Below are 54639 nucleotides of genomic sequence, written 5' to 3' on the forward strand. Positions count from 1 at the left end.
AGAGGTTGGCTTCAACATAACGCACTCCTTGCGTGGAGTCCATCGTACCACGGCAGGCCACATTTTTCAGCAGTCTCTCTTGGGGGTGGGTTTTTTCATATGACGTGCGGGTCATGACCATTTCTGCGCCGCTGATGGGCACACACACCGAGCGTGGACTCGTTCGTCTGGGGTGGAGCGTCCTCCTGGTGCGGGCATTGAACTACCCCGCTGCACCAGCAATGTCACCCCGAGCGCCCTCGCTGTCACCCCGAGCGGAGCGAGGGGTCTTCCATGCGCCGCCGTGAAGATTCCTCACTTCGTTCGGAATGACATGGCTGGCGTTGGCACCCCGCTGCGCCCACCCTGGCCCCCCGCTGCGCTCGCCGTGTCACCCCGCTGCGCCAGCCATGTCACCCCGCTGCACTCGCCGTGTCACCCCGCTGCACCAGCAATGTCACCCCGAGCGCCCTCGCTGTCACCCCGAGCGGAGCGAGGGGTCTTCCATGCGCCGCCGTGAAGATTCCTCACTTCGTTCGGAATGACATGGCTGGCGTTGGCACCCCGCTGCGCCCACCCTGGCCCCCCGCTGCGCTCGCCGTGTCACCCCGCTGCGCCAGCCATGTCACCCCGCTGCACTCGCCGTGTCACCCCGAGCGGAGCGAGGGGTCTTCGATGCGCCGCAGCGAAGCTTCCTCACTCCGTTCGGAATGACATGGCTGGCGTTGGCACCCCTTGGTGCGGGTCCTGAACCACCAGGCCATCCCTATGCCGCAACGCGTGTCCCCCGAACCCTGGCCAACAACCCCGCCATACCATCCCGAACGAAACGAACGTCATGTCGCTCCCTCGGCCCGTGAAGAAAAAAACCTACCCCCAAAAGGTCTCTCACCCCCCCTGCTTTCAATGGTATAATGACAGCAACCAGTATATTTCCTATATCTCCACTGAAGACCGGCCCCCGGGCCTGGAGTCGTTATGCCCGAGTTGTTTCATGTTGTCACCGCAGATGAGGCCAATGCGCGGTTGCAATCTTTGCTGACGTTGCTCGATCGCGCTGAGGAACTGCCTTTACATGCGGCGCTTGAGCGTGTGTTGTTTCAGGATTTGCATGCACCATGCGATCTTCCCGCGTTTCCCCGTTCGACGATGGATGGCTTTGCTGTGCGTGCCGCCGATACCTTCGGGGCGAGCGAGGGTCTACCGGCCTATCTGACGCTCTGTGGTGAGGTGACGATGGGCCGCCAGGCCGATCTGCGGGTTGGTTCCGGCCAGGCTGCGCGTGTCCATACCGGGGGGATGTTGCCGCCCGGAAGCGATGCGGTAGTGATGGTGGAACATACGCAAGCTGTTGATGCGACGATGATCGAGGTGGTGCGCCCGGTCGCCGTGGGTGAGAATATGCTCCCCGTCGGCGAGGATGTCCGTGCGGGGGCGTTGCTCTTTGCTCGGGGGCATCGCTTGCGTCCTCAGGATCTTGGTGGGCTGGCTGGGGTTGGGCTGACAACCGTTTGCGTCGTCGCCCGGCCTCGGGTGGCGCTACTCGCAACGGGCGATGAGGTGGTACCTGCGGATACAACGCCTGGCCCAGGGCAGGTACGCGATATTAATAGTTATACGCTTGCCGCCCTGACCCGTCGCGTCGGCGGCGAGCCAGTGCTGTGTGGCATTGCCCCCGATGATAAGGCGACGTTGCGCCGCATGGCCGTCGCTGCCCTTGCAACCGCTGATGTCCTGGTCGTTTCGGCGGGCAGTTCCGTGAGTACTCGCGATATGACCGCCGAGATCATTGCGAGTCTGGGGCAGCCGGGCATTCTGGTGCATGGCGTTGCCATTCAGCCCGGCAAGCCGACGATCCTCGCAATGGCCGATGGGCGTCCGGTGTTTGGGCTGCCCGGCAACCCGGTCTCGGCAATGGCTGCCTTTGAACTCTTTGTGGCGCCGACGCTGCGCCGCTTGCAAGGGGCCGGTGAGGCGCTCAGCGCTGTCACGACCGCACGCCTTGCGCGCAATATCGCGTCGAAACCGGGACGCGAAGATCTGGTGCCGGTGCGCCTCGAACGACGCGCTGACCAACTCTGGGCCGATCCGGTCTTTGGCAAATCAAATCAGATCTATACCCTCGCCCGCGCCGATGGCATTGTGCGCGTTCCCCTTGACCAGTCGGGGCTCTATGCTGATGCGCTGGTCGAGGTGCGGTTGTTTTAGCCGCAATACCTTGCAAAGAAGGCGGTTGTTTTGACGCAACGGCGCAACGGCGCAACGTGTGGGTCGGGGATTTTGTCGGGAGCAATGACGATGGCACGGAGACGTTATTATCTTGAGGATGTCGCCCTTGATGAGGCAGTACGCCGTTTTGAGGCGGCCTTGGAACGGGTCGGTGGGCTGCGGTTGCCTCCAGCAGAAGAGGTGCCACTGGCCGAGGCGCGTGGGCGCTTGACGGCGGGGCCGGTCTGGGCGGCGCTCTCCTCGCCCCATTACCACGCCGCCGCGATGGACGGTATTGCAGTCCGGGCTGCCGATACACTCGGGGCCACCGAATCGCAGCCGCTCCAATTGACGGTCGGGACACAGGCGATCTGGGTGGATACCGGTGACCCAATGCCGCCCGAGACTGATGCCGTGATTATGGCCGAGCATGTGCAGACACTTGATGAGACGACGCTTGAGATTGCCGCCTCGGTCGCACCCTGGCAACACGTTCGTCCGCTTGGCGAGGATCTCGTGGCAACCGAACTTGTTTTGCCCGAGGGCCATCTGTTACGCCCGGTTGACCTGGGTGCCCTGGCGGCGGCAGGTCACGCGACCGTCGCCGTGCGGCGCCGCCCTCGCGTAGCGATCATTGCCACTGGCACCGAACTGGTGACCGTCGAAGAGGCCGCAAGCCGCGCGCTGGAACCAGGCGAGATTATCGAGTTCAATGCGCTGATGCTCGCCGGCATGGTCAACGAGTGGGGCGGTGAAGCGATCCGCTTGCCGCTTGTCCCTGATCGCAAGGATCTGCTGCGTGCGACCGTCGCCGAGGCGCTTGATACCCACGATCTTGTCGTCGTGAATGCCGGCTCCTCGGCGGGCTCCGAGGATTATACCGCGACCATCTTTGGTGAACTGGGCGAAGTAGCCGTCCACGGTGTCGCGATCCGTCCTGGTCACCCGGCGATCCTCGCGGTCGCCAATGGCAAACCGGCGCTTGGCTTGCCCGGCTATCCGGTGTCGGCTGCCTTGACTGCTGAATTGTTCCTGCGCCCGCTTGTCTATCGGCTCCAGGGCATGGTAGCCCCCAAACGTCCCGTCATTGAGGCAACGATGAGCCGCAAGTTGCTCTCGCCGCTTGGGGAAGACGAGTTTGTACGGGTCGCGCTGGGCCGTGTTGATGACCGCCTGATTGCGACGCCCCTCTCGCGTGGGGCGGGGCTCGTGATGTCGCTGGTACGCGCCGACGGCATGGCGCACATTCCGCGGTTTGCCGAAGGCGTTCACGCCGGCGCCAGTGTCGCCGTGACCTTGCTGCGCGATGCCGCCGAGATCGAAGGCACGCTGGTTGCCATCGGCAGTCACGACCTGGCACTGGATCTGCTGGCAAGCCATATGCGGCGGCTTGCGCCGGGTACGCGGCTCAGTTCGGCCAACGTAGGGAGCCTCGGTGGTTTGCTGGCGCTCAAACGGCGTGACGCCCACCTTGCCGGCACGCACCTGCTTGACGAAGCAACCGGCCTCTACAACAGCCCCTTTATTGAACGCCTCTTGCCCGACGAAGAGATCGTCCTTGTCCATCTCGCCTACCGCGAGCAAGGCTTTCTGGTGCCACGCGGCAACCCGCTGGGCTTTGCCGAACTACGCGACCTAGCGCGGCCCGGTGTGCGTTTTGCCAACCGACAGAAAGGCTCGGGCACCCGCGTCCTGCTCGATTATCACCTCAACCGCACTGGTCTCAGCAGCGACCAGATCGTCGGCTACGAGCGCGAAGAATTCACGCATATGGCGGTGGCCGCCGCCGTGATGAGCGGATCAGCGAGTGTGGGGTTGGGCATCCTCGCGGCGGCGCGTGCGCTAGGCCTCGACTTTGTCCCCCTCTTCAGCGAACGCTACGACCTCGCCATCCCGCGACGCCACTGGGAAAGCCCCTTGCTCGAACCACTGCGGCGCACCCTGGCCGACCCGGCGTACCAGGCTGCCGTAGCGAACCTCGGCGGCTACGACGTGAGTCATATGGGGGACGTAGGGCCGAAGCACGCATCCCCGCCCGCATAGCAGGTGGGGGCGCGTGCTTCGGCCCTACTTTCTGTGAATATATAGACACGCCTGGCAAAACACCGAGGAGTTGAATATGACCATGCCGCGCTATACACGCGAAGTGGGCCGTAAGTTTCATGCCGATGGCACCCCCCAGTACTTTCCCGGCAATACGATCATCTGCTTGGTTGCCCCGACCCACTCGCTTTTTCAGGTGGCCAGTGCCTTTCAGGAGGCGCTTCGCAAGACGAGCGTTGGGTCAATGTTTGCTTTTTTGCCACCAGCGAGCTTTCACATGACGGTCATGGATCTGTTGTGTGATCAGGTTCGCGATCCAGACCACTGGGCCCCCGCTTTGCCGCGTGAGAGTACGATGGCCGAGGCTGATGCCTTTGTCTATGCACGGGTGCAGCCGCTTGTGCCACCAACTGAGCTTGTTATGCGCGTCGTCGGCATCTTCTTCGGTGACAACCTGATGCTAACGCTCGAACCTGCCGATGAAGCGACCCGCAAGGCTTTGCATACCTATCGAGCGTCGGTTGCGGTAGCGACCGGCCTTCGGTTTCCCGATCACGACACGTATGGCTTTCACCTCTCTCTGGCCTATCGCCTGATCGAGCTAACAGCAGCAGAAGAGGAGGTGCTAACGAACGTGTGTCATGACTGGGAACCTGCGTTACGGGCAGCCGGGGCTGAGCTTGTTTTGCCCCAACCGCAACTCTGCCGCTTTGACGACATGAGCCACTTCGTCCCGATCGAAGGCTTGCGTTGAAGCTCGCTTGTGGTGGCGCAAACGGCCAGCGAAGCTGGCCGTTTGCGCCACCACAAGCATTGGGATGCGTACCCCTCAGCTTGTCTCAAGCCAGCCGCGCTCGAGGGCATAGCGCACCAGGGCTGAACGGCTCGTCAGTCCGAGTTTCTCGAGGGCGCGCGCTCGGTAGGTTTCAACCGTCTTTACGCTCAAACTGAGTTGGTTGGCAATGTCTTTGTTACTGTAGCCTTGCACAACGCCTTGGACAACCTCACGCTCGCGTTCGCTGAGTTCGGCACCCAGCAGATCAGAAGCGGCTGAGGGTCGTTGCACATACCGACTCACCACATGTTCGGCGAGCGATGGTTCGAGGTAGACGCCTCCTGCCGCAACAATGCGGATAGCCTGGATGAGGGCGTCCGCTGCGGTGTGTTTGAGGATATAGCCCGAGGCCCCAACGCTCAGCATCTGGCGCAGGTAGCTCGTGTCGTCGTGGATACTCAGGACCAGCACCTTGACCTCTGGGTAGGTCTGCTTGATTCGCTCGGTGGCCTTGATGCCGTTTCCCCCCGGCATCGAGATGTCCATGATTACCACATTTGGGCGGGTCTCAGCGATCTGCTCCCAGGCATCCTCCCCATCGCTTGCCTCGCCGATCACGTTCATATCGGCCTGGGCGGCGATCAAGGTCTTGAGCCCCTCACGTAATACCATGTGATCATCGACCAGGAATACCGTGATCGGCGTCATTGCTGTCTCCTTCCATATGATCATTGACCAGGAAGATCAAGATCGGCGTCATTGCTGTCTCCTTCCAGGGCAGTGGGCAACGGGATGAGGACAAAGATCCTGGTGCCGCTGCCGGGTTCCGACTCGATCGTCATATTGCCACCCAGTAGCTTCACCCGCTCTCGCATCCCGATCAGCCCCAACTGCTGTGTTGCGACGAGGTTATCCCAGTTTGCTGGCACACTAAAACCAAGCCCGTCGTCTTCAATAATCACACGCACCCGGTCGGCGTCCCGCTCGATGATGATGCTTACCTCAGAGGCCTGGGCGTGCTTGAGCACGTTCGTCAGGCCCTCCTGAACCAAGCGGTAGATTGTTGTCTCGACCGCCAGAGGCAGGCGCCTTTCGTCGAGCCCACTGGTGTGCAAATCCACCCCGACATGCGTACGTGCCGACCATTGCTCGACGTAGTTGCGCAGCGCCAGAATTATGCCTAAGTCGTCTAACACCGAGGGACGCAACTGCACCGCCAGATTGCGGATCTCCTGGCTGATCTGCATCGCCATTGTTTGGAGTTGCGCAACGCGCTCGGACGAGGGGTTGTCATTTGATAAGCGATCCTGGAGGGCCTTGAGGCCCAGGATCAGCGCGGTGAGATCCTGCCCCATCTGATCGTGGAGCTCGCGTGCGATGTGGCCCCGCTCTTCTTCTTGCGCCATCAGGAGTTGCTGGAGCAACTCCTGGCGGGTTTGCTCACCGCGCGTCCGCGCAACTACCTGGGCCTGAAGTGCCACATTGGTCAGGGCGAGCTCATCAGTGCGGGCATTCACACGCTCCTCCAGTTCATTACGAGCGTTCTGGAGCACTGCCTCGGCCTGTTTGAGCGTGCTGATGTCGGTAAAGGTAAGCACGATCCCGTCCACGGTACCCGCAAGGGTATGATACGGACGGATGTGCATATTCCACCAGCGATCCCGCTCGGGTTGGTGGATCACCTCTTCAATGGCCGTGACGGTCTGGAGAACTTGGGTGATCAGGAGGGGGAGATTGTCGTGGTAAAAATAGGTGCGCAGGTCGCTAAGCGGACGCCCAATGTCGCTCTCGATCAACGCGAAGAGTTCGGTTGCCTGGGGTGTGAAGCGAGCGATCCGACTATCTTGAGACAGAAAAATGGCCGGGATCTGGGCGCTCGCAAAGAGGTTGGCAAGGTCGGCATTGGCCCGATCGAGTTCGATGATCTTGCTGCTAAGCTCGGCGTTGACCGTTTGCAACTCTTCGTTGATCGACTGAATTTCCTCCTTCGAGGTCTGCTGTTCCTCATTGGTCGCCTGGAGCTCCTCGTTGAGCGAGCGCAGTTCCTCGTTCGCTGCGGTCAAGTCGCTGTTGGCACTCTGGAGTTCGTTGATCGTTGCCTCCAGGGTTTCGCGAGTGTGTTGCAACTCCTGGGCGAGGGCGTCAGCAGGCGTTGTGGGTGAAGCTGTCAGGTCAACGGGGGAGGGTTGGGGCAGGGTAACTCGACTCGCCTGAAGTATCACCAAAAGCAACCCCCCTTCCGAGCTCGTCTCGGGAAAGGGTCGCACCGTGAGGGACAGTTGCCGTTCTCCTTCGGCAGTTCTCAGCGTCACATCTTCGCGTACCACTGGTGTGAGCGTCTGGGCAACCGTACGGATAGCGGCCTGCAGGGGGAAGCGGAGATCGGGATGTGCCATGTCGAACAGGTTTGCTGTGGGTTCGCCCGGCGGCACGCTGAGGTACGGATAGGCTTGACCACTGAGGTAAGCGACGAGCCCCTGCGGATCAACTGCGAGTGCCGTCGGCGTATAATCCTGGATCAGGATGCGCTCAATCGTGGTACCAAGATTGCTCGGTGCCGCACTTTGCTGATGTACCGTCGTGCCAGAGATGCGCATAGCGGGTCGGCGGGCGCTGGCCCACGGCAGCACAATCCGCGGCTGCACACTCCGTTCTTTGCGCTGGTAGATGCGGTGCCGACTATCAATGACCCGGAATAGTTCGGACGGATCGATAGCGCCGACCGCACTCTCGGCTGAGCCCAGGAAGAGATAGCCGCCCGGCGACAGGGCATAGTGAAAAACCGGGATTAACTGGCGCTGGAGGTCGGTGTCAAAGTAGATCAGCAGATTGCGGCAGGCGATCAGATCCATCCGCCCGAAGGGCGGATCGCTAATCAAATTATGCACCGAGAAGAGGCACAACTCGCGAAGGGCTTTCTTCACCTTGTAACCCGCGCCCTCTGGCACAAAGTACCGGCTGAGGCGCTCGGGGTTGACGTGGGCGAGAATCCTCGCATCGTACCAGCCCGTCCGTGCGATGGCGAGGGCGGTCTCGTCAATATCGGTGGCGAAAATCTGAATGGGTGGCGGCGTATCGAGTTGCGCCAATTGCTCGCGCAGGATGATGGCGATCGAGTAGGCTTCCTCGCCAGAAGCGCAGCCGGGCACCCAGACACGCAGCGGTGCGCTGGCATCTTTGCTGCGCAATAGTCCAGCAATCACGTTCGGGGCCAACGCTTCACAGGCGGCCGGGTCGCGGAAGAATTCTGTTACGCCAATGAGCAGATCCTGGAAAAGCAGATCGACCTCATCGCGATCCTGCTGAAGGCGTACGAGGTATGTTTCGAGGCTGGACAGATGCAGCAACTGCATCCGGCGATCGATGCGGCGCTGGAGGGTCGTACGTTTGTAGTGGCTGAAATCGTGGCCAGAGGCCTGGTGCAGAAGCGCCAGGATCAGACGGAACGTATCGACGGGTGGGGTGACTGGCGGCGGCGAGGCTCCGGAAGGGTCGCTTGCGAGCAGCAGCGCAGGCATCTCGGCAATCGCGACGATGTGATCAACGACGCCGCGTGTGATCGCCGCCTGTGGCATCGCTGAATAGGCTGCCGAGGTCGGCGTTTGGACAAGTGTGAGCCCGCCCTGCGCTCGGATCGCTGTCAGACCCTCGGTGCCATCGGCTCCGGTGCCCGAAAGCACGATGCCCACAGCTTGCGCACCCTGGTCTATGGCCAGTGAGTGAAAGAAATAGTCGATTGGCAACCGTTGCCCGCGCGCTGCGGCGGGCGGCTCCAAGTAGAGTTTGCCATGTTTGATGGTGAGCGCGGTGTTTGGCGGAATCAGATAGACGTGGTTGGCCTCAACCACGGTCAGGTCACTGATTTGGTCTACGGGCATCTGCGTTTGTACCCTGAGCAGTTCTGGAAGATAGCTGGGCTGTTGAGGGTCGAGATGCTGGATCAGCACAAAGGCCAGCCCACTGTCGGGTGGCATGTGCTGAAGAAACTCCGTGAAAGCCTGTAGGCCACCAGCTGATGCACCGATCCCGACAACTCTCGGGCTCGTCTCTGGCACGGGACTCTGTTCTGGGAGTGGCGAACGAACGGTATCCAGGTCTGGCGCTGAAGTGGCATCATCGGTCATGGTGAACCTCCTGGAGACGGCTCTGCCTCCTGAACCTATATACACCATTGTAGCTTACCGTGGGCTATAAGGCGAGCTTTTTTCATTAGGGCGATTGGATCTGCTGTTCCTGCGTGTCGCCAGGCTCACGGATGGCTCTGCTGCGCCGTCGCGCTGATGGTTATTAAAAATGACCATACCATCGCTATGCCCTTGCCATGACAGGATTTGCCTGACACGACACCGATGGTTTGCCCGCTTCCTGTCGAGGCCGCCTGGTGCTAGACTCAGGAGAGAATCCACCAAGGTTTTTGTACTGGCGATGAACGATTGAGCGCACCCGGGACGTGGGGGATGTCGTCTTTCCCTGCGGGGTGACGGTCGCAGACGACGGTGACACCATACGAAGGAGTTCAACTCAATGTCTGATCGCACATTATCAGTCTATGAATCCGCCAATTGGGGGGCGCGACTCGCCGGTGTCGCCCTCGTCCGCTATGATGCGTGTGGCATCCTCTTGGTCAATGAAGTACCTGTCGAGACGACCCGCAAAAGCGGGCACTTCACCGTGCTGCACTGCGTGGACGGAAGTACGAGCGTGGTGTTGAGCAGTTTTCTCCGTCTGGTACCAGATGCTCGCCATCAAGGTGAGCAGAGCGCTGCATTGGTGGAGATCTGTGGTTGACCCGTGTTGACGCAAAGACGCAAAGCTGCGCATGCAGATCCATCAAACCTTTGCGCCTCTGCGCCTTTGCGTCAAATAACCCGCCTTCTTTGTCGGCACTCCCATAGACCCGATGTTAAGACTGAATATTCATGAAGCCGGCCCTCCTGCATACAACCCAAGTAGGATTGCTCTAGGCCACGTCATCGGCCAGTTAGCAAGCATGGTGCTAGCCATGCTTGTATCGATGTGGAAGCCGTCCGATCGTGTCAGGTATTTCCTTGCACAGATGTCAAACTTTACCTGCTAGAGGGCGCAGATCTTTCTTGCTACAATGAGGTGGCAAATCGGTTGAACGTCGCTCCTACCGTGAAACCGGAGAGTGACATCGGTCTCTGCTGTGGCACTGAGTATGACGAACTGCCTTCTTCTCCCCACTCGGTCTCTCTTGCAACACTGAACACCAGGATCTGCTAAGGTGTTTGCTTCCCTCTTCCACCCATGAGGCATGCGCACTCGTGAAAGGAACTACTCGTATGATCGAGAAAACCGGTGTCTCTCGCACCAATGGGCATTCGTCGCAGCATATCCCCTCCACTTCGATCACAATACATGCAGCAAATACGACGAACGGTGTTGCGCAAGGTGCAGAATTTTCTGCCGATCACCAATTGCTTGCCGTCATTCCGGCCCTTGTCTTTACCAGCCAACCCAACGGCACCTGGAACTATGTCAGCCCGAGGTTCTGCACGTATACCGGTAAGTCAGCAGAGGCCCTCACAGCTCTCGGTTGGCTAGAACGTGTACACCCCGATGAGCGAACCACTACGCTCCAACAGTGGCAGACTGCCATGAGGAATGGAGTGTCGTTTCAGATCGAACACCGGCTGTGCGGGGCTGATGGCATGTACCATTGGTTTCGCTCCCAGTGTACACCTCAACTCGACGCAATGGGGACACTTATTGGCTGGACAGGCATTGCCGTACCAATTGATAGTGAACACCAACTGGTAGACGAGCAGATGTTGCGCCAGAAGGCAGAACAGGCACGTGACGAGCGCGATTGCATGCTGGCGTTCATCGCCCACGAGCTTCGGTCGCCCCTGACGGTGCTGCTAGGCCAGAGTACGCTGCTGCAACGAAGACTGAACAACCACGAGGGCGTTGAGCCACATGTCCGCCGCATGGCTGAAATAGTGGTCGCGCAGACCATTCACCTCAAAGATCTCATGAACACGTTGTTGGAAGCGACCCAGCTTGACTATGGCGAGTTGCAACTCTGCAAGACTACCCTTGACCTTGGTGCCCTCGTGGAGCGCGTGGTACAGTCGTTCGCGCCTACCCTGAGTTCTCACACACTCTGGCTACACCCTGATCCGTCACCGCTCTGGGTTAAGGGCGATGCGCTCCGCTTAGAGCAAGTGCTCCATAATCTGATCGAGAATGCGGTCAAGTATAGCCCTGGTGGCGGCGAGATTGTGATCCGAACGATGCTCCATGAAGGTCAGGTGCAGATCGAAGTGTGCGACTCGGGGATCGGGATTCCAGCTCACGTTCAGCCGTATCTCTTCCAGCGCTTCTTTCGGGTCAAGGCTGATGACAGACGCGTAGCCTCAGGGCTCGGCCTCGGGCTCTATCTCTGCAAGGCGATTACGGATCTCCACGAGGGCAGCATTAGCGTGCAGAGCGTCGAGGGAGAGGGCAGCACCGTCTCCTTGTTGCTCCCTCGCATCCTTGTCGAGCATGCTCGGCACGTCTGAACTGGCTTTTAAGAATTACATCAGGGAGTGCCGACTTCAGTCGGCGTCCGGCTTAGCCGACTGAGTCGGCACTACCATAGACCCGATGCACTCACACGATACATTCGTAAGGGAGAGGCATGGACTATTTTGTTTGGTACGATGAAAGCACACAGAAAACTGCGGCTGAGAAGATTCACGAAGCCAGCATAGCCTATCAGGCCCGCTTTGCCCGCATACCACAGTTAGTCCTCGTGCATAACGACGACCAGACCCACGTTGGCGGCCTGGTCGTTCGCAGCGAGCATGCTATTCAGCGTAATAACTTCTGGCTAGCGATCTAAGTTCATCGCGGTGTGAAGCGCAGCAAGCTTCGGCTAGATCCGTTGCGCATCTACACGAGGTGCGCGGTTCGCTGGAGGGTCGGCAGATCTTCGCCGATAAAGTGGGCGGCACTCTTCGCGGCTTCAAGGATCGTCAGCAGACCACTGCCAGGATGCACGGCCCCGCCGATCCAGTAGAGATTCTTCGCCCCGTTGTGGCGAATGTGCGGGCGCAATGGGCCGAGCTGGTTCCAACTGTGGATCAGGTTAAAGACCGCGCCCAGGTGCGTCCGGTGTTCGTCACGCCACGATTCGGCGGTGTAGCAATGCTCGGCCACAATATGACGCTCGATATCCTCGTACCCAAGCTTCGCCATCTGGCGCAGAATCCGCTCGCGGTACGGCACCTGCTTGGTTGACCAGTCCACCCCGTGGCGCAGGTTCGGGATCGGCACCAGCACAAAGAGCGTACTGTGGCCCTCGGGGGCATTGGCAGGATCAACAATCGTCGGGTTGCACACGTAGAACGAAGGATTTTCCTCGTCAAGCACCGCGCTCTTCGCCCACATTGGATCGTGACGGCGGATATTCTCCGAGAGATAGAGTTGATGATGTGGCAGATCCTCCCAGCGCCGATCAACGCCCAGATAGAGCATAAAGGTCGAACACGAGAACTCCATCTTGTCGAGTTTGCGGTCGGTGTACGGGCCGCGTGCGTGTGCCGGCAACAGGTTCTGGACGGCGTGACCAAAGTCGGCATTGAGCACCACCGCATCGGCCATCACCCTACTTCCATCGGCAAGCAACAACCCCTTGGCCTTGCCCTCTTCGACGACAACCTGGCGCACCGGACTATTCAGATGGATCTGGACACCGAGGTCTTGGGCGGCACGCGCAAGGCCACCGGCCAGGGCGCGAAAGCCGCCCTTGGGGTGCCAGATGCCATAGTGGAATTCGAGAAACGTAACGAGGCTAAAGACACTCGAACAGGCCGTCGGGTGCATACCGAGATACTTGGCCTGATAGCCCATCGCATAGACCAGGCGCTCATCGGGGAAGAAGCGCTCGAAATGCTGATAGAGCGTCTCCCAGGGGCGAAAAGGCAGCGCCGCGGCAATCTCGGTCGGCTTCAAATAGCCCAGCGGTGAACGCACGGGCGAGCCAAGATAGGGGCCATACCCAATAACATCTTTGCGTAGATGCTCAATATACCAACGGTCAAACGCCTCGGGCAGATCAGCCCCAAAAGTCGCCAACTGCTGCTTGAAAGAAGCAAGATCTGAACTCAAATCGAGATGGGTATTATCCCAGAATTTTATCCGTGTATTTGGATCGAGCCGAGTCAAGGTTACATAGTCATAAAAATTGAGCCCACAGGTCGCAAAGAGTTCTTCATAGACACGGGGCACCTGCAAAATCGTCGGGCCAGTATCAAAATGGTAATCACCAACACTGAGCCCACGCATGCGCCCGCCAACCCGGTCAGCAGCCTCATAGATGCTCACCTCATACCCTGCTGCTGCCAACCGCATCGCCGTTGACAAGCCCCCAGGGCCAGCCCCGACGATCAAAATCTTCTGTGACACGCGCTTCCTCCAGTTAGATTAGAGATCTTTTTCATTTTATCGCTTTCATACGATGTAAGTAGTATAACATGAGAGGACGTACGCGATCGGACTTTGTTCAGCCCTTGGCAGAGCTGCACAAAGTCCGCCTCTGGCGGTGGGGTGTGGAGCGGCTTCGCCGCTCCACGAGATTCTTTTGGTTCGTTGTGGCGGCGAAGCCGCCAACACGAACCAAAAGCCGGCATTTGGGGGGTGCAGCCCCAACGACGTTGCCTCAGCACACGATGCGCGTGCCGGCGCACCACCACGAAGGAAAACGGGGGCGTGGGGGAACTTGGTTCCCCCATTTTCAGCGTAGCCGCCAAAACGAACCAAAAACTGGGGTTTGGGGTGCAACTCCAACCACGATCCCTCGGTGCGCTGATGCTTGGCGGCGAAGCCGCCAAGCATCAGCGCACCAGAAACTCTGACTCACGTATGGCGAACAGACGCTGCACCAACCCGCTGCCAAGCACGAGCAACACGAGCCCGGTCAAACCCGCACTGAACCCGGCGACGGGAAGCCAGCGCGCAGCGCGGCTCTGCGCAAGGACGTAGGCGTCGCGGCTCCCTGGATAGACAAATTCGGCGGCCACTTCATTGCCCTCATTGCCCCGCACAACAGTGCCAATCGTCATCACCATTTCACCAGGCACCAGACCCTCATAGCGGTGCGAACCCTCCTGCGAAAATGTCCGCGAACGAAGGGTTGGTTCTTGCCAGTACGCGTGGTAGCCCGTTATCCGGTACGGCTGAGCGGCGAGTTGCACCAGGCCACTGGCTTCGATCAAAAGGGGCGGCGTGATACGTTCAACAACATCCCATTGATCGGAGCCATCATCGTCTTCGCCCAGATATTCGTAGCGCGTAAAGGCAACAAAATTATGCACAAGCACCGGATTGCGCGTGCTTAACACCCCCTCAACCAGCACCGTCCGATTGCTCCCGGCCAGACGAACTTCAGCGGCCGTCACTGGCGCGAGACTATTGGCACGGGCTAAACGAGCACGTGCATCCTGCGCCAGCACCGTCGCCATGATCACGCCAACAATGATCAGCGCAACGCCAAAAATGATCAGCAACATACGAACTGCCGTCTTCATCTGCTTGATCCTGTCTTGCAAGGGCGGATACTTTTATTATAGAATACCCAGACAAGACCCACTCTCACTGAAGAGCTGAGGAATAGCTATGGCTCACTGGACATTTCTGACCAATCACGCCCAGGTGTTGCTGTGCATTGCCCGCAATCAGAGTGTTACAGCGCGCGACGTTGCCAGTCAAGTTGGCATCACCGAGCGCGCGGTGCAACGTATTTTGCGTGATCTTGATGAGGGTGGCTATCTCAGCCACACCCGCGATGGGCGCACCAATCGTTACCAGATCCACGCCGACGCGCCGATGCGCCATCCTGCCCAACAAGGGTTCGCCGTGCGCGAGTTGCTTGATCTCCTTGGGTAGGGGTCAAAGTGCCCTGCCCCTTGCTGAATAGGTGCTCCCCACCTTTGCGGACAAAAAGCCAGCGTCGCTGGCTTTTTGTCCGCAAAAAAATACCCCGTCGTGTATAATACCCCCTCATCACCAAGTAAAATTCCCTCATACGTGCTCGATATCGACTCGGATCGGGTCGATCTCTTGCGAAAACTGGGGCTAAAAGTCTACTATGGCGATGCCTCACGCTACGATCTGCTCGCCTCGGCAGGCGCCGGCCATGCGAAGATTCTTGTGATTGCGCTTGACACCCCCGAAAAGACGATGGCCCTCTCGCCGATCTCGAGCAGCTGCTGCTGGCCGATCTCGCCGATGCCGACCTCGACCGCGATGCCGGCTGGGATCCCGACTCGCTGCGCGAAGAGATACGCCAGCAAGCCGGGTTGAGTGCTTGATGCAGTAGGGTACGTTCAAATCTTGAGCAGTGGATCGCCTGGCGCATCCTGATGGTCTTGATCAGGCACCAGACGGAGAAAACTGCTCAACACCACGGTCGTACTTCCGTCCACGCAACTCAGCACCGTGAAGTGCCCGCTTTTGCGAATCGACTCAACGGCTACCTCATTGACCAGGAGGATGCCTCCAGCATCATAGTGGACATGGGCGACACCGGCGAGTCGTGCTCCCCAATCAGCGGATTCGTAGACCGATAATGTGCGGTCTGGCATTGCTTTGGGCTCCTTCATCTATAACTTTGCATTTCTTAGGCTCGCGCAGTTGCCAAGCCCTACGCAAGCTGGAATTTCGCCAGCGAGGCAAGCAACGGGCTTCCGCTGATCTCCGGAATGATCTGTAACTCAATGATGCTCACGCCAGCCAGTTCCACACGGTAGTCCTCGACCTGCTGCGTCGTGTTGGGTGGGCTGAACGTGAACTGCTGGCGCACGATCTCGCGATGTGGTGCGTCCATCGCCGCTGACCAGGTAAGCGCAAACTCCTGCGTGCGCTGATACGTGGCTTCATCAATAACAAGCCGGATACGCCGAAGGGCCTGGGGCGCGGCGAAGATAAGCCGAATCGTCTGGCGCCCGGGTGAAGCTGCACGCCAACCTGGCCCGAACCCAGGACGGAAAGCCGCCTCGATCGGGTGGTCAGGATCTTCGGAAGAAAGCTCAACTCTGGCGAGTGACTCCAGGTCGAGCCAGGTGCTGGTATCATCCGCGCCAATGGCAGCTTCTGAACCAAGAATGCGTTTTTGCATCGGAAACTCCTTTGTTCTTCTCTGCTCAGTATAGCACCAGAAGGCTGTTGTGGATAGCCGATCCAAGCATCGCTACATAATAGAGGTTGCTTTTTGGCTCAAGGCTTGGTATAATAGATATGTTAGCCAACATCACCTGCTGTGAGACCTTACTTTCCACTTAGTTCCTGGTTCCACGGATACCCTTCGTCGCTCGAAGTATGCTGTTGTTGTTGTGTTTGCCGGAGCGAGCGCGTCAGGCTCATGCCTGACCAACGGCGATTCGAGTTATCGACGGATGTATCGTGATGATAGCAATGCTGTCATCTAATCCTGCGCAGTTGCGCAGAGGAGTGTTGGAATGCAGGTCAAACTATTTGTCGGAAATCTTCCCTGGAGCGTGAATGATGACGTGTTGACGCAGATCTTTGCGGATCACGGCGATGTTCAGAGTGCACGTGTCATTAGCGACCGTGATACTGGCCGTTCACGCGGCTTTGGTTTTGTCGAGATGGAAACAAATGACATCGGTGCGCTGATCCAGGCGACTGACGGTCACGAGGTTGATGGTCGTAACCTTCGGGTGAACCAGGCCGAGGAAAAGTCCTCCGCAGGCCGTGGCAGTTACGATCGGCGTGCTCGTTACTAAATGAGCCCAGGCCCTTCATACGATCTAAAACGCAATGCCTATGGGGCCCAGCCCCATAGGCATTGCGTTTTACGCGTGCGTGCTTTATGATCTTCCAGAAATGAATCCGCGCAAGCCCACGAGATGGGCTTTGCATCATCTTAGTGGTCTGTCACGTACGTTTTCTGCTCTGCTGCCAAAGGGAATGCCGGCTGAAGCCGGCACTCCAGCATACCAGGAAACTTATTTCACACACTATTTAGGGCGTGCGGAGTGCCACAAATAAAGAAGAACATGTTACAATAAGGCCGTTTCCGCTTGAGGTTTCCTGGATAGGCGATGCTGCCAATGGATCACGTTGCCCCCGCTGATGGTCTGGTTGCCGCATTATGCCAGGCCCTCGGTTCACACGCTGTTGTGACCTCACTTGATGCTCTGCGTACCTACGATGCAGATGCGAGCATGATTGTTGCCTGCATACCCGATCTCGTGGCGGTGCCTGCGACCCCCCAACAGGCGGCGACTGCGGCGCGCCTCGCACTGCAAGCCGGGTATCCTATCGTCGCCCGTGGTGCCGGTACGGGCATTGCCGGTGGGGCCGTCCCCGTCCGTCGTGGGCTCGTGCTGAGCTTCGCTCGGATGGAGCAGATCGAGCAGGTTGAAACGCGCTCACGCTTCGCGGTCGTTCAAGCAGGCGTGGTCAATGCCGAGTTGAATGCTTACCTCGCCCCCCTCGGTTTTCAGTTTGCCCCCGACCCTTCATCCCAACGCGCCAGTACGATCGGCGGCAATCTCGGTACCAATGCCGGCGGGCCTCATTGTCTGAAGTATGGGGTGACAACCAATCATATTCTCGCTGTCGAACTTGTGCGTCCCGATGGGACGCTGGTCTGGACTGGCGATGGGGTTGCTGAGGCGTCTGGCTATGATCTGACTGGCGTGATCGTCGGTAGCGAAGGAACCTTTGGGCCGGTGACGCGGGCGATCGTCCGCCTGACGCCATTGCCCGAAGCGAATCGCGTCGTGCTCGCCCTCTTCCCCAGTGTGATTACCGCCTCGGCAGCGGTCAGCGCCGTCATTGCGGCTGGTTCGCTTCCTACCTCGCTTGAGGTGATGGATCATAATGGCATTCGCGCCGTTAATGGGGCCTATGGCCTCGGCTTGCCCGAAGCTGAGGGTACGACCCTTCTGATTATTGAGGTGGATGGGGTCGAGGATGGGCTTGATGATCTACTCGAGCAGATCCTGCAGATCTGTCGTGACCAGGGCGCGTTTGAACTGCGCCCGGCTCGCACCCCCGCTGAACAGGCCCGCGTCTGGGCGGCGCGCAAGGCGTTTGCCGGGGCGATTGGCCGCCTCGCCCCCGCCTATTTGCTGGTTGATACGTCGGTGCCGCGTACCCGCTTGCCCCTGATGATGGAGCATGTCGAGCGTCTGCGTCAGGAATATGGCGTGGAGGTTTGCAATGTCTTTCATGCCGGCGATGGCAATTTGCATCCCCTTGTGCTCTACGATCCAAGTGATGCCGACCAGACCCATCGCGCCCACGCGATCGCCGAGGCGGTGCTTGCGTTGAGCATCGAGCAGGGCGGGGTCATTAGCGGTGAACACGGCATTGGGTTGGAAAAGCAGGATTTTCTGCCCCTGTTGATGAGTCCCGCCGATCTGCAATTGCACGCCGCTGTCTTTGCGGTCTTTAATCCGACCAATCAGTTCAATCCGGCCAAGATCTTTCCGACGGCAACGCCACCACTTGAATTGGCGGCCCAGCGACGCGCACGCTTGCACGCCGCACGCGAGCCACAGTTGCCCGTCACCGCCCTGGCCGACACACTCCGCCAGGTGCTCGGTTCCGCCTATGTCAGCGAGCACGACGCGCAGGTGACGATCCAGCCCGGTACCGTCGAAGAATTAGCGGCGAGTGTCGCCGTCTGTTATCGCGCCGGGGTCGCCGTTGTGCCGCTCGGTGGTGGTACACCACCTGAGCTCGACCACACAAGCACCGAAGTGCAGGTCGTCATCTTGACGCAACGCTTGACGCGGGTCTGCACCTATGCCCCCGATGATCTGACCATTGGCGTCGAGGCAGGGATGACGCTGGCTGAATTGCACCGCTTGCTCGCCGCGAATGGGCAACAGCTCCCCCTCGATGTCGCCGAGGCCGATCAGGCGACCTTGGGGGGCCTCGTGGCCGCCGCCGCCGATGGGCCACGGCGGGCAGGGTATGGCACCCTGCGTGACTGGGTGCTCGGCATGACCGTCGTGGAAGCCGATGGCACCCTGGTGCGCCTCGGCGCTCAGGTGGTCAAGAATGTGAGCGGCTATGACCTGCCCAAGCTCTTGGTCGGGAGCCATGGTACCCTGGGCATTATTGCCACCGTCAGCCTTAAGGTCTTTCCGCAACCACCTACTACGGCGACGCTCGCCCTGACCTGCCCTGATCGTGCCAGTGCTTTTGCGCTGGTTGACCGGTTGGCCGCCAGTCGCTTGCAGCCAACTGCCGTTGAATATGTCGAGGCCTTTCAGGCCACTGCCGCCGCGGTCTCACTCCAGGTTCCTGAACATATCCCAACCATCGAAGTAGGATCGCCTTCATCCCAGACCGTGCCCTCTCCTCTTCCGCTGCTCTATGTACGTGCTGAAGGCCATCCCGCGGCGGTTGAACGCCATCTGCGTGAGCTTGCGCGGATGGCAGGCCCCCAGATGGCGAGCCAACACCTGGAGGGTGAAGCCGAAAGCGCCCTGTGGCACGAGCTCACCGCCCTTGATGCTTCTGGTTCTGACCCACACACTGCCCGCATCCGCTTGGCCGTGCCACCCGCCGAGTTGTGTGGGGCGGTGGAAGATGCCGGACAGCTTGCCGTGCAGTCTCGCCTTGGCCTGCGCCTCAACGCACGCGCCCTCAATGGCGTCGCGTATCTGCATGCCACCGGTGCCACGGAAGATCTCCGCCAGTTCTATACAGTGCTCGCCGAACGCTGGCTGCATGTCCACTTGCTTGACGCCCCACCTGCCGTACGGGCGGGCCTCCACCCCTGGGGGTTCGTACCTGCCCAGGATCTGATGCGTACGCTGAAGAGCGAACTCGATCCACAAGGATGCATGCATCCTTCGGTGCGTTTTGTTCCGTAACCAGAATATAACGATAGCCCGCGCAATGAAGGCCTTGTGCAACTATATCTAGAGGAGCAGCAACTGTGACGAGTGAGCCTACCAGAGCAAGAACAAAGGTCGACATTCCCCTGGTTGGATTTAGCAATAAGGATCGCCCCAGCACCGAGATCATCAATACCTGTGTCCACTGCGGGCTCTGTCTCTCGTCGTGCCCGACCTATCGCGAGACGGGCCTGGAAATGTCGTCGCCACGTGGGCGCATCTATTTGATGAAGGCCGTTGATGAAGGCCGCATCGGCATTGACAGCGAGGTCTTTCAAGAGCAGATGAGCCAGTGCCTCAACTGTCGCGCCTGCGAGGCCGTCTGTCCTTCGGGGGTGCAGTATGGGGCCATTCTCGAAGCAAGCCGGACGCAGATCGAGCAGGCACGTGATGCCGGGCGCAGCGCCGAGACACCAGCGCCCATCACCGCGCAACCCGTGTTGCCACCGCGCCCACTCTGGCAGGAAGGCCTGCGCCGAGGGGTATTTGATCTGCTCTTTCAAGATATGCGGATCTTCCGTACCTTCTCATGGTCAATGCGGCTCTATCAACGCAGCGGGTTGCAGTGGTTTGCCCGTAACAGCGGCATCCTGAAACTGATCCGCATGGACGAAACCGAGACGATGCTGCCGCCGATCAGCACGAGTTTTACGGTACCCCAGGGGCAGATCTTCCCGGCCATCGGCGAACGGCGCTATAGTGTGGCTGTGTTGACTGGATGCATTATGGGTACAGCCTTTGCTCACGTTCACGAGGCCACCATTCGGGTGTTGCAACAGAATGGCTGTGAAGTGATTTTGCCGCCCGACCAGGGGTGCTGCGGGGCCCTACACACGCACGGCGGCGATCTCGACGGTGGACGCGAATTGGCCCGGCGCAATATTGCGGCCTTCGAGCACCTCGGTGTTGATGCGATTGTCATCAATGCGGCTGGCTGTGGTAGCACGCTCAAAGAATATGGGCACCTGTTGCACGACGATACCGCCTGGCACGCCCGTGCCGAAGCCTTCAGCGAGAAAATTAAGGATATCCACGAATTCCTGACCAGTATCGACATGAACCAGGCTGGGCTCGCCCCCCTGCCGATCAGTGTCACCTATCAGGAACCGTGTCACTTGGCGCATGCGCAACGCATTACCGCCGAACCACGCCAACTCTTACGTGCGATCCCTGAACTTGAGTTGCGCGAAATGAACGAAAGTTCGTTGTGTTGTGGCAGTGCTGGAGTCTATAATGTGACTCAACCCGAGATGGCCGCTCAGCTTGGCGCACGTAAGGTCAAGAATGCCCTTGCGACAGGTGCAAAGGTGATTGCCACCGCCAATCCGGGCTGTGCCCTCCAACTTGCCGGTGAACTGCGCCGCCGCGGCGAAGAGGTGCAGGTGCGTTATATCGTTGAACTGCTCGATGAGAGCTACCGTCGCAAGATGGATCATTCGTAGGAAGTCGGCAACAGGCAAACACCGGTGCTCTGCTTGGCGCAAGAGCCAGCTAAGCCGGCTCCTGCGCCAAGCAGAGCAACCACATTATCCTAGATCTTCTATTCCTAAAGGTACGATCTTTCAGGTCTAACAGATATCTTTCTTGATGTCTGAAAACGCTTCCTGTCTGCTATAATAGCCTTGAGATCCTAGTGCCTGTTTTCACAATGTACCCGCTATACTCTTCAAACTAGTGTTTTTCTTCACAAAGTGCGCGTCGCCGCTATGTGCCTGTCTGGCTAGTCTGGCTGCTGCCAATGAGTGAGATCACTCTTCACGCTTCCGAGCACGAGCTTGAAGCAATTCGCTCCCGCCTGCAATCCTCACGAGGGCGGAAGTTCTGGCGTTCGCTTGATGAACTGGCTGATAACCCGACCTTTCACGAGTTTCTGAATCGCGAATTCCCTGCGGGTGCGTCCGAATTGAATGATCCGGTGACGCGCCGTACCTTCTTGAAGCTGATGGGCGCGTCGCTTGCCCTTGCCGGTCTGTCAGGCTGTACGATGGCAATTCGGCAACCGCAAGAGCAGATCGCCCCCTTTGCGCGTGCTCCGTATGATCGCGTGCCCGGTATCCCTCAATACTACGCAACCGCACTCCCTTTAGATGGCTTTGGGCTCGGTGTGGCCGTGAAGAGCTACGATGGCCGCCCGATCAAGATCGAGGGCAATCCTAACCACGCTGCCAGCCTCGGCGCAACCGATCTCTTTGCCCAGGCCGAGATCCTTTCTCTTTATGACCCCGATCGTCCCGAGACGGTGTTGAGCCGGAATACGATCCGGACATGGGATCAATTTGTGGTCGCGTTGAGCGAGGTGATGCAGCTTCAGCGGGCGCTGCAGGGCCAAGGGTTGCGTCTGTTGACGCCGACAGTTACGTCGCCAAGCCTGGCCGCGCAGATCAATGAGTTGCTGGCAAGCCTGCCCAATGCGCGTTGGGTGCAGTACGATCCCATTGGCCGTTCGCAGACCTATGGCGGTACCGAATTGGCGTTTGGTGAGCCGCTCGAGCCACGGTATCGCCTGGATCTCGCCAGGGTGATCGTGACCCTCGATGCTGATGTGTTCAGCGAGGGGCCAGGCCGTGTGCGTTATGCCCGCGATTGGGCCGCTGGGCGCCGTGTGCTTGGTACTAGTACCGAAGTGAGTCGCCTCTATAGCGTCGAACCGGCGCTCTCACCAACTGGGATTGTGGCCGACCATCGTTTGCCCCTCAAGGCTGGTGACGTCGCTAGTCTCGCGTATGCGCTCGCGAGTGGCCTTGGTATCCCAGGGCTCAACGGAACCGCCCCCGCGCTCGCTGAGTCGGCAACCGCGTTCGTTGCGGCCGTCGTCGCTGATCTGCGGGCCGCCGGCGGGCAAGGCCTGGTGATCGCCGGCGAGACGCAGCCGCCCGAGGTGCATGCCCTCGCCCACGCGATCAATGTGGCCCTCGGTGCCGTTGGGACAACCGTAACCTATAGCGATCCTGTCGCCGTTGCTCCTACCAATCAACTCGCGGACCTCCGTACCCTGGCCGATGAGTTGAAGAGTGGGGCCGTTGAGGTCTTGATCATTCTCGACTCCAATCCGGTCTTTACCGCGCCCGCCGATCTCGATTTTGAGAACGCAATGGCCCAGGCGCGCTTTAGCGCGGTGCTCAACCATTACGATGATGAGACCGCTGCCCTTAGTACATGGTTTGTGCCCGCCGCACATCCACTCGAGAGTTGGGGCGATGTGCGGGCCTTCGATGGCACCACTACGATCATTCAACCCTTGATTGAACCGCTCTATGGCGGGCGCACTCCCCACGATCTGCTCGCGGTGATGCTCGGGCAGAGTGGGCAGACGGATTATTCGGTCGTGAGTAGCTATTGGCAGCAGGCCAGTGGCTTCGAAGATAATGCCGATTTTGAGCCGTTCTTCAAGAGTAGTCTGAATAATGGTGTGGTTCCAGGCACCAGCCTGTCCGCCCGCAATGTTACGCTCCGCAGTGGGCTTACCTTCCAACCGCCCGCGGCAGCCCCCGCCGGGCTTGAACTGAACTTCCGGCCCGATCCGGGCATCTATGATGGGCGCTACGCCAATAATGGCTGGCTCCAAGAGGTTCCCCGGCCTACCACCAAGTTGACCTGGGATAATGCGGCGCTGATCAGTCCGCGTACGGCGATTAGTCTGCTCAACCTGCGCATCAACCCCGAAGATCTTGCTGCTGATGACAATCTTACCGCCCAGCGCACCCTCGAAGGGCTGATTCAAGCGAATGGCACGTTGATCGAACTCCAACACGCCGGGCGGACGCTGACGATGCCGATCTGGGTTGTGCCCGGCCACGCCGAGGGAACTGTCACGGTGACGCTCGGCTATGGGCACGGTCCCCGAGGTGGGCGCGTTGCCGAGGGAACGGGCTTCAATACGTACCGCCTGCGCACCAGTGAGGCACCCTGGTTTGGTTCGCTTGAAGTGAACCTGGCCGGCGGTACCTATCCGCTGGCAAGTACCCAGAACCACTGGACGCTCGAGGCACGCGATATTGTGCGCGTCGGAGCCTTCGCCCGCTTCAAAGAAGACCCCAAGTATATCTCGCGTGAAATTTATCAGGAAGCGTACGGCAAAGATACGCCCGGCCCCGGCACCGACGGCTACATCAGTCTGCTCCCTGATGAACTTCCCGCCCCCAACGACTTCAAGACCGGCCCGCAATGGGGAATGAGCATTGACCTGACGGCCTGTACCAGTTGCAATGCCTGCGTGGTCGCTTGCCAGGCCGAGAATAACATCCCTATCGTCGGCAAGGAGGAAATCGCCCGCGGGCGCGAGATGCACTGGATCCGCATTGACCGCTACTTTGCTGGGCACGATTTCGATAACCCCGAAACCTATGTGATGCCGATGCTTTGCCAGCACTGCGAACGTGCGCCGTGCGAACTGGTTTGCCCGGTCATCGCAACCGTCCATGATGCCGAAGGCGTCAATAATATGATCTACAACCGTTGTGTCGGCACTAAGTATTGCTCGAACAACTGCCCCTACAAAGTGCGCCGGTTCAACTTCTTCCAGTATCAGGATCTCAACGCGCCGAGCCTGAAACTCGGGCGCAACCCCGAAGTAACGGTACGTAATCGAGGGGTTATGGAGAAGTGCAGTTTCTGTATCCAGCGCATCAGTGCCGTGCGGATCAAGGCCAAGGTTGAAGGCAATCGCCCCATTCGCGATGGTGAAGTCCTCACCGCCTGCCAGCAAGTCTGCCCGACGCAGGCCATCGTCTTTGGCGATATCAGGGATGATCAAAGCCTCGTGACGCAACGCAAGGCCGAGCCGCACAACTATACGGTCTTCGGTCTGCTCAATGTTCGCCCACGGACAAGCTACATGGCCCGTGTGCGCAATCCCAATGAAGCCCTGGGTGGCGAAGAAGGCGAGGCCTGAGATGCAGCCTGTTGCCCGATCCCTCCGTAGGAAGCCAACCGTGATGAGCCGCCTGGCCCGTTTTGCCTGGTTGCCCCTCTGTTTCGTGCTGGTCGGATGTCACGTCGATATGTACGATCAGCCCAAGTATCGGCCCAATCGCCCGAGTGATTTTTTTGAGGATGGCCGCTCGATGCGCCCACCGGTCGAAAATACGGTTGCGATGGGCAGTTTCGAGGCCGACTCGGCACTCTTTACCGGGCGCCTCAATGGTGAACTGGCGGTTGAATTGCCCATGGAATTGACTGCCGAGTTACTGGAGCGAGGGCAGACCCGCTACGACGCCTTCTGTGCCCCGTGTCACGGCCTGGCCGGCGATGGCAACGGCGTGATCGCCTATCGCGGCCCCATGGAGGTGCCAACCTTGCATAGTGACCGCCTCCGCACGGTTGCCATTGGCTACTACTTCGACGTCATTACCAATGGCGTCAACCGGATGTATAGTTATGCGCATCGCATTCCACCTGAAGATCGCTGGGCCGTCGCTGCGTATGTGCGTGCCCTGCAGTTGAGCCAGAATGTTGACGCTGATACCCTGACCGCCGAAGAGCGTGCCCTGCTTGGTGGGCCGTAACGGTATAGAGAGCGAGTTTCCGTCATGTCTGCACAGATCTTCTCGCGCAACGCCAATGCAATCCTGCTGGTGAGTATCGCTGCGATTGTGCTGCTCATTGTCGGCATTATCGCAGCTCTGATCGGGCTCTACCTGTCACCCTGGTATACCGGGGTCGGTGATGCGATCGAGCAGCCAGTGCCTTTTAGTCATAAACATCACGTTGATGAACTGATGATTGATTGCCGCTATTGCCATTCGACGGTCGAACGGGTTGCCCACGCCGGCATTCCTTCGACCGATACCTGTATGTCGTGCCACTCGCAGATCTGGACGAATAGCCCGCTTTTGCAACCAGTGCGCGATAGCTATCAGACCGGTGAACCCGTGCTCTGGAATCGGGTCTACGATTTGCCCGATTTTGTCTATTTCAACCATAGCGTTCACGTTGCCAAGGGCATCGGGTGCGCATCGTGCCACGGACGGGTCGATCTGCAACATTTGACGGCCAAGGAACAGCCCCTCTATATGGGGTGGTGTCTCGGTTGCCACCGCGCTCCCGAAGAGTATATCCGCCCACGTGACGAAGTTTTTAATATGGCCTATGAACCACAGATGATGCCCATCGACGAGCGGCTCGCGCTGGTTCAAGAATATCAGATTCCAGTTGATGGTCGGCTGACCCATTGTTATATGTGTCACCGTTAATAGAGGGAACCCAATGAGCCATACGTCAGACAGCCACACCATTAAAGAACCCTCGCCAGAGAGTCTCGCTAAAGGGTATGAGGTGAGCGACTGGAGCATGCGTCCGGTCTTCATCCTCACAATTGCCTGTGTCAGTCTCTTGCCGCTGGCAATTGTCGTTATTTTTATCATGCTTGGGGCAACCAAGGGCCAGCTTGGCGATGTCAGTCATAACCTGGCCCCACCCGAACTCGCCCAGTTGCCTCCTTCGCCGCGCCTCGAACAGAACCCGAATGTTGATGGGACACGCATTATGCGTGAAGCGACTGAACAGATCGAGAACTACGGCTGGGTCAATCAGCGTACCGGCGTTGCCCATATTCCTATCGAGCGGGCCAAGGAATTGTTGCTTGAGCAGGGCATCGCTCCGTTTGCAACAACTCAACCCGAGGGCGGAACAAGACCATGACGATGTATACGCCCCTTTTTCGCTGGTTCTCAGCCCTGTTGCTTGCGCTCATGCTGATGCTCAGTCTGGCACCCGCAGTGGTGCAGGCGCAGAGTGGGGCCCATCATCTCGAGAATATCTCGTTCGAGCAGCGCCTTGGTGAGAAGGTGCCGCTCGATCTGACGTTTGTCAACGAACATGGCGCAACCGTCGTTCTGGGTGACTACTTCGGTGACTTGCCAGTGGTACTCTCATTGGGCTACTATGAATGCCCAATGCTCTGTTCGCTGGTGCGCAATGGCATGGTCGACGGCTTGAGTGATGTGCGCCTCACCGCAGGCATTGATTACCACGTCGTCAATGTCAGCATTGACCCCACCGAGACGACGATGCACGCAGCCAATACCAAGGCTGCGATCGTGTCACGTTATGCTCGCCCTGGCAGCGAAGAGGGCTGGCACTTTTTGACGGGAACCCAGGATAGTATCAAGCAACTGGCCGATGCTGTCGGCTTTGCCTATTTTTATGATGAGACGATTGACCAGTATGCGCACGCCGCTGGTATTCTCGTGCTCACCCCTGAGGGTGCCCTGGCCCGTTATTTCTACGGCATCGAATATAACGCCAGCGATCTGCGCCTCGGGCTCGTTGAGGCGTCGGGGAACAAGATTGGCACACCGGTTGACCAGTTGTTGTTACTCTGTTATCACTTTGACCCTTCGACTGGCAAGTACACCGGTCTGGTCATGACCATCACTCGCATCGCCGGAACCATCACGGTGATGATCATCCTTGGCTCGATCTTTTTCCTGAGCCGTAGTTCTCAGCAACGTGGCGCACCTCCCGGGTCAGCTGCTAGCGCAGATTGAGAGGAAGCACTATGCCCGACTTCCCTTTATTTCCTGAACAGGCCTCAACCTTTGCCGGGCCAATTGATGCCCTCTATGGCGTTTTGATCGCGCTCAGCCTAATCTTTGGCGGCATCCTGCCGTTCATTATTCTCTATCTGATGGTGCGCTACCACCGGAGCCAGAAGGCCGACCGGAGAAACCAACCCGAGGGAAGCCTGCCGCTCGAATTGACGTGGACGATCATTCCGCTGGTGCTTGTGCTGGGGGTCTTTTTCTGGGGCGCGTTTCTCTATATTGACATCCGCACCCCACCCGAGCGCAACCTTGAGATCTATGTCATTGGCAAGCAGTGGATGTGGCACGCCCAGCATCCTAATGGCAAGCGCGAAAATAATGAGTTGCACGTGCCCATCAATCAGCCGGTCAAGCTCGTTATGACTTCGCAGGATGTCATCCATAGCTTCTATATTCCCGCCTTCCGGGTCAAACAGGATGTTTTGCCAGGTCGCTATACCACGATGTGGTTTGAAGCGACGCAAACTGGCGAATACCATCTCTTCTGTGCCGAGTATTGTGGCACCGAACACTCACGCATGGTTGGACGTGTCGTTGCCATGAGCCTCGCCGATTACGAGCGCTGGTTGACGACCCCCGGCGAGATTATCCTGCCCGACGGCAGCGCTGGCGCGGGCGGTGGTGGTTCAACCCTGATTCCGTCGATCGGCGATCCTATGGCCCTTGCTGGGGCGCAACTCTTTACGAACTTGGGCTGCGTCGGTTGTCATCGCGATGACGGGGCTGGCATTGGCCCGAGCATGGTGGGGCTCTATGGTGTTGAGACACGGATGCAGGATGGCAGCCTCGTGACTGCCGATGAAAATTATCTCCGCGAGTCGATCCTTAATCCTGGGGCCAAGATTGTCGCTGGCTATGCCAATGTGATGCCGTCGTACGATGGGCAACTCAGCGAGGATCAGTTGAATCAGTTGATCGCGTATATCAAGTCGCTCTCGGATAGTGAGAGCGCCAGCACCCGCCTCTCGAATGCCCAGATCGCCAGTGTCGTTGCTGACGAATTGAAGTAGACCCGCTAGAACTATCCAGGGAAGATGCATTATGGCAACCACAGCCCTTCCGTCACGTGGCTATCTCGAAGATGATACTCCAACCGTCTGGGCTTGGATCAAGTCCTGGCTCTTCACGGTCGATCACAAGCGCATTGCGATTCTCTATCTCCTTGCGATCAATTTTTATTTCCTCCTGGGTGGTCTGGCTGCGTCAGTCGTCCGGATCGAGTTGATTACCCCGCAGGGCGATCTGCTCTCCTCTGACCTCTACAACCGGGCGTTTACGCTGCACGGGATCATCATGGTCTTCTTTTTCTTGATCCCGGGTATTCCTGCGGTGCTCGGTAATTTTTTGATCCCGCTGATGGTCGGGGCACGCGATATGGCTTTTCCCCGCCTCAATCTCTTCAGCTGGTATCTCTATATGATCGGCGGGATCTTTGCCCTCTCCGCCGCTGTCTTTGGTGGCGTTGATACCGGCTGGACCTTCTATACGCCTTTTAGTTCGACCTATTCCAATTCAAATGTGATCCTGACGATTGCCGGGGCGTTTGTGATGGGCTTTTCGTCCATCGCCACTGGCGTGAATTTCATCGTGACAACCCATACGATGCGCGCCCCCGGGCTGACCTGGTTCCGTCTGCCGCTCTTTGTCTGGTCAAGCTATGCCACGAGTCTGATTATTGTGTTGGCAACGCCGGTCGTCGGGATTACGCTGCTTTTGGTTGCTATCGAGCGCATCTGGGGCGTCGGGATCTTCGATCCGGCCCTCGGTGGCGATCCACTGCTCTTCCAGCATCTCTTCTGGTTCTATTCGCATCCCGCCGTCTATATCATGATTTTGCCCGGGTTCGGGGTGATTTCGGAACTGATCTCGACCTTCTCACGCAAACGCATTTTTGGCTACGAATTCATTGCCTTCTCTAGTATGGCAATTGCCATCATCGGCTTCCTTGTCTGGGGCCACCATATGTTCGTGAGTGGGCAGTCGGTCTATGCTGGCCTGGTCTTCAGCTTCATTACGATGCTCGTCGCCATTCCTTCCGCCATCAAAGTCTTTAACTGGACCGCGACGCTCTACAAGGGGTCGATTAGCTATCGCACCCCGATGCTCTATGCCCTCGGGTTCATCGGGCTTTTTGTCATCGGCGGGCTGACCGGTATCTTCCTCGGCGTGGTTGCGATTGACATTCACGTCACCGATACCTATTTTGTCGTGGCGCACTTCCACTATGTGATGGTCGGCGGCACGATTATGGCCTACCTCGGCGGCATCCATTTCTGGTGGCCCAAGATGACCGGACGGATGTACAACGAGGTCTGGGGCGGGATTTCAGCCCTGATTATCTTTGTTGGCTTCAATATGACCTTCTTCCCCCAGTTTGTGCTGGGTTATCTGGGCATGCCCCGCCGCTATCACGTCTATCCCCAGGAGTTCCAGGTGCTCCACGTGCTCTCGTCGGCTGGCTCGACGGTGCTGGCGATTGGCTTCATTATTCCCCTCGTCTACCTGACGCTTTCGCTCTGGAAGGGCAAGCTGGCCGGAGATAATCCGTGGGACGCAACCGGGCTTGAGTGGACGGTTTCGTCACCGCCGCCAGCCCACAATTTCGATGAGATCCCTGTGGTGACCACCGAGGCGTATGCCTACCCACCCGAGGCCGCCGAGCGCGACGCGGCTGCGTGGCGCCCTGGTTCACCTCTGTAAACTGGTCAGTCGCAGAGGTCACCAACCTCTGCCCGTTTCTCGCGGTGGTATGCCTACCCCGCGCAAAGGTTTGAGGAGCGAAACCTTGGCGACAACAACAACAACGCAAGGATCAGAGGTACAGGGGCACGAGGCACATGCTGACCACGGTCACGCCGGCCACGGCCGCGAGCTGCAGCACCATTTTGAGACGGCCCAACAGCAGAAAGAGGCGGCCACCCTGGGGATGTGGGTCTTTCTGGTGACCGAGTTGATGCTCTTTGGCGGGATCTTTATGGCCTATGCGGTCTATCGTTGGGCTTTTCCCGACATCTGGGCCGAGGCAGCCCATCATCTCAACACGCCCCTCGGCGCAGTCAATACGGTCGTCTTGCTCGTCAGTTCGCTCACCGTCGCCCTCGCGGTCAATGCCGCCGAAGAAGGGCGCAACAAACGCCTCATCCGCCTGCTTGGTGTGACAATGGTGCTCGGTGTGGCGTTCCTGGGCATCAAGGCGTATGAGTATAGCGAGAAGTTTGCCCATTGCGCGGGCTACAAAACGCCGTTCGCCTGGGCTTCTGGTGGCGCACCCCTCGGCGAAACCGAGTGCCTCGTGCCCGGGCGGGCGTTTGTCTTCCCCGAGGCCCACGGCACAACTGCCGCCGATGCGCACAACGAGGTTACGCCAGGCCAGGGCAGTCCCTACCAACTCTTTTACCTGCTCTACTTTATCTCCACCGGGCTGCACGCCGTCCACATGCTGATCGGGTTAAGCATCGTCGGCATGCTGACCTTTATGGCCGCACGCGGTGTCTTTACTGCGGCCTACTCCACACCCGTCGAGATCGGGGGCCTCTACTGGCACCTGATCGATATTATCTGGGTCTTCCTGTTTCCGCTCTTTTATCTGGTACACTGATGGCAGAACACAGCAACCCCATACCTGGCGCCGATGGCCACGCTGCGGCAAGCGACCATCATAGCCACGGCCATATCGGACGCGACACCTATTATCGGGTCTTTGCCGCCCTGATGGTGCTGATGGTTTTGACGGTGGGAGCCTGGTGGGTCGAGGGGTTTATGGAGATCCCTCGTGTCTTGGGGGTGATCGTCGCGCTGGCGATTGCGTCAACCAAGACGGTGCTGATTATCTACTATTTTATGCATATCAAGATCAGCAATCGGGTCACCCAGCTCTACGCAGTCTCGGCTTTTATCGCCTTCACGATCCTCTTCGTCATTGTCATGGGTGATTATTTTGCACGCGGCTGGCCTCCAGAAATCGGTCCGCTCCCCTAAACCCATAAGTTTGGCCCGTGTTGACGCAAAGGCGCAAAGACGCAAAGCTGTGGATGCCAATCCATAAAATCTTCGCGCCTCTGCGCCTTTGCGTCATATACCCCGCCTTATTTGCAAGATTGGCCCGGTGTTGACGCAGAGACGCAGAGCCTGCACCCATTTACCCTAGCAGATCCTGCAACGCCGGACGCAATTCTGGATACGCAAACTGATACCCGAGTTTTTGTGCCCGGTTCGGCACGACGCGCTGGCCTTTGACTACCAAATCCGCCATTTCACCAAGCGTGAGCCGCAGGCTGAATTCGGGCACCGCTAGCCACGAGGGCGACCCGATCACCTTGCCGAGTATCTCAGAGAAGTCGCGGTTGGTCTCGGGGTTCGGGGCCGTGCCGTTGAGTGGGCCGCTGATCTGCTCATTTTCGAGTGCAAAGAGAAAGAGCCCGATCTCGTCATCGGGGTGAATCCACGAATAGTATTGTGAACCGGGCATAATTGGGCCGCCAGCGCGCACCCGAAACGGGATCAGGATTTGCCCAAGGGCCCCGGCGTCAGGATCAAGCACAATGCCCGTACGAATAAAGGCCACTCGCACCCCATACTCACTCGCCCGTTGCGCCTCACGCTCCCAGGCGATGCTCACCTTGGCCACAAAGTCGTTGCCTGCCGCCGAGTCTTCATCAAAGGTAGCCGTGGTGCTGTACCCGTAAAAGCCTGCCGCCGAGGCATTGACCAGGACGGTCGGGCGGGTTTGCGCAGCGGCAATCGCCTTCACCAATCCGCGGGTTCCGATCACCCGACTACTCAGAATCTCTTCTTTGTACGCCGGGGTCCATCTCACACCGATCACCCCCTGCGAAATCGGTGCCCCGGCTAAATTGATAATGGCATGCGCCCCATCAATCGCCGCCGCCCAGGGGCCATCCTCCGCCGGCGACCACGCGACATACTCAGCCGCCCCCGGCAAGACGCGCCGCGCCGCATCAGGATTGCGCGAAAAGATAACCAGTGCATAGCCGCGCTCGCGTAGCGCCGCAAAAAGCTTCCGTCCGACCAACCCGGTTGCCCCAGTGAGAATGATGCGTTTTGTTGTGTTCATACTATTGAGGGTACCCTGAATCTAGCTCTGGCGTCAAGTGCTCTGCGCCTCTGCATTAGGGCGATTGCATCATACGAAATCGGATACAACGGGGCACCCGCAAGGGGTGCCCGTACCGGGCCCGGGGGGCACCCGCAAGGGGTGCCCGTACCGGGGTGGGGCACCCGCAAGGGGGGGCCCGTACCGGGCCGGGGGGCACCCGCAAGGGGAGCCCGTACCGGGCCGGGGGGGCGGGCACGGTGTAGGGGCACCCCTTGCGGGTGCCCTGGCGGGGTGCATACACGGAAGATGCAATCGCCCTAGCCTCCCCGCCTCCCTGCCGCTGCGTTAAAACGAAACGCCACGGTGAAGAGATATGGTATCCTATGACCCGACTACTTAACCGCACCGCTTAGTCCGACAACGAAACGTGCCGCTTCGTCCTATTTCCTATTTCCTGAATCCTTCTCGTAAGACAAATGAGGTTTCCCCCAGATGATGCGTTTGTTTCCACTGATCTTCCTTACGGTGTTCATCCTGATCACCATAGGCTTGTTGCCCCCCGCCACCCCAACCGTCCAGGCTGCACCACTCGCAGCACGCCAACCGGGCCTGCCGCCTTCACTCTTTGGCCTCAATATGTACATCACCGGGCGCGAACGCTCTGAAGCCGAAGCCGCCCAACTCGTCCGCCTCGCCGGGCCAATTGGCGCACGCTGGACGCGTGAAGAGATCTGCTGGGCCTGCTGGGGCCGTGAGGTGCGGAACGATTTCTATGACCGCCGGATCGCGATGCTCGCCGAGGCCGGGATCGGCATTATTGGCATGTTGCTCACGACCCCTGAACAGTACCGCGATCCCGCCTGCGTCGCCCACGCTCGCCGCGTCAATGAACCCGAATACTGGTGTGCGCCAACTGATATGGACGCCTTCGCCCGCTGGGTTGGTCAGGTCGTCGAACGCTACGATGGCGATGGCTACCAGGATGCCCCTGGCTCACCACGGATCGCCGCCTGGGAGATCTGGAATGAGCCCGATATGGACGGGACGTGGCTGCCCAAGGCGGATCCCGTCGCCTACGCCGAAATGCTCCGCAAAGCCTCAGCCGCTATCCGAGCCGCCGATCCGACGGCCATCGTGCTTGTCGGTGGCGTCTATGTCTTCGATGCCGTCGGCGAAAAGGGGTTCCTTGATCGCGTCGTTGATCTTGCCGGCTGGGATAGCTTCGATGTGCTCTCGATCCATCCCTGGCTCATTGACCACGCCCCCGACAATCCCGCCCTCATCAATCCTCGTGAGCGTTTTGATGTCACGATCCCCGGGCGCCTCGAACTGGCCAAGCGCTGGGTGGCCGCTCGCGGTGGCGGCAAGCCAATTTGGATTACCGAAGTAGGCTGGAGCACCTGCGGCAGTGCGTGCGCGCCCCAGTTTGCCAAGAATGGCGAAGAACAGGCCAACTATATGGTACGCACCTTCGTCCTCGCTGCGGCTGCGGGCATCGAACACGTCAGCTATTTCCAACTCAGTGATAAATTCAAGGGCGGCCAGCAACCCTGGGGGCCTGCTGCCATTCTCAATGATGACCTGAGCCCTAAACCAGCCTATCAAGCCTATGGCACGATGGTCTCGCAACTCCAGTTTGCCCGTTACCAGGGCACTGGGTCGCTCCACCGGCAGGGCATACTCGCGAACCATCGCTTCACGCTGCCCGACGGCGGCGTCGTTGACGTACTCTGGACAATCAGCGGTCAGCGTGCGATCGACTTCCCGCTAGCCGCTGGCCTGAGCGCCACCCTGGTTGAACGCGATGGACGGCTGCGTGAACTTGGCGGCGGCACGGCCCGGTTAACTGTCAGCGAACGCCCGCTCTACATCCGTCAGGTGCCCGGCGGCAGTCGCAGCTTTGCCGAAACTGGGCAGAGCATCCGCGGCAGCTTCCTGCGCACCTGGGAACGCGGCGGTGGCCTGGCGATCTACGGCTTGCCCATCACCCCCGAACGCCTCGAACGTGGCAGCGACGGGGTCGAACGGATCGTGCAGTGGTTCGAACGCACCCGCTTCGAGAGCCATCCCCAGTATCGTTCGCCCAATGACGTGCTGATCGGCCTCGTCGGGGTTGAATACCTCGCCCGTCAGGGCCTTGATTGGCGCAGTCTCCCGACCGTTGACGGGGCACCCGCAGGATGTCGCTACTTCCCTGAAACCCGCCACAGCCTTTGTCCACCCTTCCGCGCCTATTGGGAACGCAACGGTGGCCTGGCGACCTTTGGCTTCCCCATCAGCGAACCGACCAACGAAACTGTTGAAAACGGACGCACCCTGAGCGTCCAATATTTCGAACGTGCCCGCTTCGAAGACCACCCCGATCTAGCGCCAGCCAACCGCGTCCAACTCAGTCGTCTTGGTATACGCCTCGCCCCGTAAGGCCGAAGCACGCGCCTCTCGCAGCCTCGCATCAACAGGCCTGCAGGCGGGGCGCGTGCATCGGCCCACCCGTCGCCGCGCTCACCCCGCCTGCAGGCGGGGCGCGTGCATCGGCCCAACTATCGTCGCGCCGGCCTCGTAAGGCCGAAGCACGCATCTACGCTCCAACCTTTGCGCCTTTGCGTCTTTGCGTCAAAAAACTCACCTTCTTTGCAAGGTAGTGGCTCTGGCTCCCTACGCCTCGTCGCGCGCACCAAGCGCGATCAGTGACGCACGCTGGGCTGTGGTCAGGCCGGTGGCTCCGGTGAGGTCGAGCCCGTCGTATGGACGCGGGGTTGCCAGGCGCTTGAGACAGGTGCCTGTCCTGCTGTCCCAGATGAGCACGGTGCCGTCTTCGCTGCCGCTGATGAGCCGCTCGCCATCAGGGTGAAAGGCGACCCCAATGACCGACCGGGTGTGCCCGGTGAGCATGTGACGACAGCTACCTGTCGCTAGATCCCAGATGCGTACGGTGCGGTCGTCACTGCCGCTGGCGATCAGGCGATCATGTGGGCAGACGGCAACGGCGATGACACGGTTGTCGTGGCCGCTGAGGGTGGCGCATAACTGGGCTTGATCGAGCGTCCAGACCCTGATGCACTGATCCTGGCCGCTGCTGACGAGGCGGTTTGAGTCGCCAGCAAAGGCAAGCGACCAGACCGCCCCACGGTGCCCGGTGGTGCAACGCATTGATGTCGAGGGTGGCAACGGCACCACGCTGCGCGAGCCGCGCGTGCGGGTCGAGGTCGAGGCGATCGATCCGCCGCCCGATGCGAGTGGCGTGCAAGCGCTGCACGTGATCGAGTATGTCTACAACCTCGGCGCCGGCCAGTGGGTGCCCGTGGTGCAATCGGGTTGGATGCCCTATAGCGCGACCCCCACTGGCTTCAACTGGACGCTGCTGCCTGTGCCGGGCATGCACTATCTGCAGGTGCGCGCCATTGACCAGGCCGGCAACATCTCGATTGGCCGTTCGCAACAACTTGCCAACTATCAACCGGATACCGAGCAGATCGGGCGACGCCAGACCCATGTCTACCGGTATCTCGCCGAAGCCGGCCAGCAACTCACCGCCAACCTGGAGGTCTTGAGTGGCGACGCCGACCTCTATGTCTGGTCATCGCGTGCCGACCAATCGGCGCGGGTGAGCAACCTCGAAGGCGATGCCAACGAGCAAGTGATCATCCCGGCCAGCGAGATCGTCCCTGGCGTCTACCAAGTCGAAGTCTACGGCTTCACCGCCGCGCGCTATCGGCTCAGCGTTGCGCTCGCTGCGCCAGCCTCAACCCGACTACTGATGCGCACGGAAGGCGGGCTAGCCGAAAGCAAACCGCTGCCGACCGCGCCAGTTGCGCCTGTCACCAGCCTGCCCGACGAACGCTCGGGCAACGTGCCACCTCCAGTGGTGAGCGCGACCAGCAACAATGTCTACTTGCCGCTGGTCAGGCGGTAAGCAACGGGTTATAGGGCGCAAAACCTGATCTTGACGCAAACTGAGGCAACAGCACGTTGCCTCAGTTTGCGTCAAACACAGCATCAACCGACAGAGCCAACCCCTCTAGCAAGGCCGACGTAACCGTGGTGCCGCGGGCAAACAGACCGTACTCCTGATACGATGAACCAACCAGAGTCAGCACTGTAATCGTCTCGCTCGTAGGATCGACAATCCAGTACTCGGGGATGGCGGCCTCGGCGTAGTCGTTGCGCTTGACGACCGTATCGCGTTCAGGGTTATCGGGGCTGATAATTTCAACGACGAGATCGGCCCCGAGCCAGTACCGGTTCTGGCGGCGCGGATCTTGGGCCTGACACAGCAGCAACAGATCAGGCTCACGATACTTGCCCTCGCGGATCTGAAGACGCAGCGGGGCAAAGCGAACTTTGCCCCCCATTTGCTCAATCAAGGTACGTAGCACCAAAAAGAGGACTTCGAGCATCGCCTGATGTTTATCGGTGGGCATAGCAAGAACCTCGATTGTACCATCGGTAAACTCGATCAATTGGTTGCCGTGGTCGGTTAAGCGCAAGTATTGTTCATCAGTCCAGAGGCCCTGAAGTGGTTCGAACGCAAGGATTGACTCAGTGTTCTGCCAGATCATATCTCCCCCTGCACGATATATATGGTAGTTCTCTCGATACATATTCATGGTATCATGATTTAGGAACGATCGCTTATCGCAACGTATCGTTAGATTTGATAAAACTTGTCTCGTCGTCTCAAGGAAGTGCAATGATGCGCGTACTGGTTGCCGATGACGATCCGCTCGTCTGTCATGCTGTGTGTGCGCTTGTTCGTGCCTTTGGTTATGAGGTTCTGATTGCCGAAGATGGGTTGCAGGCGTGGGAGATAATCCAGCGCGAAGCTATTGCGCTGTTGATTACCGATTGGCAAATGCCTGGACTCGATGGACCTAGCCTGATCCGTCGTATTCGTGCTGCTCATCTTCCTCATTATATCTCGTGCCTCTTGTTGACGGTGCGCGATCAGCGTACCGACCGCATCCACGGTCTTGATGCTGGTGCCGACGATTACTTGGTCAAACCGGTGGATCCCGATGAATTGCGGGCGCGTCTTGCGGTTGCCTCCCGGATCTTTCACCTTGAACAAGATCTGCGTGAGGCCAATATGCGCTTGCAAGAGCTGGCAAATGAGTTTCAGTATCAGGCTGATCATGATCCGCTGACCGGGCTCTTGAATCGTCAGGGCCTGGTGAGTCATGCCAATCTCGAACTGAATCGTGCCAAACGCACCGGTCAGATGCTGGCGATTGCCTTGCTTGATATTGATCACTTCAAGCAGGTGAATGATCGTTATGGTCATATCATTGGCGATCAGGCCCTGATCCATGTTGCGTCACTGCTGCGTGGTGTCCTGCGTTCGTATGACCGCGTGGGGCGCTGGGGTGGTGAAGAGTTCCTGGTGCTGCTGCCTGGCACCAGTGTTGAAGCTTCGTGTCGTATCGCCGAGCGCATGCGTGAACAGATCGCGGCGCAACCACTGGTGTTGCCCAATCATCAACAGATTGTGCTCCACATGAGCATTGGGGTCGCCAATACTTCTGCCGAGTTACCTGATCTGGATGCGCTGGTTGCCGCTGCCGACCATGCGCTCTATGCGGCGAAACATAATGGGCGTAATCGGGTTGTCTGTTATGCCCACCTTAGCCCTATTTGATGGCCTCGACTGGTAGCTTATGGTACCTGCATCTCACTCTTCGCCTTCACAACCCGCGCTTGATGATCCACTCGTTGCCTGGCGTCAGCGCACGATCAACCTGCTGCTCAAGATCTTTGCGTTCGTCGGGATTCCCGTCCTGCTCTTTGATGCCTTCCTCCATCTCCAGTTTGGCCGCTGGCCGATGGCGGTGTGGAGCTTTTGTTTTGCGGTGCTGGTTGTGGTGCTGGCGCTCTTGCCTCGCCTTGATGATCGTGTGCGCAGCTTCCTCTTGCTTGGGAGTTTTTTGCTCGGGTGTCTTCTTGCCCTCGCGACGATGGGCTTCTATGGGATCAATGCTGCTCTGGTTGCCATCAATGTGGTGCTCGCTGTCTTATTGCTCGGTTCACGCCCAGCGCTGGTGATAGGGATCCTGGGGAGTATCGGGGCTGCCCTTGTCTTTACCGGGTTTGCCTTCGGCCTCTTGCCTTACCCCTATGTTGCGCTGAGTAACGTGACTGACCCCTGGGTGCTGACCAATAATCTATTGTTGATCATTGCGCTCGCGGCTGGCCTGGGCTTGATGGTCAATTCGTTGCTCGTGACGTTGCAAACGAGTCTTCGGACAACCCGGGCGACGCTCACCGAGTTAGAAGAGGTGAATGCTACCCTTGATGCTAAGGTTGATCAGCGCACCGCCGAGGTGCGCCGTGCTTCACTGCTGCTCGAGGCGATCCATAGCATTACTCGTGTGGGTGGCATTGCCTTTAATTCAGAGGATGGTACCGTCGCCTGGACCGATGAGTTGTATCGTATTCACGAAGTGGAACCAGGTACCGTGATTGATCAGCCGTTGCTGCGACAGCTCTATCCTCCTGATACCTGGGCAATGATCAGCGATGCAAGTGGCCGGCTGTGTCGCGCAGGTGAGCCGTATGATCTCGAACTTCCGGCCTTGACGCTCACCGGTCGTCCGATCTGGTTGCGGGTCATTGGCATGGCCGATTCGACCTCAGGCCCCCCGCATTATACTGGCGCAGTGCAGGATATCACCGCCTACAAACAGGCTGAACAGCGCATTGCTACGCAGTTGCAGTACGCCGAGGCGCTGGCACGCTGTTCGCAGATCTTGTTGACCTCGGTGGAGAACCAGTCGGCCTTGCAGCAGACCTTGAATGAGGCGCTGGGCATTGTGCGTGAAGCAGTAGACGCGGATCGCATTTCACTTGCCCGGTACCCTCATTATTCGCTGGGTGAAACAACATTGAAGCGCGCATTTCAGAATCTGGCTGGCAATGATCGGCCTGGTTTGCCGCCACCGCGCCCCTTTCCTGCCGAAGCGATTCGGGATTTGCCCCCCGCGTTGAATGTCTGGCAACAGGGTGGTGGCATGTACAATGGCCCGGTGATCGGTCAATTTCCTGAGCATCCCATCTATCAGCGTGCCTGTGAGTCTAGTGGCCTCAAATCACTCTGCATTCAGGCGGTGCAACTGCAAGAACGCTGGTGGGGGCATATCATCATCTTTGACTATCAGCATTTGCGTTCATGGGATGCCGGTGCTGTTCAACTACTTCGTACGGCGGCTGAGATGATGGTGACCTTTGTTGAAGCAGCTGAGACCGCCCAGGCCCTCCGAGAACGTGAAGTGCTCCTCCGTGAGGTGGGCCAGATGGCCCGCGTTGGCGGCTGGGCCCTTGATTGCGCGACCTGGCGTGTCCAGTGGTCCGAACAGGTCTATGCTATTCACGATCTACCGGTGGGCGAACCGCCACCTCTTGATGAGGCGATCAATTTCTATGCCCCCGAAGCGCGCCCGGTCTTGCAGGCGGCGATCAATGAAGGTCTCGAGCATGGAACCTCCTGGGATCTAGAGTTGCCGTTCATTACGGCGCAGGGCCGCCGGATCTGGGTGCGTGCGCAGGGGCAACCGGTGATCCGTGAGGGGGTTGTGGTGCAACTTAGCGGTACGGTGCAGGAAATCACCGTGCGCAAAGAAGCTGAGTTGGCCCTCGCCCGTGAGTTGCGGTATGCCGAAGCCCTCGAACAGTGCTCACGGATGTTGCTTGTCGCCAGTACGGATGTTGCTGACTGGCAACCAGTCGTGCAACAGGCCATTGCGCTTCTTCGTCAGGCAATTGGTTGTACCCGCTTGAGCATCAATTTCTTTCCGGTTGCCGATGGCACCTTTCGCATTGCTGAGCGCAAATTGGTCGATCAGGATCAAGATGCACCACCCTATCAGGCCTCTCCCGTTGAGGTTGCCGATATTCCGGTGGCACTCCTTGAGCAGTTGCAACCAGGTAAATCCATTACCGGCTTGATTGATGATCTCGTTCCCCCCGATTCCTCGCTCTACGCCTATTTCCACGCCAATCAGCGCCCAAATCTCTGCATTGCCGGTGTTTTTATCAATGGCATCTGGCGTGGCTATCTGGTCGCAAGTGATCGTGACGCAACCAAGCGGTGGGATGACCCAACCATACGCTTGTTGCATACGGGGATTGAGATGATCACCGCGTTTCTCCAACAGTGGGAAATGTCGAGCGCCCTGCGCATCCGTGAGGCTCAACTCCGTGCGGTGGGCGACAATTTGCCCAATGGGTTCATCTATCAATACTGTCACGATCAGTCAATGCAACCCTCCTATCGCTTCATTAGTGGTGGCGTGCAACAAGTGCTTGGCGTTTCTGCTGAAGAGGTCTTTGTTGATCCGTCGGTACTGCATAAGCTGATCAGCCCTGATGAGCGTGAGCGCGTCTTGGCTGCTCAGTTGCATTCGTTCCAAGAACTGAGTCTGTTTGCTGAAGTGGTGCATTTCATCTTGCCTGATGGCACCGAGCGCTCGCTCTATCTTTCGTCACGCCCTCGCCGTGAGGCCGATGGGAGTGTGGTCTGGGACGGTCTTTCACTTGACATAACTGAACGTCAGCGCGCTGCCGCTGAACTTGCGCAGGCGCGTGATGCCGCCGAGGCGGCGACCCGCGCCAAAAGCGCGTTTCTTGCCCATATGAGTCACGAGCTTCGTACGCCCCTGAATGCAGTGCTTGGCATGACGGCTTTGCTGCGTGATAGTGAACTGACCGCTGAGCAGCGTCTCTTGACTGATACGATCAATACAGGTGGACAGGCTCTGCTCGCGGTGCTCAGTGATATCCTCGATCTTTCACGGATCGAATCGGGGCGCCTCGAACTTGCATTGGCCCCGTTTGACCTCTATGCCTCGCTTGCCGCGACGGTCGATCTCGTGAACCACACAGCCCATGCAAAAGGCTTGGCTGTTGGCTATGCCTCTACCCCCGATCTCCCCCGCGTGGTCGTCGGCGACGAAGCTCGCCTTCGCCAGGTTCTGCTGAATTTGCTCGGCAATGCGGTGAAATTCACCAATCACGGCGAAGTGACGCTCACGGCTGATGCCTCCCCCGGCGCCGACGAGACGGTGCTGATAACCTTTGAGGTGCGCGATACGGGCATTGGCATGACTGTTGCACAGTCGGAACATATCTTTGAGCCGTTTGTGCAGGTCGATAACAATTCCTCGCGTCGGTATGGGGGGACTGGCCTTGGTCTGGCGATTACGCGGCAGTTGCTTGATTTGATGCAAGGTACGGTTGAGGTCGCGAGTAGCCCCGGAATTGGAACTACCTTTACGGTGCGTGTGCCCTTTGCGCTCGCTACCGAAGATCGCTTACCCCAACCAGTCGCGCTCCCCGTGCAGTTTGCGCATCCCTTGCAGATCCTGATTGCCGAAGATAACCCAATTAATCAGCAGGTGATTGATCGGGTTGTGCGGCGGATGGGCCATCAGGTGACCCTGGTCAACAATGGTCAACGCGCACTCGAAGCCGTCAAGCAGCATCCGTATGATGTTATCCTGATGGATATGCAGATGCCTGAACTCGATGGCGAAACAGCGACCCGTATGATCCGTGAGCTTGGCACCACGATCAACCAGCCTCGCATTATTGCGCTTACCGCTCATGCCCTTGATGGCGACCGGCAGCGCGCTTTGCAGGCAGGGATGGATGACTACCTCTGCAAGCCAGTGCAAGTGAGCGATCTCAAGCGCCTGCTTGGTGCTGTGCCCCTCGCTCATCAGCCTGAACCTGAAGCCTTACCCCTCCGCCATCAGTCGCACGAGGCAATCATTGACTGGAAGATCCTTGATCAATTGCAGGCGGCCCTTGGCCCGCATGGCCCCGAAGCCATTGCAACCATGATTGCTCTCTTTGAAGAGACGATCCCTTCCCAAATTATCGCCCTGGAAACAGCCGCCCTCGAGCACAATCTCGCTCGGCTTCACGCGGAAGTCCATCGTTTACGTGGTGGCAGTCGCCAGATGGGCGCGCAGGCAATGAGTTCCCTTTGCCAGCAAATTGAGGATGTGCCCTCTGATAAAGATGTGTCGCCCTTGATTGCCCAACTACGTACTTGTTATGCACAGACGCGCTCAGTGCTGCGCCAGCGCTATCCTGATGGGTAGGTTGCATCTCGCATGCGCATGCGGGGCCCCGTGGGGGCACCCCTCGCGGGTGCCCTGCCCTGCCGTCGCGGGTGCCCTGCCGTCGCGGGTGCCCTGCCCATACACCGTACCCGGCCCGCGTTGTTGGCGGGTGCCGCCGGGCCCGTAGGGGCACCCCTCGCGGGTGCCCTGCCCTGCCCTTGCGGGTGCCCTGCCCTTGCGGGTGCCCTGCCCTTGCGGGTGCCCTGCCCATACACCGTACCCGGCCCGCGTTGTTGGCGGGTGCCACCGGGCCCGTAGGGGCACCCCTCGCGGGTGCCCTGCCCTTGCGGGTGCCCTGCCCTTGCGGGTGCCCTGCCGTCGCGGGTGCCCTGCCCCATACACCGTACCCGGCCCGCGTTGTTGGCGGGTGCCACCGGGCCCGTAGGGGCACCCCTTGCGGGTGCCCTGCCCTGCCGTCGCGGGTGCCCTGCCCTTGCGGGTGCCCTGCCCTTGCGGGTGCCCTGCCCTTGCGGGTGCCCTGCCCTGGCACCCGCAAGGGGTGCCCCTACTCTTTTGACGCAAAGGCGCAAAGGTTTTTGCGTAGGTGAGCTTCACCCTTCGCGTCTTCGCGTCTTCGCGTGAGCTTATTTGCAAAGTGTTCGCTTTAGGCGACGCTCGATGTAGTACAATAGCTTGTGCTGCATCGTGTCATGGCGTGTCGTTGTGGCATCGTGGCAGAAGAAAAAGGGCGACGAACGAAAGGAGAACCGTATGTCGCCGCTGATCGCAGATGACCTCAGCATCGATGAAACTATGCTCACCGTTGATGGGTTGCGGCTCCGTGTGCTGATGGCTGGTGAAGGCCCACCTGTGCTTTTGTTGCACGGCTTTGCTGTCAATGCGGATGATTGGCGTCCAACGATTGCGCGTCTGGTCAAGGCAGGTTACCAGGCGATTGCCCCCGACTTGCTCGGCTTTGGGCGCTCTGATAAACCGGGTGGCGACGCCTATAGTCTGCACCATTATGCCGATCTGCACGCTGGCTTGCTCGATGCCCTCGGTCTTGATCAGGTTGCGCTCGTGGGCCATTCGATGGGGGGCAAACTGGCCCTCGCCACGACGATCCTCCATCCGACGCGGATCACGCGCGTGCTCATTGCCGATAGCGAGGGCTTTATGCAGATCCCTCTCTTTATGCGCAAAGGTGGTACGTTGCCCTGGCTCGGTGAAGCCATTCTGTCGCTGACCTCGCGACCGGGGCTTATTCGTATGCAACTTAATGCTGCTTTTGCCAATCCGCAACAGTATGTAACCCCTGAATTGATCGAACGAGGACGGCAAACGCTTAGCGATCCTGGTGTGCGCCAGACGATGCTCGCCCTGAGTCGCAGCTATGCCTCCACTGACCTCAAAGCGAGTGGCCTCTGGCCGCGCCTGGCCGCGATCAAACAGCCAATCTTGATCATCTGGGGGGCCGAAGATCGCATGTTTCCCGTGAAGTATGCTCAACTCGCTCACCAGGCCCTCCCAGGTGCGCAACTGGTCGTCATCCCCAACTGCGGCCACTTTCCGATGATCGAAGCCGACGCAGCGTTCCACGGCATGCTCCTCGGTTTTCTTGCCGGTGCTGAACGATGAGTGGGTGCCTCAGGGTGCCCTACAGAGGTGGCGGTGGGGCGGGTGAAGCCCGCCCCACCGCCTTGCCCCATACCCTTTAGCCGGTACTTTCGTACCAACAATACCCTCTAGCAAAATACAGATAATTCGTGTATACTGTACTCAGCTTACAAAACATTCATCTCTGCGTTATCACGAATAAGCTGCGTACAGCCCTCCAGGTTCTTGCTCCTCCCCTGCTTGCAGGAGCCTGCTTTCCCTTAGAATAGCAAAAATCGAAGCGTGAAATGAGGGTTTCCCCCGGTGCCCCTGTGGTCACTGGTGATCACACGTTTGAGGAGGCATGGCAATGGTTGATCCAATGGTTCAGGAATTACTTGAGCAGGCAGTTGACTCGCCTGTGAAACTACATCTGCTCATGATGTTTTACGAAAATCCCCGTATGGAAGCAACAGCACGCGCTATTGCCGACCGTGTCTGTCGCGATATGTGGAGTGTTTCGCAAGCGTTGAGCGAGATGGCACACGATGGAATTATGTTGATTTCCGCAGTCTCGAATGGCGAACCGGTCTATCGTTACGAACCGGCACAGGAACGGCTTGAGTCGATCGAGCGCCTTGTCTCACGGTACGATGACCCGATGGAACGTGATCTGCTTCACCATTCGATTCGTGATCTTGCTGCCTATGCGATCTTTCGTCATACCAATGTCTGGGAGACACAGGTCGCCTAATTTGCGGTAATAATCCGGCAATGGTTGGTCCCTCTGGCCCTTATGCCAGAGGGTTTTTTTGTGCGCTCCCTCTGGCCTGCAGGATGGGTTTGATCTTCTTAACACCGTTCTAACAAAAAAACCTTGACAATGATTCTATCAAGTTTGTACAATACGTGTGGATGTAAGACCAAAGAAAAAGGCAAACAATGAAAGATTACTATCAAGTCCTCGGCTTGAATCGTAGCGCCTCTGAGCAAGAGATCAAACAGGCGTATCGTAAATTGGCCCGTACCTATCACCCCGATATCAACCCTGGGGATAAACAGGCCGAGACCCGTTTCAAAGAAATAAATGAAGCGTATGAGGTGCTCTCCGATGCCGAAAAGCGTGAGAAATATGATCGCTTTGGCAGCGACTGGCGCCGCTACGAGCAAGCCGGCGGCCCTGGGCCTGATGTTAGCGGTACCGATTTTGCCGATATTTTTGAGACGCTGTTTGGTGGCGGCACAGGGCGACGTGCCGGTAACTCGGGCTTCAATGTCCGGATGAATGGTCATGATATTGACCAAGAAGTCGAATTGACCCTCGAAGAGGCGTTCAGTGGTACGCAACGTAGTGTGCAGTTCTCGCATGCCAACGGAACCCCGCGCACAGTGACGGTTAAAATTCCTGCCGGGGTGGATACCGGCAATCGCGTGCGTGTCCCCGGTGAAGGCGCCCCGGGTTTGAACGGTGGCAATCGTGGCGATCTCTATATGGTCGTCAAGGTGCAGCCGCATCCGCGCTATGAGCGTCGTGGTGATGATCTTCATATCACCGTGAAAGCCGATCTCTATACGTTGATACTTGGCGGTCAGGTGGCTGTCCCAACGCTGACGGGCAAAACGCTTAATCTGACTATTCCCGAGCAGACCCAGAATGGGCGTGTCTTTCGCCTCGGGGGGCAGGGCATGCCAACGATGCGCTCGGAGCGTCGTGGCAATCTCTATGTCACGGTCAGCGCCGAGTTGCCAACCAATTTGACTGCCAGTGAGCGAGAACTTTTCGTGCAATTGCGCCAGCTTCGGGAGGTAGCTGCATCATGAGCAGTGAGTTGAGGCGGGTGCAACCAACCTATACCATTCGGGTCGCTGCCGAGTTGACTGGTTTGCACGAGCAGAGTTTGCGGATGTACGAGCGTCGTGGCTTGATCAGTCCGGCTCGTAGCAAGGGCAATATTCGCCTCTTCAGTGATCGCGATATCGAACAGATCCGTTTTATCAAGCGCCTCGTTGATGACCTCGGCGTCAATCTGGCCGGGGTCGAAGTCATTATTCAGTTGCGCCGTCAACTCCTCGATGCTCATCACGAGGTGCTGACCCTCCGCGAAGAACTCAGTAGGTGTCAGTAAGTTCCTTTTTATGCTACACTACGCATCGGAACATCTCGATGCCGTTGGGGGTTGGACGCCACACGGCCAACCCCCAACGGCACGCTCCGCCTGTGGTGCGAGCATTAACGCCGACGGCATACGTCCTGTAAGACGAGGAACCCATGCATACCCCACTCCGCGATTTCCTGGAAATTCCGTATGATGAACTCGAGGAACTTAATCTTGAGGTGAAGCGCAAGCGTATGGCGCGAATGCCCTTTGATGAGCTTCGCGAAGAGCGCATTCGCTATCTGACTGATGAGAAACGGATCAAGGCCGTGACGGTCTGCTTTGCCGATCTCGAAGGTCGCTTGCATATGCTCGACTACGATAAGAAGTTTCTCCTCTCCTCTTCGGATAATCTTACCTTCGATGGTTCGTCGATTCGTGGCTTTTCACGTCAGGCCGAGAGTGACCTGCGCCTGGCCGTTGATTGGCCCGCCTTTTACTGGCTCCCTGCTGATGTCTTTGGGCCAGGCAAGGTGCTCGTCTTTGGTGATGTGTTAGAACCCAATGGGACGCCCTATAGTGCCGATATGCGGGCTCGCCTCAAGGCTTTTACCAGCGATCTCTATGCCCGTGAGGGGTTGATCTGCAATGTCGCCAATGAGATCGAGGGCTTTCTCTTCAAGGGGCGCAATGCCGAGCAGCGCTTCCGCGAGACGGATCGCTTTGAGTTTGTTAGCCCTGGGGGTTATTATCATACGCTGCCCAATGATCCGTTACGCCTCTTTATTGATAGTGCCGCCGAGGTGCAGCGGGCGATGGGCTTTGATAATGAAAAAGACCATCCTGAGGTGGCCCCTTCCCAGTTCGAGATGAACTATTCGTATGCCGAGGCCACGATTGCCGCTGATCAGGTGCTCTTGTACAAGCTCATCTGCCGCCAACTTGCCGATCGCCTCGACATGACGGCAAGTTTTCTGCCCAAGCCAGTCACTGGCGTGAATGGCAGTGGCATGCATACCAACCTTTCTGTGAGCCAGGCTGATACCAACCTCTTTTATGACGCCGATGGGCGCCACGACCTCTCTACCTTCGGCTGGCGGTTTGTCGAGCACATCCTCGAAGCGGCTCAGGATCTCTGTCTGATCTTGAACCCCAGTGTCAATGCCTATCGTCGCCTTGATCCTCACTACGAGGCCCCAAATCAGGTCAAGACCTCGGCGATTGACCGGAGCTCGATGATCCGCATTCCGATCTGTAATCCTCGCTCAGCTCGGATCGAAGTTCGCTCAATGTCTCCCGATGCCAATCCGTACATGGCGATCTATGCGTTGCTCCGTACCGGCTTGTATGGCAGTAGTCGTGCCTCGACCCCCTTCACCAACGAGTTTTTGCCAGCCAATATCTATGACGCTCTCGAGCGCTTCCGGGTGAGCACGTATATGTCTGACCTGCTGGGCGAAGCGGCCAAAGCCCGCTACCTCGAGGAAAAACTGGCCTCGGCTGAGCGCTGCCCGCGCCTCCTTGGCAACGTCATCAAACGCGCCGAGGTGCAGTTCCATCACGAAGTAACCAACCAACAACTCTGGAGTCTCTTTTAAGCCCGATACTTTTCAAATAAGCTCACGCGAAGACGCGAAGGGTTACGCTCACCTACGCAAAAACCTTTGCGCCTTTGCGTCAATATAGGTCAACCGTTTACGGCACGATCACGCGCACGGCCCCCGGCAAGACGCGCGCCGTAAACGGTGTTTCCCCCCAGACTTCGCCGTCGCCAATGAGCGTTTCGCTTGGCTCGGTTGTCACCGTTACTTCGCGAGCCTGCCAGTGACGTACCATTTTGTTGTGCTCGGCTGCTTCATCTGTCGAGACGCTTTGGCGCAAGAGCGAGAGGTAGTTCAGGTTTTGCACGATGACCAGATCAAGCAACCCGTCGCTGATGCTGATCCGCGAGAGCAAGGGCAACCCGGCGATGCCGATGTTGCCCGAGTTGGCAACCATGCACGTATACCCCTCGGTTTCGACTTCTTCGCCGTCAATCACCAGCTTGTAGCGTACTAGTTCCAAATCCTGTTGGATTGCCGTCAGTGCATACGCGAGCTTGCCGAGCCGCTCTTTTGACTCACGCGTTGTCTCTTTGACATAACGCGCTTCGTAGCCTGTTGCGACACGCAACGCGAAACGATGCTCGCCAACCTCGCCCATATCAATGTCGCGGACAGGAATCTCGTCACGGGTCAAGAGCGCAGCCGCCGTTTCGATATTGTTTTCGATCCCGAGTTCGATCGACATTACGTTGCCTGTGCCCCCAGGAATGATCGCCAGCGGCACGCCGGTGCCCGTCAGACCACTGGCCGCCTCCATGACGGCCCCGTCGCCGCCGTAGATCATCACGACATCGTAACCATCAAGCGCGGCATGAGCGGCTATTCGTTGCGCATCACCGCTGCGATGGGTCAGGGCGATGTCCCAGGTGAAAGGCGCCTCCTTCAAGATGCGGTTGAGGGGGCGCAGGATGGGGCGTTCGACGCCCGACGCGGGGTTGACAATTACCTTGACTCGTTTCAGCGCGGTGCCATCAAGGGTTGTCAATGGGGTTTGAATTGATTCACTCAAGGTGTTTAGGAGATCATCGGGCAGGTTGGTCTGCAGAAACGTCGCCCCAACGAGAAATGGTTGTAACTGGCTGAGCAGTTCTTCCGCATTGGCGGCTTTCCCAACCACAAACAGCGCCGACATTCCGGGTTCGATCGCATCGTTGAACTGCCGTATCCGTCGCGCCAGTTGTTTGCGTGACATAAACCGGTTGGCGAGCAGTCCCCCGGCGGCCATGCCGACAATTGGCAGCGAAGCCAGGGCGCCTACCAGCAATCCCAGGCCAACCCCGGTTGCCGTCGAACCAATCTGGGGCAAGGTTTCATCGAGGCCGTGCATCCGCCGGAGTGTCCCGTCTTCATCGCGCACCAGTACGACAACCTCATCAAGCTCGACAAGCTTGTCCTTCTCGAACTGACGCAACGAGTCCAGCACTCGTCCGGCTTGATGTTTATCCTGAAAGGCAATCGCGGTGAGATGGCTCATCTAAGGTTTCCTTCCTTCAGAACCGTGCGTTGGGGGAACTGCTCACAGCAGTTCCCCCAACGGCACAAAAAACTACCACTCAGCCGCCAATTCAGTCGCCGCCGTATCCGCCGCCTCAAGCGCTTCATCGAGAGCCGCTTCGGTAATCAGTTCGGCTGCCACCAGGGTCTCAATCGCCTCGGGGGCGTCAGATTCTTCGAGCAGGCCAGCCACAACCAGCGCTCGCACGGCCTCGGCGGCAATGGCGGTGCGGAAGGCTTCCACCCCCACCATCGTTGCGGTGGCCTGATTGATCGCTGCTTGCTCCAATTCCTCAGCGGCCGCCACGGTGCTCAGGGCATCAAGCATCGCAGCCCCGCGGAGCGCTTCAGCCCGCTCGATGCTCACTTCGGCTTCAACGATGGCGTGCATTTCGCGCCCGACGGCCAGCAGCGCATCACGTGTCAGGAAACCCTGGGCAACCAGGTAGCCATCGGCCCCCTTGATCGCCGCACTCAGGCCCATGGCCCACGTATGCTCTACCATCAGCCACGCCGCAGCTTTGCCCGGCGGGATGGTCGCTGCCGCCTCACGGATCTCGGCGATTCCCATCCCCTGGCCTGGGGCCTCACCAACGATATCCGCGAGCAATTCCCCTGCCAGCGCTTCTTCTTCTTCACTCAAAGCAAGCCCGAGCATGTGCCCGAGCAGTGCGCCAAATTCAGCCTCTTCGTGGGCGAGCATATCGCTCATCTGGAGGCTATGGGTCGATCCATCATGTTCTTTCAAGATAAAAAGCAGATCAATGATCCGAATGAGACCATGCCCGCGCAGGTGATCGAGTTCTTCCTGGATCTGGCCTTTGAATTTTTCAATACTCTCAAACTCGAAGGCGAGCACCTGAATTGGTCCAATCTTCATACGTGTGTCTCCTCTTGCTGTTTCAGGGCTACCTTCCACCATGGGCCATCATATCAATCACAATCGTCACGGCGAGGATCAGCACATCATTCTGCGATGGCTCAATGGCGACACCATAGGTGTCACGTACGCGAAACCATTTCTTCGAGACCTCGGCAACGCGCCGTCCCTCCTCACCAATCGTATATTCGTGATGGAGCACATTGCCGCGCACTTCAAGATCCGGCGCATTGCCGATTTTGACCGTCCAGCGGTCGCGGATCGGCGTGATCAACGCTTTCCGGACGGTTGCCATCACTTCGCCGGTGGGGCTTTCGATTTGCATCGTGTCGCGCACCCGCAGCATACGCTCTTGAATCCGGCACAGATCGTTGCCCTGGGCATCTTGCAACACGAGCGTCTTGCGAATACGCAGGACTTTACCATCAACCTTGAAGGCCCGTTGGCCCGATTCATCTTCGATCCAGAAATCGTCACCAATCGCCAGCATCCGCTGACGCACTCGATATCGTGTCGCCGTTCCCCGGCGCCCAAAGGTCGCCCGCTCTTCGCGGCGTTCTTCCCGCCGCTCTTCCCGCCGATCCTGCCGTCGTCCTCGTACCATACCGCAACTCCTTCTATGCGAATTCGACCAGCGCAAAGCGCTAGTTGTCCTTGCTACAAACAATATATATTCAGCAGCAGGGTACGTATCTATGCTGAGGGCTAGTTTTTGCGGTTGGAGGGTTCAACGTTAACCGTACGAGCACACGTGCGCGGGCCTGCAGGCCCGCGCACGTGTGCTCGCTACTCAAGCCCCCACTCGCGCAACTCCTCGAGCCAACGGTGGCTCGTCAGATCCATATGGACTGGAGTGATGCTGACATAGCCTGCGGCAATCGCGGCAATATCGGTACCTTCTTCGTGGTAATCCTCGGGTTCGGCCCCGCCGATCCAATAGTAGGGTTTACCCCGTGGATCGTGGCGCACCACCAGTTCGTCACGATAGAAGCGTCGCCCCAGGCGGGCGATCCGCATGCCATAGACCTCTTCGGGTGGGCGCGCTGGGGCGTTCAGGTTGAGCAAAACGCCCGCCGGTAAGTGATGCTTGGTGGCGAGCCCCACCAGGCGAATCACCGCCTGCTGGGCCGCCCGAAAATCCCAGTTGCCCTCTTTGGGGCGTACTTGCGAGACGGCAATGCCAGGTATCTCAAACATAATGCCTTCCATCGCCGCCGCGACCGTGCCCGAATAGAGCAGGTCGGTGCCAAGGTTGGAGCCTAGATTGATCCCCGAGACGATCAGATCTGGTTTGCGCGGCAAGAGGCCCATCACGCCGAGTGCAACGCAATCAGCAGGGGTTCCATCGCAGAGGATCGCCGCACTGCCGTCGGCCAGCGTACCATCCCAGGCTCTGAGTGGATCAAACAACTTCCGATAATGCCCTGCGGCACTCCAGTTTCGATCGGGTGCCACGACGACGGTCTCGCCAACTTCGTTCAAGGCGGCTCGCAACGCGACCAGGCCTTCGCTCTGATAGCCGTCGTCATTCGTCAAAAGAATATACATTATTGTTGGGGGATATCAATATCGCTGAGGCGTACCGTTTTACGCCCCTGGAACTTGATCGTCTTCTGTCCTTCACTGGAGAGTTGCCCGCTCTGCTCGAGATTGGCAATCTCTTTCTGCATCGTCTCGGCCAGTTCCAGTTCGCCCTGGCTCAACAGGCGCGTTACCGCACTCTTGAGTTTCTGCGTGCCACCCTGCACATCGCCCTGGGCAATGTCTTGCAGGGCGCGGGTTTGCAGTTTGAAGGCGCTCACTTTTTCAACGATATTCATGACGCTGGGATTCACCTGGTTGAGTTGCGCCTGATCGGCGGTGAAGGTCAGCAGCAGATCAACCCGTGCTTTCTCACCGAGCAAACCGAGCACTGGCACATCATAGGTTACTTCCACCTGCCCAACGCGATAAGACCCCACGGCTCGTGGATCAACCAGCAGTTCGATCAGCAACGTGCGCCCCTGCCCCGTCTCGAGCTCGCCAAGGGGCACACTGACATCGCGTTCCGAAATCGGCTGATACCCGAGGTTGTTGATCATCGGGAGCACTTGCCACACTGCCCGCGGGGTTACCCCCTGGACCAGGCGCAGATTCATCACGCTATTCTGCACGGCACTATTCTGGGCCTGTTGCACCGTATTCTGAAAATAGGTGGTAATCTGATCAGGATGGCTGATCTGATCGGCGGTGCCGCCAGAACGATTGCCAATTTCGATCAACAGATCCTCATTCCAATCCTTGCCCACCCCGAGCGCCGTAATCGGCACGCCCATGCGTCCGGCATCTTCCGCCCGCCGCAGACAATCGGCTTCGTGCTCGGTCTGACCATCAGTGAGCAACACCATCCGCCGGATCGCCCCGCTTCGGTCTTTCTCGATCTCACGGAGCCCGCGCTCAAGTGCTGGCGCAATGCGCGTGCCACCCGCATCGCGGATGCGGCTAATACGGTCTTTGATTGACCGTGAATCCTGGACGGGGCTGGCAGGAATAAGTACCTCGGTGCGATGATCAAACGTGACCACCGAGACAATATCCTGGCGATCAAGCCGATCAATTGCCATTGACGTTGCCTGGCGCACGCGCTCGATCTTCTCACCTTTCATTGAACCACTGCGGTCAAGCACGAAGCTCACATTAACAGGTACGCGCACGCGGGCCAACACCTGCGTCGGTTGCACCTCAATCAATGCATAGGCGACTTGTGCGGTTGTGGTAGCGGCAAGAAAGGGTCGTGCCAGTGTTGCACGCACATGGACTTCACCAGACATATATCTTCCTCCTGGTGGCGCCACATGATCTGCGAGCGCCAGCATCTGTTACCTTTAATCTAGGTGTTTGAAGTCTACAGTATAGCATGGTCGTTGTCCGGATGCCTGATTCATGCCGGTGTGATGACAGATCGTGCCGTCTGGCCTTAATCTTTGATCTGCGCCAGTTGCGCCCGGCGAAAGGCAATCACAACCTGGTTGACCTGATAGCGATCCTGCGCCTGAGTAAAGATCACGCCGTCGTACCCATTACGGTCGAGCCACCATTCAGCGGCCAGGGCCGGTTCGAGGTTGAGCCCAAGACTCGCGGCTTCCCGGGTAATTGTACGCAACTGTGCTTTCCATTGCCGCCATTCACACCGGAACGGATTCATGATGCGCACGCGATAGCGTGTTGCTGTGATCCCCGGCAAGAGACGCGCCCACCATGGGCTTTCGCCTTCACGTCCTTCACGCAGCCCGATCAGCGTGATGCCCCGCCCGACCGGCGTATGCTCTTGCACCAGCGTTTCGCGCATAAGCCGGTAGGCCCCGAGCGCTTGTGATCCTTCCACCCAGAGCGTCGCCTCACGGGCGACAAGCAGCGCTGCTTCTTCTTGATAATCGGAGACCCGTGGGACGCGGGGTGGGGCCATCAACTGAATCTGTGGAATGGGGCGGTCAGCGACGGGTTGTCCATGCTCGTCTTGCCAGGCGGCTTTGATGACCTGCATTGGCCCGTCGCGATGGAGGCCAAAGCGAAAGCCGCGCCGACTCCGCCCATCGTAGGTACGCGAACTGGCGGCTACCTCGGTGATCAGGCGCAGGCCCCGGCCACATCCTTCCGCAGGAAACCAGGGTACCTCGGCACGGAAGTGAAAGACCATGGCCTGTCCTTTTGGCTCACTTCCTGCGGCCCGCCATCCCCGCCCAACGAGCCCACTCCACCCATCACGCACCGGGCGCAGGGGCGGGTAGATCGCGACCACATCCAGCGCACCGGGTGGTTCATCGAGTACCCAGAGCCCGGGCGGAACCGCCCCTGACATCGGTAGTTTGACAGTTCCTCCAATGACCTGTTGTTCGACTCCGGCATTGGCGAGGCGCACTGTTGGAACCCCGCTTGCCGGCGTTGGGTCAGGTGGCGGTGGTGGTGGCGGCGGGGCACCTGCGATAGCTTTGCCACATGCGATACAGAAACGGACTTCACCAGGGGGGAGTTCGGTACCACAGTTTGGGCAAAATTTCGTACGGCGTGGTAAGGGTGTGTCAGTCGTCATCTGGTTCCCGGGAGAGTGGCAGTTGAAAGCCTTGCAGACAGTTTGCCGGCGACCATGCCTTGCATTATACGATACTTTTCGGCCAACATGCCTCTGATCTTACGACGTTCAGAACCATGCAATCCCCCTACAGCCTAGGGCGATTGCATCATACGAAACCGGATGCAAACATACGCTCTATTTGGCAGCATGTGCATGCAACCAGCGTCGCAAACGGCGGCCCCGGCAACAACGGGGCACCCGCAAGGGGTGCCCGTACACCGGCCCCCGGCCCCCGGCCCCTGGCCCCCGGCCCCTGGCCCCCGGCCCCTGGCCCCCGGCCCCTGGCCCCCGGCCCCTGGCCCCTGGC

44 protein-coding genes are annotated in these 54639 nt (G+C 58.7%); 29 read left to right on the forward strand and 15 right to left on the reverse strand.

The window, feature by feature from the left end; all coding sequences use genetic code 11:
* Positions 1-957 precede the first annotated feature (957 nt).
* From A9Q02_RS12570 to A9Q02_RS12580, 3 genes are all read left to right on the forward strand, one after another.
* Entirely contained in the window at positions 958-2187 is a 1230-nt protein-coding gene (locus tag A9Q02_RS12570) for a molybdopterin molybdotransferase MoeA (protein ID WP_097653436.1), read from the forward strand.
* Positions 2188-2277: 90 nt separating this feature from the next.
* Positions 2278-4230: a molybdopterin biosynthesis protein gene (locus tag A9Q02_RS12575; protein WP_097653437.1), complete on the forward strand. Its 1953-nt coding sequence runs from the start codon at positions 2278-2280 to the stop codon at positions 4228-4230.
* Between the two features lie 76 nt (positions 4231-4306).
* On the forward strand, positions 4307-4984 hold the full coding sequence (locus A9Q02_RS12580; protein ID WP_097653438.1) for a DUF1868 domain-containing protein: 678 nt from the start codon (positions 4307-4309) through the stop codon (positions 4982-4984).
* Between the two features lie 75 nt (positions 4985-5059).
* Here A9Q02_RS12580 and A9Q02_RS12585 read toward each other — a convergent pair whose 3' ends face one another.
* Positions 5060-5713: a response regulator transcription factor gene (locus tag A9Q02_RS12585; protein ID WP_097653439.1), complete on the reverse strand. Its 654-nt coding sequence runs from the start codon at positions 5711-5713 to the stop codon at positions 5060-5062.
* Between the two features lie 20 nt (positions 5714-5733).
* Entirely contained in the window at positions 5734-9129 is a 3396-nt protein-coding gene (locus A9Q02_RS12590; protein WP_172450939.1) for a chemotaxis protein CheB, read from the reverse strand.
* A gap of 400 nt (positions 9130-9529) precedes the next feature.
* Here A9Q02_RS12590 and A9Q02_RS12595 point away from each other — a divergent pair, with 400 nt between their 5' ends.
* From A9Q02_RS12595 to A9Q02_RS12605, 3 genes are all read left to right on the forward strand, one after another.
* Positions 9530-9793, forward strand: coding sequence for an SET domain-containing protein (locus tag A9Q02_RS12595; protein WP_097653441.1), 264 nt, complete (start codon positions 9530-9532; stop codon positions 9791-9793).
* Positions 9794-10308: 515 nt separating this feature from the next.
* On the forward strand, positions 10309-11532 hold the full coding sequence (locus A9Q02_RS12600; RefSeq protein ID WP_097653442.1) for a PAS domain-containing sensor histidine kinase: 1224 nt from the start codon (positions 10309-10311) through the stop codon (positions 11530-11532).
* 119 nt (positions 11533-11651) lie between these two features.
* Complete coding sequence (locus tag A9Q02_RS12605) at positions 11652-11855, forward strand: hypothetical protein (protein WP_097653443.1); 204 nt, start codon at positions 11652-11654, stop codon at positions 11853-11855.
* A 50-nt stretch (positions 11856-11905) separates the two neighbouring features.
* Here A9Q02_RS12605 and A9Q02_RS12610 read toward each other — a convergent pair whose 3' ends face one another.
* Complete coding sequence (locus tag A9Q02_RS12610) at positions 11906-13420, reverse strand: phytoene desaturase family protein (protein ID WP_097653444.1); 1515 nt, start codon at positions 13418-13420, stop codon at positions 11906-11908.
* 428 nt (positions 13421-13848) lie between these two features.
* Positions 13849-14541, reverse strand: coding sequence for a hypothetical protein (locus A9Q02_RS12615; RefSeq protein ID WP_097653445.1), 693 nt, complete (start codon positions 14539-14541; stop codon positions 13849-13851).
* Between the two features lie 88 nt (positions 14542-14629).
* Between A9Q02_RS12615 and A9Q02_RS12620 the strand changes: the two genes are divergently transcribed.
* Both A9Q02_RS12620 and A9Q02_RS12625 read left to right on the forward strand, forming a co-directional pair.
* Positions 14630-14899, forward strand: a complete 270-nt coding sequence (locus A9Q02_RS12620) for a helix-turn-helix transcriptional regulator (protein ID WP_097653446.1) — start codon at positions 14630-14632, stop codon at positions 14897-14899.
* 141 nt (positions 14900-15040) lie between these two features.
* Complete coding sequence (locus A9Q02_RS12625) at positions 15041-15316, forward strand: NAD-binding protein (protein WP_216361510.1); 276 nt, start codon at positions 15041-15043, stop codon at positions 15314-15316.
* 23 nt (positions 15317-15339) lie between these two features.
* Here the strand turns inward: A9Q02_RS12625 and A9Q02_RS12630 are convergent, their stop codons facing one another.
* Both A9Q02_RS12630 and A9Q02_RS12635 read right to left on the reverse strand, forming a co-directional pair.
* A complete protein-coding gene (locus tag A9Q02_RS12630; protein WP_097653448.1) occupies positions 15340-15597 on the reverse strand; it encodes a hypothetical protein in 258 nt (85 codons plus the stop codon).
* A gap of 59 nt (positions 15598-15656) precedes the next feature.
* A complete protein-coding gene (locus A9Q02_RS12635; RefSeq protein ID WP_097653449.1) occupies positions 15657-16130 on the reverse strand; it encodes a hypothetical protein in 474 nt (157 codons plus the stop codon).
* A 340-nt stretch (positions 16131-16470) separates the two neighbouring features.
* On the opposite strand from A9Q02_RS12635, the gene A9Q02_RS12640 reads away from it, so the two are divergent.
* From A9Q02_RS12640 to A9Q02_RS12695, 12 genes are all read left to right on the forward strand, one after another.
* Complete coding sequence (locus A9Q02_RS12640) at positions 16471-16758, forward strand: RNA recognition motif domain-containing protein (RefSeq protein WP_097653450.1); 288 nt, start codon at positions 16471-16473, stop codon at positions 16756-16758.
* 318 nt (positions 16759-17076) lie between these two features.
* Complete coding sequence (locus tag A9Q02_RS12645; protein ID WP_245860528.1) at positions 17077-19869, forward strand: FAD-binding oxidoreductase; 2793 nt, start codon at positions 17077-17079, stop codon at positions 19867-19869.
* Positions 19870-19934: 65 nt separating this feature from the next.
* Entirely contained in the window at positions 19935-21335 is a 1401-nt protein-coding gene (locus A9Q02_RS12650; protein WP_097653451.1) for a (Fe-S)-binding protein, read from the forward strand.
* A gap of 296 nt (positions 21336-21631) precedes the next feature.
* Positions 21632-24784 (forward strand): TAT-variant-translocated molybdopterin oxidoreductase, encoded by a 3153-nt coding sequence (locus tag A9Q02_RS12655; protein WP_097653478.1) that lies wholly within the window; start codon positions 21632-21634, stop codon positions 24782-24784.
* A gap of 1 nt (position 24785) precedes the next feature.
* Complete coding sequence (locus A9Q02_RS12660; protein ID WP_097653452.1) at positions 24786-25397, forward strand: c-type cytochrome; 612 nt, start codon at positions 24786-24788, stop codon at positions 25395-25397.
* Between the two features lie 24 nt (positions 25398-25421).
* Positions 25422-26084, forward strand: coding sequence for a cytochrome c3 family protein (locus A9Q02_RS12665; RefSeq protein ID WP_097653453.1), 663 nt, complete (start codon positions 25422-25424; stop codon positions 26082-26084).
* A 13-nt stretch (positions 26085-26097) separates the two neighbouring features.
* The gene (locus A9Q02_RS12670; RefSeq protein ID WP_097653454.1) at positions 26098-26532 is read left to right on the forward strand and encodes a hypothetical protein; all 435 of its coding nucleotides are present in this window, start codon (positions 26098-26100) and stop codon (positions 26530-26532) included.
* A complete protein-coding gene (locus A9Q02_RS12675) occupies positions 26529-27380 on the forward strand; it encodes an SCO family protein (RefSeq protein ID WP_245860529.1) in 852 nt (283 codons plus the stop codon). The genes A9Q02_RS12670 and A9Q02_RS12675 overlap by 4 nt, the downstream gene beginning before the upstream one ends.
* 11 nt (positions 27381-27391) lie before the next feature.
* Positions 27392-28447 (forward strand): cytochrome c oxidase subunit II, encoded by a 1056-nt coding sequence (gene coxB / locus A9Q02_RS12680; RefSeq protein WP_097653455.1) that lies wholly within the window; start codon positions 27392-27394, stop codon positions 28445-28447.
* Between the two features lie 31 nt (positions 28448-28478).
* The gene (gene ctaD / locus A9Q02_RS12685; RefSeq protein ID WP_097653456.1) at positions 28479-30137 is read left to right on the forward strand and encodes a cytochrome c oxidase subunit I; all 1659 of its coding nucleotides are present in this window, start codon (positions 28479-28481) and stop codon (positions 30135-30137) included.
* 85 nt (positions 30138-30222) lie between these two features.
* Complete coding sequence (locus A9Q02_RS12690; RefSeq protein ID WP_245860530.1) at positions 30223-31035, forward strand: cytochrome c oxidase subunit 3 family protein; 813 nt, start codon at positions 30223-30225, stop codon at positions 31033-31035.
* Entirely contained in the window at positions 31035-31415 is a 381-nt protein-coding gene (locus A9Q02_RS12695) for a cytochrome C oxidase subunit IV family protein (RefSeq protein ID WP_097653458.1), read from the forward strand. Before A9Q02_RS12690 ends, A9Q02_RS12695 begins: the two co-directional genes overlap by 1 nt.
* A gap of 160 nt (positions 31416-31575) precedes the next feature.
* On the opposite strand, the gene A9Q02_RS12700 is transcribed toward A9Q02_RS12695, so the two are convergent.
* The gene (locus A9Q02_RS12700; protein WP_097653459.1) at positions 31576-32511 is read right to left on the reverse strand and encodes a TIGR01777 family oxidoreductase; all 936 of its coding nucleotides are present in this window, start codon (positions 32509-32511) and stop codon (positions 31576-31578) included.
* Positions 32512-32985: 474 nt separating this feature from the next.
* On the opposite strand from A9Q02_RS12700, the gene A9Q02_RS12705 reads away from it, so the two are divergent.
* Positions 32986-34914 (forward strand): cellulase family glycosylhydrolase, encoded by a 1929-nt coding sequence (locus A9Q02_RS12705; RefSeq protein ID WP_097653460.1) that lies wholly within the window; start codon positions 32986-32988, stop codon positions 34912-34914.
* Positions 34915-35148: 234 nt separating this feature from the next.
* Here the strand turns inward: A9Q02_RS12705 and A9Q02_RS12710 are convergent, their stop codons facing one another.
* Positions 35149-35643 (reverse strand): WD40 repeat domain-containing protein, encoded by a 495-nt coding sequence (locus A9Q02_RS12710; RefSeq protein ID WP_097653461.1) that lies wholly within the window; start codon positions 35641-35643, stop codon positions 35149-35151.
* On the opposite strand from A9Q02_RS12710, the gene A9Q02_RS12715 reads away from it, so the two are divergent.
* Positions 35633-36406 carry a PPC domain-containing protein gene (locus A9Q02_RS12715; protein WP_097653462.1) on the forward strand — a complete coding sequence of 258 codons (774 nt, stop codon included), beginning with the start codon at positions 35633-35635 and terminating at the stop codon, positions 36404-36406. The genes A9Q02_RS12710 and A9Q02_RS12715 overlap by 11 nt on opposite strands.
* Positions 36407-36467: 61 nt before the next feature.
* Here the strand turns inward: A9Q02_RS12715 and A9Q02_RS12720 are convergent, their stop codons facing one another.
* The gene (locus A9Q02_RS12720) at positions 36468-37052 is read right to left on the reverse strand and encodes a Uma2 family endonuclease (protein ID WP_097653463.1); all 585 of its coding nucleotides are present in this window, start codon (positions 37050-37052) and stop codon (positions 36468-36470) included.
* 131 nt (positions 37053-37183) lie between these two features.
* Here A9Q02_RS12720 and A9Q02_RS12725 point away from each other — a divergent pair, with 131 nt between their 5' ends.
* The 7 genes from A9Q02_RS12725 to A9Q02_RS12755 all read left to right on the forward strand — a co-directional run bounded on the left by A9Q02_RS12725 (position 37184) and on the right by A9Q02_RS12755 (position 47841).
* Positions 37184-38128, forward strand: coding sequence for a GGDEF domain-containing response regulator (locus A9Q02_RS12725; protein WP_097653464.1), 945 nt, complete (start codon positions 37184-37186; stop codon positions 38126-38128).
* A gap of 19 nt (positions 38129-38147) precedes the next feature.
* Positions 38148-42590, forward strand: a complete 4443-nt coding sequence (locus A9Q02_RS12730) for a PAS domain-containing hybrid sensor histidine kinase/response regulator (protein WP_097653465.1) — start codon at positions 38148-38150, stop codon at positions 42588-42590.
* Between the two features lie 732 nt (positions 42591-43322).
* Positions 43323-44189: an alpha/beta fold hydrolase gene (locus A9Q02_RS12735; protein ID WP_097653466.1), complete on the forward strand. Its 867-nt coding sequence runs from the start codon at positions 43323-43325 to the stop codon at positions 44187-44189.
* Between the two features lie 328 nt (positions 44190-44517).
* Complete coding sequence (locus tag A9Q02_RS12740) at positions 44518-44901, forward strand: hypothetical protein (RefSeq protein ID WP_097653467.1); 384 nt, start codon at positions 44518-44520, stop codon at positions 44899-44901.
* Positions 44902-45089: 188 nt separating this feature from the next.
* Complete coding sequence (locus tag A9Q02_RS12745) at positions 45090-45968, forward strand: DnaJ C-terminal domain-containing protein (RefSeq protein WP_097653468.1); 879 nt, start codon at positions 45090-45092, stop codon at positions 45966-45968.
* Positions 45965-46273, forward strand: coding sequence for a MerR family transcriptional regulator (locus A9Q02_RS12750; protein ID WP_097653469.1), 309 nt, complete (start codon positions 45965-45967; stop codon positions 46271-46273). Before A9Q02_RS12745 ends, A9Q02_RS12750 begins: the two co-directional genes overlap by 4 nt.
* 143 nt (positions 46274-46416) lie before the next feature.
* Positions 46417-47841, forward strand: coding sequence for a glutamine synthetase family protein (locus A9Q02_RS12755; protein ID WP_097653470.1), 1425 nt, complete (start codon positions 46417-46419; stop codon positions 47839-47841).
* A 97-nt stretch (positions 47842-47938) separates the two neighbouring features.
* Here the strand turns inward: A9Q02_RS12755 and A9Q02_RS12760 are convergent, their stop codons facing one another.
* The 6 genes from A9Q02_RS12760 to A9Q02_RS12785 form a co-directional block, all read right to left on the reverse strand.
* Positions 47939-49321 (reverse strand): YegS/Rv2252/BmrU family lipid kinase, encoded by a 1383-nt coding sequence (locus tag A9Q02_RS12760; protein ID WP_097653471.1) that lies wholly within the window; start codon positions 49319-49321, stop codon positions 47939-47941.
* Positions 49322-49393: 72 nt separating this feature from the next.
* Complete coding sequence (locus A9Q02_RS12765; RefSeq protein ID WP_097653472.1) at positions 49394-50221, reverse strand: hypothetical protein; 828 nt, start codon at positions 50219-50221, stop codon at positions 49394-49396.
* Positions 50222-50249: 28 nt separating this feature from the next.
* Entirely contained in the window at positions 50250-50825 is a 576-nt protein-coding gene (locus tag A9Q02_RS12770; RefSeq protein ID WP_097653473.1) for an LURP-one-related/scramblase family protein, read from the reverse strand.
* 182 nt (positions 50826-51007) lie between these two features.
* Positions 51008-51769: a 5'/3'-nucleotidase SurE gene (gene surE, locus A9Q02_RS12775; RefSeq protein WP_097653474.1), complete on the reverse strand. Its 762-nt coding sequence runs from the start codon at positions 51767-51769 to the stop codon at positions 51008-51010.
* Positions 51769-53031 (reverse strand): vWA domain-containing protein, encoded by a 1263-nt coding sequence (locus A9Q02_RS12780; RefSeq protein WP_097653475.1) that lies wholly within the window; start codon positions 53029-53031, stop codon positions 51769-51771. The genes surE and A9Q02_RS12780 overlap by 1 nt, the downstream gene beginning before the upstream one ends.
* Positions 53032-53177: 146 nt before the next feature.
* A complete protein-coding gene (locus tag A9Q02_RS12785; RefSeq protein WP_097653476.1) occupies positions 53178-54290 on the reverse strand; it encodes a zinc ribbon domain-containing protein in 1113 nt (370 codons plus the stop codon).
* Between the last annotated feature and the right edge of the window lie 349 nt (positions 54291-54639).

The organism is Candidatus Chloroploca asiatica, assembly GCF_002532075.1.
In the GTDB taxonomy this organism is placed as follows: domain Bacteria; phylum Chloroflexota; class Chloroflexia; order Chloroflexales; family Chloroflexaceae; genus Chloroploca; species Chloroploca asiatica.

Coding starts and splice junctions, on each gene's coding strand:
- A9Q02_RS12660 (WP_097653452.1), top strand. CDS start 24,786: ATGCAGCCTGTTGCCCGATCCCTCCGTAGGAAGCCAACCGTGATGAGC.
- A9Q02_RS12580 (WP_097653438.1), top strand. CDS start 4,307: ATGACCATGCCGCGCTATACACGCGAAGTGGGCCGTAAGTTTCATGCC.
- A9Q02_RS12750 (WP_097653469.1), top strand. CDS start 45,965: ATGAGCAGTGAGTTGAGGCGGGTGCAACCAACCTATACCATTCGGGTC.
- A9Q02_RS12785 (WP_097653476.1), bottom strand. CDS start 54,290: ATGACGACTGACACACCCTTACCACGCCGTACGAAATTTTGCCCAAAC.
- A9Q02_RS12695 (WP_097653458.1), top strand. CDS start 31,035: ATGGCAGAACACAGCAACCCCATACCTGGCGCCGATGGCCACGCTGCG.
- A9Q02_RS12735 (WP_097653466.1), top strand. CDS start 43,323: ATGTCGCCGCTGATCGCAGATGACCTCAGCATCGATGAAACTATGCTC.
- A9Q02_RS12600 (WP_097653442.1), top strand. CDS start 10,309: ATGATCGAGAAAACCGGTGTCTCTCGCACCAATGGGCATTCGTCGCAG.
- A9Q02_RS12700 (WP_097653459.1), bottom strand. CDS start 32,511: ATGAACACAACAAAACGCATCATTCTCACTGGGGCAACCGGGTTGGTC.
- A9Q02_RS12655 (WP_097653478.1), top strand. CDS start 21,632: ATGAGTGAGATCACTCTTCACGCTTCCGAGCACGAGCTTGAAGCAATT.
- A9Q02_RS12765 (WP_097653472.1), bottom strand. CDS start 50,221: ATGAAGATTGGACCAATTCAGGTGCTCGCCTTCGAGTTTGAGAGTATT.
- A9Q02_RS12590 (WP_172450939.1), bottom strand. CDS start 9,129: ATGACCGATGATGCCACTTCAGCGCCAGACCTGGATACCGTTCGTTCG.
- A9Q02_RS12730 (WP_097653465.1), top strand. CDS start 38,148: ATGGTACCTGCATCTCACTCTTCGCCTTCACAACCCGCGCTTGATGAT.
- A9Q02_RS12630 (WP_097653448.1), bottom strand. CDS start 15,597: ATGCCAGACCGCACATTATCGGTCTACGAATCCGCTGATTGGGGAGCA.
- A9Q02_RS12595 (WP_097653441.1), top strand. CDS start 9,530: ATGTCTGATCGCACATTATCAGTCTATGAATCCGCCAATTGGGGGGCG.
- ctaD (WP_097653456.1), top strand. CDS start 28,479: ATGGCAACCACAGCCCTTCCGTCACGTGGCTATCTCGAAGATGATACT.
- A9Q02_RS12570 (WP_097653436.1), top strand. CDS start 958: ATGCCCGAGTTGTTTCATGTTGTCACCGCAGATGAGGCCAATGCGCGG.
- A9Q02_RS12605 (WP_097653443.1), top strand. CDS start 11,652: ATGGACTATTTTGTTTGGTACGATGAAAGCACACAGAAAACTGCGGCT.
- A9Q02_RS12670 (WP_097653454.1), top strand. CDS start 26,098: ATGAGCCATACGTCAGACAGCCACACCATTAAAGAACCCTCGCCAGAG.
- A9Q02_RS12575 (WP_097653437.1), top strand. CDS start 2,278: ATGGCACGGAGACGTTATTATCTTGAGGATGTCGCCCTTGATGAGGCA.
- A9Q02_RS12720 (WP_097653463.1), bottom strand. CDS start 37,052: ATGATCTGGCAGAACACTGAGTCAATCCTTGCGTTCGAACCACTTCAG.
- A9Q02_RS12705 (WP_097653460.1), top strand. CDS start 32,986: ATGATGCGTTTGTTTCCACTGATCTTCCTTACGGTGTTCATCCTGATC.
- A9Q02_RS12745 (WP_097653468.1), top strand. CDS start 45,090: ATGAAAGATTACTATCAAGTCCTCGGCTTGAATCGTAGCGCCTCTGAG.
- A9Q02_RS12585 (WP_097653439.1), bottom strand. CDS start 5,713: ATGACGCCGATCACGGTATTCCTGGTCGATGATCACATGGTATTACGT.
- A9Q02_RS12760 (WP_097653471.1), bottom strand. CDS start 49,321: ATGAGCCATCTCACCGCGATTGCCTTTCAGGATAAACATCAAGCCGGA.
- A9Q02_RS12620 (WP_097653446.1), top strand. CDS start 14,630: ATGGCTCACTGGACATTTCTGACCAATCACGCCCAGGTGTTGCTGTGC.
- coxB (WP_097653455.1), top strand. CDS start 27,392: ATGCCCGACTTCCCTTTATTTCCTGAACAGGCCTCAACCTTTGCCGGG.
- A9Q02_RS12635 (WP_097653449.1), bottom strand. CDS start 16,130: ATGCAAAAACGCATTCTTGGTTCAGAAGCTGCCATTGGCGCGGATGAT.
- A9Q02_RS12725 (WP_097653464.1), top strand. CDS start 37,184: ATGATGCGCGTACTGGTTGCCGATGACGATCCGCTCGTCTGTCATGCT.
- A9Q02_RS12740 (WP_097653467.1), top strand. CDS start 44,518: ATGGTTGATCCAATGGTTCAGGAATTACTTGAGCAGGCAGTTGACTCG.
- A9Q02_RS12640 (WP_097653450.1), top strand. CDS start 16,471: ATGCAGGTCAAACTATTTGTCGGAAATCTTCCCTGGAGCGTGAATGAT.
- A9Q02_RS12645 (WP_245860528.1), top strand. CDS start 17,077: ATGCTGCCAATGGATCACGTTGCCCCCGCTGATGGTCTGGTTGCCGCA.
- A9Q02_RS12665 (WP_097653453.1), top strand. CDS start 25,422: ATGTCTGCACAGATCTTCTCGCGCAACGCCAATGCAATCCTGCTGGTG.
- surE (WP_097653474.1), bottom strand. CDS start 51,769: ATGTATATTCTTTTGACGAATGACGACGGCTATCAGAGCGAAGGCCTG.
- A9Q02_RS12615 (WP_097653445.1), bottom strand. CDS start 14,541: ATGAAGACGGCAGTTCGTATGTTGCTGATCATTTTTGGCGTTGCGCTG.
- A9Q02_RS12755 (WP_097653470.1), top strand. CDS start 46,417: ATGCATACCCCACTCCGCGATTTCCTGGAAATTCCGTATGATGAACTC.
- A9Q02_RS12710 (WP_097653461.1), bottom strand. CDS start 35,643: ATGCGTTGCACCACCGGGCACCGTGGGGCGGTCTGGTCGCTTGCCTTT.
- A9Q02_RS12780 (WP_097653475.1), bottom strand. CDS start 53,031: ATGTCTGGTGAAGTCCATGTGCGTGCAACACTGGCACGACCCTTTCTT.
- A9Q02_RS12675 (WP_245860529.1), top strand. CDS start 26,529: ATGACGATGTATACGCCCCTTTTTCGCTGGTTCTCAGCCCTGTTGCTT.
- A9Q02_RS12770 (WP_097653473.1), bottom strand. CDS start 50,825: ATGGTACGAGGACGACGGCAGGATCGGCGGGAAGAGCGGCGGGAAGAA.